Here is a 57,304-nt window from a genome sequence, read left to right as displayed (position 1 = left end):
TAAAGACTTCACCACTCTCACACTCCTCGCTCAAAGCTTCTTTGAGCAAAATTTTTAGTTCCAAGTCTTTGACTACACTTCGCTCCATTGCCAAAAGATAATCTTCTCTTGAAATCTTGCTCCAATCCACCACTTTTCCTAGCTCTTTTTTGAAAACAAGATTGAGCCAGATTCTCATACTTCTTCCATTTCCCTCACGAAATGGATGAGCTACATTCATCTCTACATATTTCTCTACAATCTCCTCAAAACTCCCTTGAGGCATAGATTGGATTTTGAAAAGTGCTTCTTTGAGATAAGTGATAGGAGCAAATCTAAACCCACCCTTGCTGATATTTACTCCTCTTATCTCTCCTGCAAATTCATAAATCTCTCCAAAAAGCTCTTTGTGAATCACTCTCAAACTCTCAAAACTCCCTGCCTCCAAACTATCTAGCATACCACTTTCAAAGAGTTTTTTAGCTTTGAGCTTGCTTAATCTCTCTTCAACCCTAGCAAGCTCTATCTCACTTTGGATTCCAAGTTTGTTTTTTAGCATTTCAAAGTTTTTTGACTAGCTTATAGTGTTTTTTGGAAAAATCACACCCCAAAAGAGCTTCAATCTTGCCTAGGATTCTGTGGCGTTTTTCTCGCTTTGTGAGTTTGTGAGTGGGGTTGGCTTCATAGAGTTTGGGGATAGAGAAATCAAGCGTATTTTCCTCTAGCCACTCTAGGGCGACTTTGGGATGAGTCCCCCTAAACTCTCTCAAAACCTCACTATCAATCTCTGAGTAGTCATAGGTATTGGGTTTGTGCTTCCAGTATTTGGCGACTTTGGAGTGCTTGAGTGTCATTTTCTCCTCTGAGCGAATCCACCCATAGTGATAGATTTGAGCTTGAGTTAGCACAGCTTTGGGATAGCGTCCTGCTTTGTTACTGCCATCTAGCACCACCCAGAACAATCCATCAGGAGCATAGCTCCTCACACTTGTCTTAATCGCCCTCACTTCCGTGCGATACCACCCTGAAGAGTAGGCATAAGTGTGAGCGTTGCCATAGAAGTGCTTGTAGTGAAATGCCAAAGCCTCTACATTGCTATCTTCTAGGCAGGTTTGCATCGCTTCTTTGATATGGGCTAAATCTTGCTCGTGCAATACCTCATCAGCCTCAAGATAAAACGCCCAATCCCCACTGCACTGAAATTGAGCAATCATTTTTTGCTGTCCATAGATATAGCCCTTACTGACCATTTTCTCACACCAAGTGCTTTGAATGATTTTGATTTTCTCCCCTCCTTCCTCTCTCTGCAACTCCTCCAAACGCTCTAGCGTATCATCTTCACTCACCCCCACATTGACAATAAACTCATCAACTAAAGGAAGAATAGATTGGATAGATTGGATAAAGGGATAGCCCAAAATTGAGCCATTTTTAAGAAAAGTAAAACCACTAATTTTCATTTCACGCCTTAATGTCTAAAAGATGAATAGAGGGTGGGGGAAGCACCTCTTCCTCCTGCTCCTCTTGAGGTCTTGCCTCTTGTTGCTCTCTGCTTTGCTCTTGAGAATTTCTAGAGTCCCTATCAGGATTGATTGCCTCATTTTCCTCTAGTCTTCTCACTTCTTGAATATCATTGAGCTTGTTTTGAAAATCTTGCATATTTGCCACATTTGCTACATCAGCTCGGTGCTGAATCCCTGCTTGATGAGTGGCACTCACTTGTGAATTTTGATTGATAAAGGTTAGGTTTCCAATTGAACTGATTGCCATTTTTTCCTCCTCAAAGCACTAGGCTTTTTTGCTTGGCATAGACAACATTTGCACCTTGGATGATTTTGACAAATCTCCGTTTTGTATAATCGACAACTACCCTTTGATCTAAAACCCCATTTAACCCTGCCAAAATTTTAGCACTTTTATAGATCATCTCCTCTCTTGGTGCTTTTTTGCCACAATGGATAATCATATGCGAGGAGGGAATGTTTTGTAAATGAAGCCACAAATCATCTGCCTTTGCGTCTTGAAGCAATTTGACATTTTCTTTGGCATTTTTCCCCACTGACACCTTAAACCCATCGATAAAAAAGCTCTCATAATCTTTTTTAATCTCTTTGTTTTTTTGGAGTTTTTGGGAGAAGATTTGCAAATCCTCAATATCTTGGGTTTGCTTGGCAAAGTTGATTTGAGAGTGGAGGAAGGTGATTTTTGAGTGGAGATTCTCAACTTGGAGATGAAGATTTGCGATTTTTTTGTTTGTCTTTTTGCTTTGAGCAAAAAAGTAATTTGCCCCCTCAGAAAATGAATAAATCTTCTCAGGAAACACAATCTCTACCTCTCCCCCCTCATAATCACTTAGAGTTAGTGGAGAGTGAAAGTAGCTTAGGGTATGAAGATTTGAGAGAAGGAGACTCCCCCACAATGAATATTTTTCTCCCTCACACTTTAGCTCTTCAATCTTAGGGAGAGAGTGCAAAATCTCTTGATTGAGTGCTAGTTTTTTCTCCAAACTCTTTAGCACAACGCCCCTTTTCTCTTCCAACCTCTTAGCATAGAGCAAATCATATTCTTGCTCCAAAACCTCTTTGATATTCTCAATCTTCTCTATCTTTGGAGGGGTGAGGGGTTGAGGAAGTGGGGTAAGGGGTTTTTGGGGTTTGACTATCCTCACACTGCGATTTTCTCCAATATGCCTTAGGGCTTCAAGCACGATATGATTTTCATCAAGTAAAATCACATTGGTATATCTCCCTGTAAATTCAAAATGCAAGAAAAGTTTTTGCTCTTTGTATTGGCTTTGGTGCAAAAAGCTAAGAATCAAAATGCGATTATTCCCATCAAGAGAGCTAGAGAGGAGTTTGGCTCTTGTGCAGTATTTTGAGAGTGCCACATCAAAGGGAGCATTATAAGGAGAGCCAAGTAATCGCTCTTTGCTTGTATAAACCCTAGAATTCCCCTTAGTCATATCGATATAAAATTCATCAAAATCTAAAATGAGCAAAAATAGATTATCCTCTAAGCGTCTAAGAGAGTAGATAGTTTTGTAGCTTGAGAAAAGCTGACTGAGGGCTTGAAGAGTGGCGTATTTCATATTTGAAGCTTTTTGTTGGCAAACTCTAGGGCTTCAGGAGTGAGGGTAGAACCACTAATCATTCTAGCAATCTCTTTCACTCTCCCCTCTCTATCCAAAAGGATCATCTCACTTTTTTCCTCTCCTTTTTTGACTAAAAAATGTCTGTCTGCATAAGAGGGCAAATGAGGTTGATGAGAGATAGCAAAGACTTGATAGGAGCTAGAGAGTTTTTTTAGCACTTTTGCTACTCCCTCACTCTCCTCTCCACTCAAATTTGCATCAATCTCATCTAAGAGCAAAATCCCCCCATCACTTTTGTTTTCTACTGCCAAGATTGCGAGTCTTAGGCGATTATACTCCCCTGAACTTAGGGTTTCTACTTGAGAATCCCCCAAAGACAAGACAATCTCATCACTCCCTCTCTCACTCACTTCCCCCTCTCTCATCTCTACTCTCACCCCACCAAGAAGCAAAAGCTTGGCATAGGATTGGATTTGCTCTCTTAGAAGTGGAAGGGCTTTTTCTCTCTCTTTGCTAAGATTTTTGCCCACTCTCTCCAAAATCTCTTCACTGCTTTGGATTTGCAAAAGCAAAGAGGAAAAATCCTCATCAATACTCTCATAGCCTTTAAGTTTTTGCTTTTGTTCTTGCAATCTCTCTAATGCCTCTTCAATCCCACCATAGCGACTGATGAGAGAGTTGAGGGTAGAAAGTCGATCTAGGATTTCTTCAGGATTGCTCCCCTCTAGCTCCTCTAATTTCTCACACTCACTCTCTATCACAGCCCTCACTTCCAAAAGTGCTGATTCAAACCCCTCAACCTTGATTTCCACACTCTCTAGGAAACTTCCCACACTTCCCATACCCTCAAGGGCATTGAGGGCTTCATTGGCTAGGGTTTGAAGTTTTTCTCTCTTAGATAGGCATTTTTTAAACTCCAAAAGCTCCTCATACTCTCCCACTTTGGGATTCACTCTCTCAATCCTCTCAATCTCAAAGAGAGCAAACTCTTTGAGTTCAGCTAGATTTTTTTGCTCTTCTTTGAGGGTAGTGAGCGTTTTTTTCAACTCTTGCAATCTCTCAAACTCACCTCTAAAATCTTGCAGATTTTTTTTGTGATTCTCATTTTCTATCAAAGAATCCAAAACCCCTATCAAAAAGGGGCTTTGAAGCTCATTTGAGTTTTTGTGGGTGAGAAATTTAAGATAGGGGGTGAAGATTTCATTTAGTCGCTTTTTGGAGGTGGATTGATGATTAATCACATAGCGAGTTTTATCCTTTTTGAGGATTTGAATCACTACTTCATCTTCATCCATATACTCTTGCAAATCCACTTCCCCCTCTATCCTTCCCTCAATCACTGAAGCATTACACTCCTTAAGCCCAAAAAGAGAGAGGAGGGATTGGAAAAACACTGATTTTCCTGCCCCACTTGCTCCACTGATGACATTTAAGCCATTGCAAAGCTCCAAAGAGAGAGAGCTAAAGCTTGGAGAGTCTTTGATGAGGATATTTTGGATATACACGATTTACTCTCCCCAATGAAATTTTTCTCTTAGCACTTCAAAATAATCCCTCTCTTTGGGATAGATGAGTTGTGCTGATTGTGGATTGCGTCGGACTTTGAGAGTTTGGGTGGGGAGAAAATCTAGCATTTTTTGCCCATCGATGATGATTTTTGACTCCTCAAAGACTTCAAACTCTAGCTCCATATTATCTCCCACCACCATTGGGCGTTGGGTGAGGGAGTGAGGGGCTAGGGGGGTGAGAAGAATATTTTTGCAATAAGGATAAACCACGCTCCCACCTGCTGAGATATTATAAGCTGTTGAGCCTGTGGGAGTGGCGATGATTAAGCCATCACAATAGTAGCGATTGAAAGCTTTTTGGTTGATTTTTGCCTCTATTTGTGTCATTGTGGAAAGCGTGTTTTTGGAGATTAAAACCTCATTGATACAAAGAGAGAGCAAAGATTTGTTGAGATACACCCCTAGCATTGTATGCTCTTGCACCTTGTAGTCCCCACTAGCTAGTTTTGGGATAAAAGAGAGAAAATCACTCACTCCTATACCTGTAAGAAACCCTAGCCTTCCTGCATTGATTCCTAGAATGGGGAGAGAGTGAATCTTTCTAAGAGTGGAAATCAAAGTCCCATCTCCTCCTAGAGAAAGGATAAACTCACTCTCTCTCTCAATCCTCTCTAAACTCACTCCCTCTAGTCCATAGCAATTACCCTCATCTATCAAAAGAGAGTAGCCATACTCTGAAAGCTCACATTTAAATGTGTGAAGAAGTGAGTGAATATTTGGGATTTTCTCCCTTAAAAAAATCCCAATATATTTTTGCATTCTTTAGCCTATTGAATGTAATACGCTCTGATGAAATATCCCCTTTTGTCTGCTTTTTGCACACTCAAGCCCTCAAAGGTGGTGATATTTGGCAAAGATTTGCGAAGATACTCAATCACATTTCTTGCCCTAAAAGAAGCCAATCCCTCTTGTTTGAGCTCGGGGCTAAAGCCTGAGTATTGTTGATTATCTACCACACCGCTCACCTCTAATGCAACGATTTTTTTGTTTTCTTTCAAAAGATTTTGGATATTGACGACCAAAACCTTAGCACACTCTTGAGGGATATTCCATCTTCCCTTTTGCGCGTTATAGCACTCTACAACTAGCTTGTTTTGAGGTTTGATGACATAATTGAGCTTCTCAACCACGCTTGAGGCTTGTTTTTTGAGAACTGCATTTTCCTCTTGCAAGACTTTGATTTGGCTGTTTTTGATTCCAATTTGCTTGATGAGTTCATCAATCTCTTTGCTTGAAGGCTCATTGCTTTGTGCCACTGGCTCTTGAGTAGGAGCGATGAAATCTTTAGTGGAGCTTTTGTGTTTGATAAGATAATAATATCCCACACCTCCCAAAGCACCTGATAAAATCAACACACTCAAAAATCCAAGCAAAAAAGTTGCAACTCCTCCCTTTTTTTCTTTGGGTTGCTGGATACTTACACTTTCCATTTTCTCTCCTTACCTTTAGATACTTGCTCTAATTGCATCAAAAGCATTTTGCACTTGAATAAACTTCTGATGATAGCTTTGTTTTTTTTCATTATCGGACAAAAATACATTATCTGGATGATATTTTTTGACAAGTTGCAAATATTTTCTTCTCACAAGCGAGAAATCATCTCCCATTTGACAATCCAAAATCAAATAGTTTTGCTCCATTGCCTTCTCTTCTTTTGTGGCAAATGAAGAATGCGATCTGACAAAATCAAAGCTCAAAAGCATATTGCCCACAATCCTCTCCTCAATCAATCCCATAAAAGTGTCCCAAAACCCACTCTTAGAGCTATCAAGGATAATCTCTAAATCTTTTTTCTCCTTGATAAATTCTCCAAAAAGATTGAGGATACAGCGTTTGGCTTTGATATCTCTTCTCTCCAATCGCAGTAATACTTCAGAAGCATTAAGAATCCTAGCCCCCACTCTGAAGCGATAGATTGCACTATTGTATCCTAGAGTTTTGATACGGATAGGGAGATGAGAGAATGCAAAAAGCGTAGAGAGGGAGCAAGAAGCCTTGTTTTCAGGAAAATGAAATATCCAATTGAGGAAATATTTTTTCTTAATCAGCTTTGAGTCATCAAGGATAAGAATCGAGTTTGAAAGCTTATGCACGCTAGAGAAGTGGCGTTTAGCAAAATTGAGGATTTTATGAAGCATTGGATATTCTTCTCTAACAGCAATTTCAATATACTTAGAATACACGCCGATATAAATCAAATTGCAAATTTCCTTCTCTTAAATGATGATGTTATTTTACAATTAAGAATGAAAATCTTGGATTAGTTTTTTGGAGTTTTTATGGATTTTTTACCTCTTTCTTTGCTTGGATTACTCTCTGGAATCTCTTCAGGAGTTTTTGGAATCGGTGGAGGGACAATCATCGTCCCCTCTCTCTCACTTCTTGGACTTGATGTCAGGCACGGCATAGGGATTTCAATCTTTCAGATGATTTTTGCAAGTTTTTTTGGTTCTTATCTCAATTGCAGAAAAAAACTCATTGATTTTAGAGTAGGAGTCGTGCTAGGAGTAGGGGGAATCTTTGGCTCTAGCTTATCGGGGGTGATTCTCACCTATGCCTCTACTCGCTCAATCTATATCGCTTTTTTCCTCTTCACTTTTTTTAGCTTCATCAAATACTTCTTTGGAAGCAAAAAAACCTACACCCTCCAAATCCTTTCTTCTTTGAAAAAAAACATTATCCTCTTTTTCTCAGGGTGTATTGTAGGGGTGTTTGCTTCAAGTTTGGGCGTGGGAGGAGGGTTGCTCCTAGCTCCATTGCTAGGCTATTTTTTGGGGTTAAACTCCAAAGAGGTTGCTCCTTTGGCTCTCTTTTTTATCTGTTTTTCCTCTCTCTCAGGGGCAATCAGTCTATACAATGCCAATCTTTTGCAATTTCAAGAGGGCTTTATCGTGGGGATTTGCTCAATGATTGGGGTATGGATAGGAATCTATCTTATTGCCAAACTCTCCCCTCAAACTCACAAAATCGCCCTAGCTTGTATCTATATTGCCTCAATGACTGCTACGCTCTCAAAGATTATCCACCTCTAAAAATCCTCGATAATTTCTGCGTAAAAGATTGCCATTGAGGGGGTTTAAATACTCAAGCAAAATATCCACTCCCACCACACCCCCTCCTATCTCTCTCATCACAATCTTTGCCTCATAACCATTGAGATTGAAGCTCAAAAAAGAGCATTGAGGGAGAGAGTATTTTTGCAAACACACTTTGCTAAGGGAGAGAAGAGATTTTTCATAGGCTTTGAATTGAGTGTGGAAATGTTGAGTATTAAGCAAATCTTGATTCCTCCCTTTTAGCTCAAAAATAGAAGCAAGACTTAGAGCAATGGCTAGTATAAGCACTAAAGCATAAAAAGAGAAAAACCCCCTACTCACTCCCACTCCTCTCTGACTATCTCAACCCCACATAGCCTCACTCCCCCTGCATTCTCTAAAATCTCAAAATCCTCTACTTCTTTGAGCAAAATTTGCCCATTAAGCCTTAGCTCTCTTTGAGGATTGAGGGAGAGGGTGATTTGAGGCAAAAGGGGGAAAAACAACCCACAAGCCACACTTTGCTCTAATTTCATTTCCCCCTCTCTATACTCTAGCACTCTCAAAACCCTCTTATCAAGCCTAGAATACACAAAAGGGCTAGGGTAAGCAAAGCTGATTTTATCTTCCTTGCATTGGGTGGGGAGAGGGGAGAAGGTAGGAGAGAGAAAATAAGAGAGATTTAGAGGATAAAAAGAGATTGATTGAGAGCCAAAAGAAAGAGAGGGAGAAAATCTCAAATATTGCTCTATCATCAAAACCGCATTTTGCACTTCAATTTGTCGAAGTTGGAATTTAGAGTAAGCAATCTTGCTTCTTGTAAGCTCTAGCATTATTTTGCTACAACCAAGAATCAAAACACAAAAGATTAACAATGCCAAAAGCACTTCAAGAAGTGCAAACCCCCTTCTCATCTCAAATCTTCCAAAACAAAGATTTTCTTCCCCTCACTCTCCCAAACCCTCTCTTTACCCTCAAAGACAAGATCTCCACTTCTTAAAACAATCTCTTTTGAATCTTGAGGGGTAAAAGTGAGGGGTTGGATAGGAAAAAAGGTTTTGGGGTATGAGAGGAAAGCAGACAAGAGCAGAAGTGCAAAGCTAAGAAGCATTAAGCAAAATAGTGCTTCTAGGAGCAAAAAGGCCTTGCTAGATTGCAAAAACCTCTCTTTCAAAAAATATCTTTTTGTCTTTTCCATCTTCTTGATAGCTTACCTCAAAAATGGCTTTATATCTCCCTTTTTGAAGATTTGAGAATGCATTACTTGCAAAATATCCATTCTCATAGTGCATTTTGCCAATCTCTACTTTTTCTTGTTTGGAATTGATTTTTTCCATATAGAGAAAGATTGAGAGGTTTTGGGGTTGTTTGCATAGAGCTTTGACATAGAGATGATTGTCTTTTTGGGCATCAAGATAGAGGGATTGCTGAGTTTGAAATTTGGCTTTTGCAAGATAGGGAGGGAAAAGCTTGGCATAGCCATTGACTTGGGGGAATTTGTTTATCCCTAGATAGAGTTGATATTCTTTGGAGAAGCGATTTTGATCTTTGATGATTTGATTGATATTGCTATCTACTTCTCTTTTGGAAGAAAAGTAAGTATCATCTTCTTTTGTGGGGTGCTTTATAGCAATCACCACACTTGCAATAATCATACACACCATTACTCCCAAAAATACAAAAATCCCTAAGGGCCAATAATTTTTTTTCATTTTTTCAACCTTCCAAACACATAAATAAAAGCTATGATTGTAAGCATAATTCCCAACATTACATAAATAGAATAACGAACAAGGTTATTACTTCCACTTTTATCTACAATCAGATTGTTCTCTAGGCTTTCTCCCTTGCTCTCTGCAATCTCATCAGCAAGTTGAGCATATCCATTGAGGATTGAGGCTGAAACTTTGGGATTGGGCAAACCCTTCTCTTGCATCAAAATTGGCACCATATACTCTGTAATAATCCTAGAGCCATCAATCCCTTTAATCTCTGGATTTAGCACGATATCAATCTTTTTGTGAGATTTCACAAAAAAAATCACACCATAAGGAGCTTTGAGATTTTGCAAAATCCCCTCTTTCCACGCTTTTCTTACCTCTTTTTGATTCTCTCCCTCTAGCTCATCTCTTACAGCCACATACAATGCTACTCCACTCTTTTGATAAAGTTCTTCAGAGAGCATTTGGATAAATCCGATAGATTTTGGGGCAAGAATCTCGCCTTGATTTTGTAAAACAAAGTTTTGGGAGAAAAGGGGGGCAGATATAAGGCCAATCCAAAGGATTAGCCTACTAAAAAATCTCATCTTAGCTTAGGTTGAGTAAGAAGTTGGGGATAAAAGGCAAAGAGATTGAAAGCACAATCATCAAAACAATCAATCCAAGCAAGATTTTTTCTAAGTTATTCATCTCTCACTCCTTATTTGACAAGCTTATAGTATTGAGAATTTGCAGAGTTGTTTGCTTTGATCTCTGCACTCTCCAATACATAGGCATTAGTTGCTTGAGCCTTCTGGGTTTTCCACGCTTGGATTCCAAGTCCTGTAACCACACTCAAAAGCACAACGACTAAAAGTAATAACCCTGCAATTCCATTTAAACCAAACAAACGATTCATTTTCTCTCCTTAATTTTGAGGTTTAAGAGATTCGATATAGGCTGAAAGTGCATCGATTTGAACGCTATTGAAATGTGCGTGATCAAATGAAGGCATTTTTCCAATCAAACCTTTTTTACCATTTTTAAGCACAAGAGCTAGGAATTTGGGTGTGCCATAAGTGCTTAAATCTGCTGCCACTCCATCCATTCCTTTGCCATCATCTCCATGACAAGCATTACATCCTGCATTGTTATAGACTTCTTTTCCTTTGGCAACATCAGCAGGATAGCGAGTATGCTTCACTTCTGAAATATCAGCCATAATATAAGACGCCACAGCTTTGGCATCATCTTCATTCATCTCAACAGGAGGCATCTCAGAATCAGCACCCAAAAGTCCTTTTGAACCCATTTTGATTGTATTCATAATCCCCTCTTCTTTGCCCCACATTGTTAGGTTTTGTGCCTTTCCTCCCATTCCTTCAGCCGTGATTCCATGACATTGAGAGCATTGCACCAAAAACATACTCTCACCCATTTCTACAAGCTGATTTTGATCAAGGTTTTTCCACTTCTCTTCATATTTTTGATTGTATTGAGCAACTTCTTGATTGTATTGTCCAATTTGAGAGAAAGAATTGAGGGGATAGCCTACAAAGATATACCAAATTCCCCAAATGATAATAAACACAAAGCACAATCCCCAACCAAAAGGAATATGATTTTCAAACTTACCAATCCCATCCCACATTTCACCTGAGAGCTTTCCTTTTGGGGTTTTGCTCTTCATTTGTTTTGTATATGAATTGACAACAAAAGCTGTCAAAGTCAAAATTCCAATTGCAGCAATGAATGCAAACAAGTTGATTTCATCGCCTAGATTAAACCACTTCATACTTTTCTCCTATTTTCTTTTTTCAATAATCTCATCATCAATGCTATCATCTAAAGCAAGACGAGAATATTTCTCATAATCTCTAATGCCTTTTCTCTCATCTCTATACATTTTGAAAATATAGAGATAAAGAAAGACACACAAAAGGAGCGTTACAACTAGATAGATAATTTTTTGCAACGCAACCAAAGTGTTTAAGTCCATTTTATTGTCCTTGAGCTACTCTTCTTGATTGTCCCAAGCTGTTGAGATAAGCAATCAAAGCTACAATCTTTGGAACTTCGCCCTTCTTGTAAGCCTCAGCAACTTTTGGATCATTCATATCAGCCACGATAACTCCTGCTTCTTTGAGGAAGTTTGCTTTGGCTTGCTCCACGCTTCCTAACTCTACTCCACCCTTAGTATCATAAGGCACACCAAAGACAACTTTTTGAGTATAAGCTTCAGCATAAGCTGTATCAAAGTCAGTCTTTGAGCTATAAAGTGGCTTATATGAAGGCATAATCGAACCTGGCACTACGCTTGTAGGCTCCCACATATGATTAGCGTGCCAATCTGTGCTTCTGATATCCCCTACACGATGCAAATCAGGCCCTGTTCGCTTTGAACCCCAAAGGAATGGTCTATCATAAGCATACTCTCCACTTAGGCTATAAGGCCCATATCGATCGGTTTCAGATTTGAATGGACGGATAAGTTGAGAGTGGCAGTTATAGCACCCTTCCTCGATATACACTTGACGCCCTGCAGTCTCAAGCACACTATAAGGTCGCAATCCCTCTAAAGGTCTTGCAGTTTTTGCAAATCCAGGCAAAATCTCTACAAGTCCTGCGATAGAGAACACAGCAACAAAAGCCAATGAAAAAAAGAATGGATTTTTCTCTAACCAATGAAACATAATTCCTCCTTAGTCTGCCATAGGTGTAGCGTATTGAGGTTCTTTCTCCAAAACGCGTCCTGAATTGATAGTCATCAAAATGTTATAGACAAACATTACAAATCCGACAAAATACATCACTCCACCAATACCTCTGATGACATAGTAAGGCATCAATGCCACAACAGTGTCGATAAATTGATAGCTCAATACTCCATAAGCATCAGTATCTCTCCACATCATACCTTGAGTAATCCCTGCAATCCACATTGAAGAGAAGTAAAGAATGATTCCAATTGTCATCACCCAAAACTGAGCGTCAATGAGTTTTTTGGAGTAAATCTCACGCTTGAAAAGTCTTGGAGTCATATGATAGACTGCTGCAATAATCATAAATCCTACCCAACCTAGTGCTGCATCATGCACGTGTCCGACAATCCAGTCAGTGAAGTGTGCCAAAGCATTAACAGATTTGATGGATTGAATTGGACCTTCAAGTGTTGTGAGCATATAGAAAGTTGAGGCCAAAATCATAAACTTGATGATTGGAGATTCTCTGAGTTGTTGCCATTGCCCTCTCATTGTAAGAAGCATATTGATACCTGTTCCCCAAGAAGGCAAAATCAAGATGACAGAAAACACAGATCCCAAAGTTTGCACCCAATCAGGGGTAGTAGAGTAAATGAGGTGGTGTCCTCCTGCCCAAATATATACAAACATCAAAGCCCAGAATGAGAACAATGTAAGCTTGTATGAGAAAATAGGTTGCCCTGATTCTTTTGGCAAGAAGTAATAAATCAATCCAATAATCCCTGAAGTAAGGACAAATGCCACAGCATTATGTCCCCACCACCATTGAATCATCGCATCATTTGTCCCTGAATACAGAGAGATTGAATGCCAAAGGCTTCCCATATTGGCTACAAAATATGTAGGGATTGAGAGGTTATTGAAGATATAAAGTGTCGCAATTCCGATAAATGTAGCGATGAAATACCACAAAGAAGCATAAATCGTCTTCTCTCTTCTCACGCCCATACTTCCAAAAAGGCTCACACCCCAAAGCACCCAAGTTACAACTACAAGTAAGTCAATAGGCCAAATGAGTTCAGCATATTCTTTGGATTGAGTAAGTCCTAGAAGCAAAGTTACCACAGCCAAAATCATCACAAGCATATACACACCAAAATGTGCCAAACCGATGAATTTCAAAAATGGATGTTCTGCATAAGAGATTTTAAGCACTCTTTGTCCAAAATAATACCACCCTGCCCAGATTCCACTAAGTGTGAATCCAAAGATTACACCATTGGTGTGGATAGGTCTAAGTCGTCCAAAAGTCCCAAACTCCCCTGCCAAATAGTTAAGGTTTGGGAATGCCATTTGCAAAGCGATAATCACTCCAATCAGCATTCCTACGATACCAAAAAGCAAAGTTGTGTACATAAACAATTTTGCAATCGTATAGTCATACTCAACACTCTTTACAGCATTGTCTTGCATAGTTCCTCCTAGTTATTTGATAAATGTTTTCCAAAAACATTTTTTCTAGATTCAAAAGGCATAATTATACACCTATAAAACCTAAAAAAAAACTTAACTATATGTTTTTTAGCTTAAATTTTGCTTCGCACCCCTTATTTTTCACTCAAAAACCCTACTATCTCCTCTCCTGAAACCTCGCTCACATAGAGGTATTCTCGCAATCTTTGGGGGATTTGATTTCTCCTTGCAAAATCTCTGAAAATTTTAGTCATCTTTCCTTCTTTTTTGGGAAACAAAAAAAGCGTTTTCTCACTCCTCTCAATCACAAACCCCACAATCTCGCAAGAAAAGTTTTGCCTTGCAATCTCTCTTTTTTGCTGATAGCTCAAGAGATATCCCCTCTTTTTTAGCTCCATATCCAAATAGTGCATATCCTCCCCTTCACTTCCCCTACTCCAAAATGCTATCCCTCTAAACTCTCCTATCTCTTTGTAAGGATAAAGTCGCTCCCTATCTTCTTGCAAAAACTCAAAGCTTTGAGCTATCCCTTTTGAATGTTTCTGAAGTAATGGCTTTAAAATCTCTCTGAAGCAATTTCTGAGATATTTATCTTCTTGATTACTACTATCTTCAAAATATTGGATTTGATGATTTTTGCAATACTCATATAGCTCACTTTTTGCCACATTAAGCAATGGGCGAAAGATTTTCACACCCCTATATTCCCCCTCACTCCCAAATCCTAGCAAAGTATTCAGCCCTGCTCCTTTGCAAAACTGCATTACACTCCACTCAAATCGATCATCAAGCTGATGAGCCAAAATCACTCCACTATATTTATACTCTCCCACCAAAGAGGCAAAAAACTCATATCTCACTTCTCTTGCTTTGGCTTCAAAATTGTTCTTGATTGTGGGAGAGAGTGTGTGATGACAGAGTTTGCCATATTTTTTTGCCAAAGCTTTTGCATACTCTACTTCTTCCTTGCTCTGCTCCCTCACTCCATAATCCACAATAGCGATATCAAACTCCACTCCCCCACCTAAGAGCAAAAAAAACAATGCACTACTATCCACACCACCAGAAAATCCTAGCAAAAACTTCCCACTAGATAACTTCTCTAACTCTACTCTCATCTCTTTACACTTTTTATCTTTGTTTTCTTTATAATTATAATTGCAATTTTTTATAAAGGAGCTACTATGTCTTATCCAAAAGCTATTGGACCTTATAGTGCGTATCGTGAGGCAGGGGATTTGGTGTTTATCTCAGGACAACTTCCACTTGATCCCTCCACAATGGAGTTTGCAGGAGAGGATATCAAGTCCCAAACTCATCAATCTTTGAGCAATATCAAAGCAATCTTAAACGAACTAGGCTTGGGAATGGAATCTGTGCTTAAAACCACAGTTTTGCTCTCTGACATTTCTTATTTTGCAGAGATGAATGAAGTCTATGCGACATTTTTCTCAGCCCCATACCCTGCTAGAAGTGCCTTTGCTGTAAGAGATTTACCCAAGGGAGCAAAGGTAGAAATCGAAGTGATTGCCAAAAAATAATTTCCCCTATCCTCTCTAATCCCCTATTTTTGGGGATTTTAGAGCTTTCTTTAAACCAAACAAAAGAATTTTTCTATCAAAATTCTCTTTAATTCTAAACAAATAGTAATAAAAGTCGATATAATCTAGCATATCTTAAAGATATAAGGAGTTAGTATGAAAAAAACTATGCTTAGCTTAGCTGTTGCTTCACTTGTATGTTCAGGAGTTGCACAGGCAAAATTCTATATCGGTATTGAGGGTGGCTACACAGGTGCTGCGGCTGATTCAAAAAATGCAAATCACCCAAGCAATCTAAACATTCCTAACAGCAGTTATTTCTTGACACCTGGTTCAAGCACTTTGGAAAATACTTTCAAGGATACCACATACATTGATAATAGTGGTAATTACAAAGTTGAGCCTTGGAAGGGATATAACATTGCTCTAACTTTTGGTAGTGAGCATTTCTTTGCTAGTAATTATCTTGGTGTGCGATGGGGAGCAAGTGCAGGATTTACAGAACTTATGAGAGATGTTGAGCGAACAAATAAAATCCAAAATACTTACACTTATTCTCTTGGCACAATTGATGCAGGATTGAGCTTTGATTTGATGATCAACCTTATCAGTCGTGGAGGTTTCAGCTTTGGAGTCTTTGGAGGAGTTGAGGGAGATTATCACTATCTTGTATTTGATGATGTAGAAGATTGTGGAGCAAGCAAAACTACAAGTCGTTTGAGTGGTGCAGATCGCCATTCTTTAGATGTCGCAGGGCGTGTGGGACTTAGCACACTCATTGGCAGACACCACAGATTTGATATCACAGCCAAACTTCCTATCGGATATGTTGTAGCAGGTGATGACAACAAGGTAAAACTTGCAAGTATGCCTGTAAGAACAAGCTTTAACTTCGGATACAAATACGTATTCTAAAACCTAATGCAAACCTCTTTTAAGAGGTTTGCACTTCCCTACATTCTCTCAATCACTTTGCCAAAGACATAGCCTTCTTTGATTTGAGTTACCTCTATGCGATAATACCCCGCTTCTAGCTCTTCTACCCCTTCTAGCTCAATCTCATTGACTAAAATTTCTCCATCAATATGTGGAGTCCAAGAGATTGCTCTAGCACTATAAAAATACTCACTCACTTCACTTTTGCCCTCTATGATTGCTTCGATTTGTTTTCCTAACATTTCTTTTTTTCTCTCTTTTTGTTGAGAAGTGATGATTTTGTTGAGTTTGCTTATCCTTGAGTTGATGATTTTAGTAGGGATATGCCCTTCCATTTCATACGCACTTGTCCCCTCTTCACTTGAGTATGCAAAGACGTTGATTGCATCAAATCTAAACTCTTCTATAAACTCACAAAGCTCACTAAACTCTTCTTCGCTCTCTTGAGGGTGTCCGACAATGATTGTTGTTCTTACAAAAGAATTAGGCACTTCTCTCATCGCCTTTAGTAGTCTAATATGCTCTTCCCTCCCCACTCCTCGCTTCATTCTCTTAAGCATACTTTCACTAATATGCTGGATTGGCATATCAAAGTAATTTTGCACAATTTTTGAGTTTGCGATACTTTCTATAAGCTCCAAAGTCGTGGTGCTTGGGTAGAGATAGAGTATCCTTGCACTCCTTGCCATCTCTTGAGTATCTAAGGCTTTGATAAATTCCACTAACCCTCTTTTCTCTCCCAAATCTCTAAGATATGAGCTTGAATCTTGAGCGACAAAAGAGAAGTCTTGATATCCCCTCTTGCTCAAATTTTCCACTTCTTTGAGGGCTGAGTCAATGCTTCTTGAGTGAAGTTTGCCTTTGAAACTTGGGATAGAGCAGAAGCTACAAGTTTGATTGCACCCTTCAGAGAGCTTGATATAAGCGTGGATATTTGAGCCTGTAATCACTCGCTCCTCGTTTTGAGAGAGAAAGACTTGATGAGAGAGAAGCCCCTTTTTCTTAGCAATCATCTCTGCAATCTTGTCATAATCCCCCACACCTGTGATGATATCAATCTCAGGCATTTCTTCTAGTAATTCTTTGTGATATCTTTGAGAGAGACAGCCACTTGCTACAAGCAAAGCCCCCTCTTTCCTTTTGGCACTTGCCTGTAAAATCGTATTGATACTCTCTTGCTTGGCAGCAGAGATGAATCCGCAGGTATTGATGATGATAATATCAGCTTCACTCACCTCTTCAGTCAAAGTATAATCCCTCAATGCTCCAAGCATCACTTCACTATCTACAAGGTTTTTGGTGCAACCCAAAGAAATCAAATGCAGTTTTTTACTCACCCTTACTTCTCCACGCTATCCCATCTAAGCACCATTTTGCCCTCAACCTCTTCAGTAGCACACATTCCCATAATGTTATATCCACAATCCACATAATGCACCTCTCCTGTAACGGCTGAAGAGAGGGGAGAGAGCAAATACATTGCAGAATTCCCCACTTCTTCAATACTCACATTTTGGCGTAATGGAGAGTTGAGTTCATTCCATTTAAGCATCATCTTAAAATCCCCAATCCCACTTGCTGCTAGGGTTTTAATGGGTCCAGCAGAGATAGCATTCACTCGGATATTCTCTTTTCCCAAATCATAAGCAAGATAACGCACTGCTGATTCTAATCCTGCTTTTGCCACTCCCATTACATTGTAATGCACTACATGTTTGACTGCTCCTAGATAGCTTAGAGTGAGGATACTTGCTCCACTTCTAAGCAAAGGCTTCATCTCTCTTACAAGCTCAATAAGAGAATATACTGAAATCTCCATCGCGATATTAAAGGCTTCTTTGCTAGTGTTGATAAACTCTCCATCAAGAGCCTCTTTGGGAGCAAATGCCACTGAATGCACGATAAAATCTAGCTCTCCAAAATCTTTGGCTAGATTCTCTCTCAAAGCCACAAAATGCTCAGGTTTGCTCACATCTAGCTCATAGACATATCTCTCACTTCCTAACTCCTCAGCAATAGGTCGCACACGCTTCTCTAAGACTTCATTGAGAAATGTTAGGGCAATCTCTGCTCCTTGCTCCTTACACGCTTTGGCAATCCCATAGGCGATTGATTTATTATTGGCTACTCCGACAATTAGCCCCTTTTTTCCTTGCATTATCATTTTCTACTCCTTATCAAAAATTGTGAAATTCTAACCTAACAACCAATAATGGCACAAAAACTCTCTAGCTCCAAACTTGCCCCCCCTACAAGCACCCCATCTACACCCTTCAAGCTCATAATCTCTTTGGCATTCTCACGCTTCACACTTCCCCCATATACTGAAGTTTTTACCCCAATTTCTTGCAAAAAACTATGAATCTCCTCTATCTCCTCAAGACTTGCACTCACCCCACTGCCAATCGCCCAAATCGGCTCATAAGCGACAATAAGCTTAGGATAGCAGAGGCTAATTCCCTCTAATTGCCTCATCAAATACTCTTTTGTCCCTCCACTTTTTTTCACCTCCAAATTCTCTCCGATACACAAAAATATCTCAAACCCCCTAGAGGAGAAAAAATCAAATTTCTTTTTTATCATCTCTTTGTCTTCTTTAAATATCTCACGCCTCTCGCTATGCCCTATAAGCAAGGTTTTTATCCCAAGTTCAAAGAGTTGCTCTTCTCCCACTTCTCCACTATAAGCTCCATTTGATACACAATAGGCGTTTTGAGCTCCGATTTTGAGATGAGTGAAGTTATCATAGGGAAGTGAGGAGAGAGTGGGGAAGATTCTCACTTCTATATTTTCAATGCCCTCTAGTCTTTTATCTAGTGCATTACAATACTTTAGCGTTGAAGAGCGTGTGTGATGAGTTTTGAAATTTCCTGCGACAATCATTTTCTCTCCTTATAAAACAAATTGAGAGATTTTATCTAAAGTGTGGGGAGATATAAAGAGGGTTTTACCCCCAAAGGGGTAAATTAGAAGATAAATTTATAACTTGCTCCAAAAGTTACATTTGCAGGAGAATGGTTTCCGCCCAAAATTGCTTCTTTTGAGTCAGTTATACTCATTGAAGCGATAGGGAGCTTTGCAAATACTTCTAGTCTGTTGTGCTTTGCCAACATTGTAGTAATCCCTGCTTTTCCTGAGAAATCAAAGATATGCTTACTGAATGTTGCAAAATACTCTTCTTTGTAGTCTGAAGAGTTGAGCCAATAATGATAATCAGCACTTACACCACCAAAGATACCAAAGCTAGAGCTTCCATTGTTGAAGAAGTTGAGAATGAGATCAAATCCTACTGAAGCATCGATATATTCTCTTGACCAGCTTTTTCCTGCAAAATCTTTAGATACTGAAGTATATCCAGCTCCAAGATACCATCTTGTCCCAAAGATACTTCCTACATCTTCTGTTCCCAATGTTACACCTAGGCTATAACCTTTTGAACCCTTATCAAGTGCATCAGAGATAACGCTAGTTGAAGGCATTGAGAACAAAAAAGTTGAAGCACGATTATTGAGTCCTGTATCATAGCTCTTTTGAGCTGTATATCCACCCTCAACACCTACAAACAATCTTGCTTCTGCCATAGAAGCACAAACTAATGAAGCCACTGCTAGGCTTAATAATGTCTTTTTCATATTTAACTCCTTGAAGTTTAAAATTCTGACGGAATTATATCGAATCTTGTAGAAAAAACTTAAGCAAAAAATTTAGTTATATTGAACCAAAACGCAATTTGATTCCTGCTGAGAAGTCTATCACTTCGCTATATTGCTTACTCCAAGTGCTTGATACATTGATAAATGTATCCACCCAATCTCCCATTCTTGATACAAGATTGACACTTGCTTCAAGCCCTCCTACATAAGGGGTGTTTTCAAACTCCACATCATAATCTTGGCTTTGATACCTCATCTCTCCCCCAATACAATGATTGGATACCAATCCTACTCCTGCACTCACATCAAAAGAGAAAAACGAATTTGTTGCTCCCTTATAGCCAATCAAAGCTTCAATTTTGTTTTGATTGATAAAACTTGCATTTGAGGAGATTGAGAGGAAATTTTTGCTCCCCCAAAACGCTTCTGTCTCTTGCATCACTGAAGAACCCTCAGCATACCCCACAGCCACCATTGCTGAGAGATCAGTGAAGAAGCCATTATTTTGAGGAGAGAGGAAAAATCTTTTCCCTACTTTTTGAGAAAATGAATACGCCCTTGCTCCTTGGCTTATGTTTTCTCCTAGTGGTGTAACGCTATTTTCCCCAAACTCACCTTCCCCAATCCCTGCTCTAAAAATCGTATGTGAATACACTCCACTATCTAACATCAAGACATTATAAAGTGCTAAAGAGAGAAAAGAATAGTTGAAATCAAATGTGCTAAATGTATTATCTAGGGTTTGATTTTGGGTGATAAACTCTCCTGTGAATCCTACTGCCACCCCTAGTGCATTTCTTCCTTTGGCAAATGAGAAGAGATAATCCCCTCCCACTACAAAATCCACAAAGCTCTCATCACTTGCTTGAGTGCCATTATATTTCCAATACTCTGCCCCTAGCTCTGCCCAAATCCGACTTGATCGCACATCATCTCTAAGCTTGGCAAAGCGTGTTTTCCCCCAATCAAAGGTAGAGAGCAAATAGCTTTGAGAGGGGTTGTAGAAAAGAGAGTTTTCAATCTTTTTGCTCTCTTGAGAAGAATCTTGAGAAGAGTTATCTTGAGAGGGAGTGCTAGGTGTGGTGGTGCTAACCTCATAGGGGTTTGCCACTAGATAAAAGTAATTAGTCTGAGTCTTGTCATCATCATATCGCCCTATCTCTAGCCCCTCTGCCTCATAGCCTGAAGTAGGAGTGATAGTGATAGTTTGTCCATCAGAGAGGGAGTTGAAGGTAATGTTATCGCGATTTGCCCCACTCACAGAGGCTAGAAGGATATATTTTTGAGTAAGGTTGGTTTTGTTGAATAGGGCTAGAGAGAGGGTATTATTGACTTGGCTTGTGGTGTTTGAAGAATCAATTTGCAAAAACGCACTTGAGCCTACTGAGAGGGGATTTTTGCCCTCATCATAGAACGCCCCTCCATCATAATGATTTGCCCTAGAGTTATCTAAGCTTACACTCAAAACAAATTCACTATTTTGAGCTTGAAAATTATCTATTTTTAGTCTTTGAGAATATCCACTATATCCTAGAGAAACTTGAGATTGACTAGATTGAAGCAAAGCAAGTGTTCCACCTGTTGTAAGATTGAGATTTGAGCTTGATTGTAAATGCAAATTGCTTTTGCCTCCAAAGCTATACTCACTTGCACCTATCTGCAAAGTTTTAGAAGAATCTACATAGATATCTGCTTCTTGATTGGCATAAAAAGCATAAGGATTAGAAGTGTTGATAGTAGAGTTATTGAGATAGAATTTGCCTTGATTTATATCATTATAGATAGCAGAGTTAATTTGAGTGGGCAGAGTTGTACCAAAGACAAAACTTGCATTTCCCCCACTTATCTCAAATCTCCCCGAAACATTATTGATCCCCACATTGCTTTGAATGTCTTTGAAGTGAATGATAGTTGATGAATTACGCAATGTCACACTATTACTATTTTCTATAAAGACTCCATAGCTTTCAGATCCAGCAATGCTCTCAAAAACTACTTTTCCATTGCCTTGATACCACCCTCCACCCCCATAGATTCCCACAGCTTTAGGAGCAGAAATGCTTTCAAAAATCATCTCTCCTCCTACTCCATCATAACTAAGGGATATTCCCCCACGCATTCCGATTGCAAGTTGGTTGGAAGTGATGGATTTGAAGGTGATGTTTGAGCTATTGGAAATATCATACGCATAAATTCCCATAGCTACACTATCTCCACTGATTTTCTCAAAAGTCATAGTCCCACGATTATCACTATCTCCCATAATCCCCACTGCTCTTGAGCTTGAAGTTATTTCTTTTAGATAAATATTATTTTCATTATCAACCCAACCATGTATCCCTACGCTATCTTGCAAGGCAGATACAGAATCAATGCTTATGCTTCCACTATTTTCAATATCGCCATAGATTCCAAAAGCATTTGCATTTGAACTAGCTTGTGAGATTGTGATTGTTCCTACATTGACAACTCCCCCATAGATTGCAACTGCTGTTTGATCTCCTTGTATTGTCCCAATCTCAATCTTGCCCATATTAGCCACACCCCACGTTGCAATTCCTGCTGATTGTTGTTTAGCATTTATATTTTTTAAGACAATTGAGGCATTATTTTCATTGACAAGGATTAGATGTGCTATCCCTATGGCCGTCCCTTGAGAGGATTGAATATCTTGAAAGCTTAAAGTCCCAATCTGATCCAAAGCAAGCCCAATAGTTCCATAAGTGCCACCTGATGTGCTTGTGATTTGAGAAAATGTGAGAGTGTCTGCATTATCCAAACGATCAGACCCCAATCCAAACAATCCCACCACACCACTATCTCCATTCAAAGAGCTAAAAGTAATATCTCCATTGAGTTTTGCATAACTTTTATATCTCAAACCTAACCCCACAACCCCTCCACTAGCATTGCTAATAGCAGAGATATTTAGAGCTTGAGTCGTGCTTAGAGTGATAGGAGAATCTTTGCTTCCCCCCTTGATTTCTCCCCACTCCAAAACCTCTCCACTTGCAGGAGTAGAGGTGATAGAGGCATAAGAAGAATCAAGTGTAGTGTCTTGGGTAAAAATCTTATTACTATCCACCACAGCATTTGCCAAACTTAACAATGCAAAAGGATAAATCCAAACCTGCTTCATCACCTTTCTTCCGATATTCTGAAGTATATCTAAAGATATTTTCTTAGAATTATACTCTTTTTATTTGACTTGTAGCCAAAATTTTAAAAAGTAGCTTTTGATTTCTATTTATAAAAGAAGCGATTCTTTTATAATTTTTCCCATTCTTATCCTAAAATACCCACTTTTTAAAAGGACATTTATGCGAACTTTGACTATTATTGACACCTTTGGCTTCTTCTTTAGAAGCTACTATGCACTCCCTCCATTGCGAAACTCTGAGGGATTCCCTACAGGGCTTTTGCTTGGATTTGCAAACCTTATCCACAACCTCTACCAAGAGGGAGATAATGAATTTCTAGTCTTTGCCCTAGAGGGTGGGGGAGTCAATCATCGAAAACTTATTGATCCTAGCTACAAAGCTACGCGACAGCCCACTCCTGAAGAGCTTTTGATGCAACTTCCTATCGCTATTGGCTGGATTGAGAAAATGGGATTTCCCAATATCTCCATAGAAGGGTATGAAGCCGATGATATTATCGCCTCTTTAAGTGCGTGGGGAGTGAAGAATGGACACAAAGTCAAAATCGTAAGCCAAGACAAAGATCTCTATCAACTTCTCAATGAAAATATCTGCCTTTATGATCCAAGCAAAAAAAGAGAAATTGAGGTTAAAGATTGCATTGAGAAATGGGGGGTTTGCCCTCAAGATTTTGTGGCATTCCAAAGTCTGATTGGGGATTCTAGCGACAATATTTCAGGAGTTAAGGGGATTGGACTAAAAACAGCACAAAAAATCATCAATCACTACCATAGCCTTGATGCGATTTATGCTGATGAGGCAAATTGGGAAAATGTATTTACCAAACGAGTGGCTACACTCCTCAAAGAAGGCAAAGAGAGTGCATACAAAAGCCAAGAGCTTGTCAAACTTCATCAAGATCTCATACAAGATTTTACCCCCACTCCATTCCCCAAACACAACCCTCTTCTTGCAATCGTTGATGAGTTAGAAAAGCTTGATTTTGAGCGATTGAGCTTGAAAGTCAAAAAACAAAGCCCCTTTGGATACAAAAAAGAGCCTTCCAAAGGAATCGGACACAAAAAACTTGAAGTGCAAGAAGGGGATTTTGGCTTCACTTATGAGCTTCTTACTTCATTTCAAGAAGCGATGCAAATCCTAAAAAATCACCCACTCAATCAACCCATTGCCTATGATTGTGAGACAGATAGCCTAGATATTCATCAAGCCAATATGGTGGGGTTCAGCTTCTGTCTTGATGGCAAAAAGGGCTATTATGTGCCTATGCGACACTTCTATCTAGGAGTCCCCAAACAAATGGAAGTAGAAGAAGGCAAAGCTTTGATTGAAGAGATTTTCAAACACCCCATTATCGGACACAACCTCAAGTTTGACTATCTCATCACAAAAAACAATTTCTCTCTCACACCCCAAAACCTCATCTTGGATTCTATGCTTTTGGCTTGGCTATATGATAGCACTGCGTCTGTGGGGCTAGATCGTCAAATGTATCGATGGTTCAATCACAAAATGATTAGCTTTGAGAGTATTGTCAAAAGAGGAGAAAATTTCTCTCATATCCAACTTGATGAAGCACTCAAATACGCTGCTGAAGACGCTGTGGCAACCTATCGTCTTTATTTCCGACTTGAGAGTGAGCTTGAAGCCCAAAACCTCTCTCATCTCCTCAATCTTGCAAAAACCCTAGAGTTTCCTATGATTACTACACTTGCAAGTATGGAAGAAGAGGGGATATGCATTGATGTGGTGTTTTTTGAGAATCTTAGAGAGATTGCAACTGAGCAAATCGCCTCACTTGGCTCTCAAATCTATCAACTTGCAGGAGAAGATTTCAATCTCAACTCCCCCCAGCAACTCTCTCATATTCTTTTCTCCAAACTCGGACTTCAAGGAAGCAAACAAGTCAAAGGTGGGTATAGCACAGAAGAGAAAGTGCTAGAAAAAATCAAAAATGATCACCCCATCATCTCTTTGGTTTTGCAATATCGTGAGGCAAGTAAATTGAGAAATACCTACATTGATCCACTCCTCAAACTTGTCAATGAAGACAATAAGATTTTCACCTCATTCCTCCAAACAGGCACAGCCACAGGAAGACTAAGCTCTAAAGCTCCAAATTTACAAAACATTCCTGTAAGGAGTGAAGCAGGGAAGAAAATCCGCCAAGGCTTTGTCGCACAAGAGGGCAATGTGCTTTTAAGTATCGATTACTCTCAAATCGAGCTAAGACTCCTAGCCCACTTCAGCGAAGATCCCACACTTATTGAAGCATTTATACAAGACAAAGACATTCACTCTGAAACCTCACTCAAAATCTTTGGCACACTTGATAAACGCTCAATTGCTAAAAATATCAATTTTGGTTTGATTTATGGAATGGGAAGCAAGAAGCTCTCAGAAACGCTCAAAATCTCTATCAATGAAGCCAAAAGCTATATTGAGAGCTATTTTGCCACCTTCCCCACGGTCAAAAGCTATCTAAAGAATCAAGAAGAAAATATTTTGCATAATGGATATGCCCAAACTTTGCTAGGACATCGGCGATATTTTGATTTTGATAGTGCGACAGATTTTCAAAAGTCCAATTACTTGCGAGAGGGGATTAATAGCATTTTTCAAGGGAGTGCAGCCGATCTTATCAAAATGGCAATGAATGAGATTCATCACTTTATCCAAAACACAGAAATCAAAATGCTTATCCAAGTCCATGACGAGCTGATTTTTGAACTCCCTGAAAAAAATGCGATGCAAAAGGGCGAGGAGATTGCAAAGATTATGAATGAAATCTATACCCTCAAAGTCCCTTTGCGATGTGGGATTAGCATTGGCAAAAACTGGGCAGAGCTCAAGTAAGTTCTAATTGTATTTGGCTTTTTGCTCCTTTAGGCTTGTATCATAATTAACACCATCCCCCCCCCCCCACGATGCGGGTTCTTTGGGGGTTGAACTTCTCATTGATGATACTTCTTGTGGGATCAAACTCCTCTGTCTCTATCCCTGCAATCTCTAAAATTGTATGGATTAAATCATCACTCATATAAGGGCGATGGATTGAGGCTTTGAGTTTTTCATAGAGTTTAGGGTGTTTTTGAATAAAGAGATCTGAGACATACACTAGCATTGGCACCTCACAAGTAAAGCGAGTAATTCTGCCTTCACCATGTCCAATAAAATCATCAAGTTCATAAATCTCTTCTCCGTGATCTGAGAGGTAAATTACAATTGAATCGCTTTTTGAGAATTTCTGAAAAATCTCATTGACAATATAGTCATTATAAAAAACAGCATTATCATAAAGCGAACGCTGACGCTCTTTAATAGATGTGCTTAAAGCATCAAATTTTCCAAATCCCGTAGGATATCGCTCATTATAGGCTCCATGCGTTCCAATCAAGTGAATTACCATAAATTGTAGCTGTTCATTTTTGCTCTCCACCAATGGAAGCAACTCCTCATCATATTGCTGTTTTGCTTTAGATACAAAAGTAGATTGATGACTAATTGAAGCCAACATTCCAGCAGGTGTAACATAAACAGATGGTTCTTGATTGGAAAGCCAAATTGTAGAATAACCAGCGGCTCGAAAAAATGAAACAATATTATGCATTTGATACCAAGGCTTATCTTTTTCATTTTCATAATTAGTCAAAGAGAAAATTTTTGGCGTTGATGTACTTGTTTGAGTATGTGCTGAAATCACATCATCAAAAACCAATAGGTTTTTTGTTTGGGACAAACGAGAAAGATTGGGAGTTGTTGCCCTAGAATAACCATAGATTGCCATATGTCCTCTCTGTGTGGATTCTCCTAAAAGCAAAACAATGTTTTCTATTGGATTGGAAGCAAGAGAAAGCTTGATTGGATTATCCATCATTGCTTTATATTGCTCTTGGAATGCCTTTTTCATCTCATCTTTGGAACCCAAAACATATTTGGAAGAAAACAATAATCGTAATGGCTCTATAAAATTAACATTCTGCCTTGCATAATAAGAGTAACTAGGAGAAAAAGCACTTTTGATTTCTATAACGATATTTATCCAACCAAAAAGAACAAAAAGAGAACAAACAATCGATAAAGATTTTCCAATTCGTGGATGATATAATCGATAATAAAGCCAAGTAAAAAATATGCTTCCAAGAACCACCAGCACACTTTTCCAATCAAAGTACAACTGAAAAAATCCCAACCCCTCATTAAGTGTCGTTTCAAAAACAGCAAAAAGCATTGCGACATTGATAGATGTGTCAAAATAAATCCAACAAAAAGTATCTACAATAAGACACAAGAATGAAACACCCACAAGAGCATTTAAAAGCCACTTTCCTAGCCTTGAAGGGAGAATATAAAGTACCCACACAAAAGAAGCAAGCATAGATAGTCCCAAAAATGCATTTCTAATTGGGACAAAACCTGTCGCACTCAGTTTAAGAGAAAAACAATAAATGCAAATATATACAATGGCAAGATACACAAACCCCTTGAAGAAAACCCCTCTTTTTGCCTCTTTCACTCCCCACATATCAATCCTTAAAGAGCGATTCTAAAGCATCAAGCCCCACCTTTTTGCCCTCATTCTCACTTCCCTTTTCTTGAGCTTCAAATAGCTCACTTACCCCAATTTCTTTGATTTCTATCTCATATCCTGTGAGCATTGAGGCTAGTCGGATATTGACCCCTCCTCTTCCAATAGCCTTGGACTTTTGATCGGCTGTGAGTGTAACGATAGCCTTGCTCTTCTCTCCCTCATTTTCACTTTTTTCAATCTTGACACTGATGATACTTGCAGGGGAGAGGGATTTGGCTACAAACATCTCAGCACTCTCACTAAACTCCACACAATCGATACTCTCTCCGTGCAATTCTTGACTTACAGCATTGATCCTCACTCCCTTTGTCCCCACCGTGGAGCCGATAGGATCGATTCTTGGATTTTGAGTAGAGAGAGCGATTTTGGCTCTATCCCCTGGGATTCTTGCACACCCCTCAATCACCACTTCTCCATCTTTAATCTCTGGCACCTCTAGAGTTAAAAGCTCGATGAGAAACTTTGGCGTGGTGCGTGAAAGCTCAATTTGCATTCCCCCTTTGGCAAACCTCAAACTCTTTAGCACACAAGAAATCGTATCTCCTACCTTAAACTTCTCGCCTTTGATTCGGTTTTTCATTGAGAGCACCCCACGCACCTCATCAATCTCTACATAAGTGTTCTCCTCATCATCGACCCTCACCACCTGACCGCTCACAATTTTTCCAATTTTTGTCTTTAGCTTCTCATAAAGCTTGTCTTCCAAAAGCTTTTGCAATCTCCCCTCAAGCATTTTAAAAAGCGTATTGATTGCACTTCGGCTCATATTCTCTAGGCTGATTTCATAATTTAGTTCATCTCCCACACTCACTTCAGAATTGATCTCTTTTGCCTTAGAGAGTGGAATCTGATTGAGATTTTGCTCCTCTCCATCAGGGCAGATGACAACCTTTTGAAAAAGTCTTAGCACTCTCTCTTTCTCATCAACACTTGCACTAAACACAGCCTCCTCACTCAACTCTTCTTGAGCGATTTTTATCACACACTCTTTGATAAGCTCTACGACCACTTGACTCTCAAGCCCCTTTTCATAGGCAATTAGCTCGACAATATCTAGTATTTTTTCCATAATATCTCCCTTCTATGATTACTCCTCTACAACCTACCGACAAAATTCTTGGATTTTTCAGAGTTTGAAGTTTTTAGTGATTATAGCAATGTTTTCACACAAAGTTTAAGTTAGCAAAGAGTATAATACAAACTTTATTTCAAATTCCCACTCTATAAGGATAGTAAAATGGATTTCAAACTTGCCAAACCCACACTTGAGTCAAAAAGTGCCAAAATCACTCTTAAGCAGATTGAAGAAGAATGTGCTAAAGAGGGAAAAATCTATTATTTTTCCAATGAAAACGCACACAAAGACTTGCTAAAAATCGTTGAAGATTTCAGTGCAAAAGGACGCAATGCATATTTGCGTGAAGCAAGATATGGACTTGATGAGAAAGAATATATCTACGAACTCCACATCATCTAATCGCAATGATTCCCAAAAAACTTTATATTGAAACGATGGGCTGTGCGATGAACAATCGCGACAGCGACCACCTCATCGCCGAGCTTAGGGAAAAAGAGGGCTACACCCTCACAGACAATCCCAAAGAGGCTGATTTAATCCTTATCAATACTTGCTCTGTGCGAGAAAAGCCTGAAAGAAAGCTTTTTTCTGAGATTGGGCAATTCAGTGCGATCAAAAAACCTAATGCAAAAATTGGTGTATGTGGTTGCACAGCAAGTCATCTAGGAGAGCAAATCATCAAAAAAGCTCCAAGTGTGAGCTTTGTGTTAGGGGCTAGAAATATTAGCAAAATCACTCAAGTCATTCATCAAGACAAAGCCGTGGAAGTCGCCACAGATTTTGATGATAGCACTTATATGTTTTCCAAAAATAGCAATCCTGACATCAAAGCCTTGCTAAATATCTCCATAGGGTGCGATAAAAAATGCTCTTATTGTATCGTCCCTCACACACGAGGCAAGGAGATTTCTATCCCTACCTCTATGCTCTTAGAAGAAGCTCAAAGATTGGTGAGAAATGGAGTCAAAGAGATTTTGCTTCTAGGACAAAATGTCAATAACTATGGAGCAAGATTCTCAAATCCTCATAAAGAAACCAATTTCACCACCCTCTTAAGAGAGCTAAGTGAGATTGAAGGATTGGAGAGAATCCGCTTCACCTCTCCTCACCCTTTGCATATGGACGATGAGTTTTTAGAAGAGTTTGCACGCAACCCTAAAATCTGCAAAAGTATTCATATCCCCTTGCAAAGTGGCTCAAGCAAGGTTTTGAAAGAGATGAAGAGAGGATATAGCAAAGAGTGGTATCTCAATCGTATTGACAAACTACGCTCTTTAGTGCCTGAAGTGGGAATCAGCACCGATATTATCGTGGCTTTCCCCACAGAGAGCGATGAGGATTTTGAGGAAACTATGGATGTGCTAGAGAAAGTGCGATTTGACACGCTTTATAGTTTCATCTACTCTCCACGCCCTCACACTCCCGCTCAAGATCTCCCCAATCCTATCAGCAAAGAAGTGGCTTCCTCTCGTCTAGCAAGATTGCAAAATCGCCACAAAGAGATTTTGAGAGAAAAGGGAGCTAGTGAGATAGGCAAAGAGCATTGGGTACTAGTGGAGAATTACAGAGATGATGAGGGAGAGAAGTGGAGCGAGGGCAGAAGCGATAGCAATCGCCTCATTAAGATTGCAAACTCCATTCTCCCTCTAGGAAGTATCATCAAGGTTAAAATCACAGCTCACGATGGAGGAAGCCTGAGTGGAGAGCTAGTGTGAAAAAAAGATTAAAAGTCTTTCTTCTCACCTCCATTCTCCCTTATATAATGTATGCATATTTGCGTTTTGTCTCTTGGAGCAGTAAGCACCATTTTTTCATCGCCAAAGGAAGCCTAGAGGGCAATCTTATCGCCACATTTTGGCACGGCGAAATCCCTATGCAAGGACACCTCTATCATCATATCCTCAAAACTAGAGGGGAGAAGATTGATTTGCAAAATATGCGTTATGGCACAATTATTAGTGAGCATAGCGATGGAGAATTTGCAGCCAAACTTTATGCCCTATATGGATTTAAAGGCATTAGAGGCTCTAGCACTAGAGGAGGAGCAAAAGCCCTAGTCAATGCTCTAGGCAAACTCAAAGAAAAGTGGGACATTGGACTAACCCCTGATGGGCCAAAAGGACCTTATCACTCTATTGCTAATGGTGCAATAGTGATGGCACTCAAAAGTGGGGCTAAGATTGTAGGCTTTAGAGTAGAGCCAAAGTCATTTTGGCAACTTAGAAGCTGGGATAAGATGAAAATCCCCAAACCCTTTGGGGAAATCAACTACTACATTCTCCCTCCACTTTATTTAGAAGAGAGCAAAAGCATTGAGGAAAATAAGGCGATTTTGCAAAAATATCTTGAGCGAGATCCTCAAGGGTATTTTGTGGAATAGGTTTTGCTTAATCTATCTCAAAAATAAGTTTATACAAAGGTTTTGTAGTGTTTTCAGGGCTATCAAGGACATTTTACTCTCGTGTTTTTATCGGTTTGAATATCGATGCGGGTGTTTGCCAACTTCACATCATCAGAACTAAAAGCAACACAATCAAGCAAAATATCAAAACCAACATCAAAACCATTGATGACTCAATCCCTATCGAAGCCCTCAAGCTCATTGCTTTCTATAAGAAAAAATACCCTTATACCTATATTGGAATGATTAGCAAGACTTACAATCAAGGGGCGATTCCCACCACAAATCCCCAAGACTTCATCAAACTTGGTGTCAATCTACAAGGCTATAAAACCAAGTTTTTTGATCATACTTGGTGTGCTTATATCAAAGAAGAGGATTGCCAAAAACTCATTGAGCCAAGCTCTGAACTAGAGAGAATTGACTTGCTATTCTCTCCATTTCTCCCTATGTATAACCAAGCCAAAAAAGAAGGAAGCAAAACCTCTCTTTATATCTTGCAAGAGAGAAAAAATATCTGTGTGATGATAAGCGATGGCAAAAGAGTATTTTATGGGGGATATTTTGAGATTGAGGGAGAGCTAAGTGAGGCAAATTTGATGCCACAAGAGAGCAATCCAATGGTTGCAAACTCCTCAAAATTTGAAGATATTTTAGATTCTTTGAGCGATAATCTTGAGGATTTGGAAGCTTTAGATATTGATTTGCTAGAAGAAGAGCAAAATAGTGAAGACTTTGAGCAACACGAAAAAGACAAAATCGAAGAGTTAAGAGATTTTATGCGTGCCACAACCATTGTAGGGATTTTGGAAAATGTCATCACAGAGCATTACAATAGCACCTACTATCAAAGCAGTTTTATTGATCAAATCGTGATTTTGGATAACTATGGGATCACTCCTGATTCTATCAAACACATCAAAGATAGCTTGATGATTGAAACCTATGTTCGACCATTCTCAATCCCAGAATCAATCACACTTCTTATGCTTGAAGAATACAAAAGGAAAGCTCTATGATGAATTATAGTTTTATCTCTCCTCTGCGTAAGCCTATCTTTTCTCCTATTACAAAATCGTGGGCATTGTGCTTTTTGGCTTCAGGATTGATTGTCGTGGGGATTTATTTTCTCTTAAAGTTCCAAACCCAATCTTTTATCAACCAATCCAACAATATTGACAATGAAATCAGCAACCAAGCCACGCTCAAAAACGAGCTTTCTGACAAGCTCAAATATCTCAATACCCAACTTGATGAAATACGCTTAATCCAAGAAGAAAACACAGCCCTTATCAATGCCATTGAAAATCTCTTTGGATTAATCCCCGATCAAATCACTATCAATAGCATTGCTTTGACAAACAATGAGCTTACAATCAAGGGCATCACCCCCTCAAAAGAGCTTTATATCTTTCTTTTAGAATCCCCTCTAAGAGCGATTTTTTCAGAAAGCAAGGTGGATTTTTTCGTGCTTCCTAGTGGGTGGTATAACTTTGTTTCAGTAAGTAAAATCATCAAAGGAAATCAGCAATGAAAATCAACAAAAGAGAAGATTTAGCCGAATACATTGTCAAAAACCTTGTTTATATGTCTATTTTTGTTATCGGTGTCGTTTATCTTTTCTCAGGCGTGATTCTCAACAAAGTCAATGATTACAAAGAGAAGAGAGAAGACTTGCGTTATACTCGACTTGCCTATCTTAAGGCTTTTGATCAAAACACGGGATTGGAGAAAACTATCCAAAACTCTCAAGAAAAAAACAAAAAATTCATCGATTTGCTCAACAATCCTCCCAGCAATGCAATGATTCACGCCATCGCTCAAGAGTTTTTTGAAGTTACTTCCATCAAAAAAATCAATGCAGAAATTTCAGGAATCTTTATCAATCAAATCCTAGAAATCAAAGGCACTTCCACCACCCCTCAAGCATTCTTTGACTTTAGCAAAAAAATCAGAGAAGCCTACCCCACAATCACTCTCTCACTTCCTTTCTCTATTGAGAAAAAAGATTTACTTTCTGACACACTAGAGCTCACTCTCTATGTCAAAATTACACAAATTCAACAAAAAAACTAGCTTTTACTTCATTTTTATCGCAAAAAATCATTATTTTTTTGTAAGATAGTGTTTTATACCTCTAGCGATAGGCATAAACTAAAGGGGTTATAAAGAAAGGAGAAACAATGAGAGTAACAAAAATTTCATTAGCGACATTACTAGCACTTGGCACACTCACTTGTGTAAATGCTGAGACAAAACTAGAAGACGCTATCAAGGGAACAACAATCAAAGGTTATGTTCTAGGGCAAATGACATCACAATTTGGTGATGATATTCACGGAAATGTTTTCAGAACAAGAGCTTGGGCAAACCTCAATACTGGTGCTATCGGTGGTTTTAACTTAGGAATGACAGCGTATGCATCAACTGGTGGAGGAAAAAACTCAGATGGAACTCCATTTTTAGAGGCTTCTGGGGCTGCAGGAAAACCTATAAATATTGGACTTACAACAGTTTATGGTAAGCAAGATTTGAGTGAATATGGGAGCAAAACCACAATCATCGGTGGTAAGATGAATATCCTCACTCCATTCAATGACAATACTTGGGACTATGGTTATGGGGTTTATGTCAGCAATGAAGATATTGAGGGAGTAAAATTTAGCGGACAAGTTTTTGGTGCTTATACTCTTGATGATGCAACGGATGCTACCTATACTGCAGGGACATCTCTAGATCATCCACTCTATATCCTAGGAGTTGAAGCAGGTGGAGAAAAGCTTGGTGGTGCTGGAATTAAAGTTTATGCCGCTCATTCTACAAAAGTGTTTGACTATATGGTTATGGGAGATGTAAGCTATACAATCGCAGGTGTTACACTCCAATCTCAAGTGGCTGTAACTGATGTAGATACAAATGGCGACAAATTCTATAATCCAAATGGTACCAATGGTGTAGCTTCTCTTAGAGGACTTTATAATATCCAAGCAAGCTATGCTAATAAAGATCTTGGATTCTCAGCAAAAGCAGGTTTTACAGGAAGCTTTGGAGATGGATATGGTGCATTACTTAACTATGCTTCATTTAATATGGGAGGACAATTCTGGTATGACACTGTAGGATCAAAAAATGGTTATGGAATGTTTGGACAAGGTGGATATAAAATCTATTCTGGAAGCAACAACTATAAAGCAAGTAGCATTATGGTAGGTTATGTGGGACTTCAATACACAGGCGTAAAATCCCTTAAGATTGGACTAGATTATGCCTATGTAGGAGGAGACAATAACTATGCTCTTGCCCCAACTGCAAGCCAAACAGCAATCAACACATGGACTAGCAATGGTGGTTCTGCAACATTCCACGAAGTTTCTTTCACTGCAAGCTATGGCTTCTTTGATAATAAACTCACTCTCTCAGGACTTATTGGTTCAACATTTGGAGATCTTCAAATGGCTAGAGGAAGAGCAGTAGTTAAATACTCTTTCTAATCTCTTGAGGGGTTTCCCCTCAAAACTTTTATTCTCTCCCCCTTTTTTAAATCTCTCTATTTCAAAAACAGATACTTTTGAGCTTCACTTTTGCTAATTGGCTCTACTCTCACTTCTCTCTCGCCGATTTTTACCCCATAGCTTACTCCTAGCTCACTTTTGCCATATCCTAGAGTTAGTCGTGCAGCCAAAAGCTTATCCTCCTCACTTGCTCCTCTCTCTACTAGCCCAATAGGTCCTTTGCACTCTTGCAAGACTATAAGTTCCATTTGAGGATTGGGGGCTTCAAGCTTGGTATTTTCTTCTTCATTTCTTGAAATCACACATCGCCCCCCATCAGGCAACACCATATATCGCCCCACTTTAACTAGCTCAATATCTTCAAACACCATTCCTCTATGAGAACTTAAATCCTTGATTTTCTCTGCCACGCTTGTATCTGTAAGCAGACACCCACCCCCAGGCTTCTCATAATACTTCCACCCATAGTTTTTGATCATCTCTAGTTGCCGACTTCTCCCCCTACCTTGCACATCAAGCAATCTCTCTCTATCCACCCACCCCACTCTCTCAGGATAGCTCTCTTCTAATAGTTTGGCACTCATCGGACGCAAAATAAGCTCATCTAATCGCTTTGGTTTAGCCCTACCATCTCCATTTGGATCTACAAGATGAGCAAATCTCTCACTCTCCCCAAAACTCCTCACCACACTTCTGACTTGATCCAATGCCTCTCTTCTCTGACTTTTGGGGCGTTGTCCCACCACTTCTCCACTGATGACAAAATCAACTCCAAGCTTCTCAAGAAGCAAAAAAGCATTTTTAAACATATTGGCGTGACAATCAATGCAAGGATTGAAATATTTTCCATATCCATACTTTGGAGCAAAAAGCACTTCATCAAAAAACTGCTTTCTAATATCCACGCTCATAAACTCCACGCCAATCTGTGCTGTGGCGTTTTTGAAATATTCGAGTTTGCTTTTATTTCCTCCAAAGCCGATATTGAAGTTGATTGCTATCACTTCAATCCCCTGCTCTTTGAGTAATTGCATACTAATTAGGCTATCACAACCTCCACTAAATAAGGCAAGGGCTTTTTTCATAAGTGTATTTCCTTTTTGATTTTATTGATTTTTTCACGCATCTCTTGGATTTGGCGAATTTTGGTTTCGTATTCTACCCCCTCTTTACCAATAAGTAATTTTATCTTTTCCTCCAAGTCTTGAATGGCTTTGATTTTGATTTGTTTTCTAAACTCCTCTTCACTCATCACCCTTGCACTCTCTCTCATCAACAACCCCTGAAGCAAGGAGTCTTCCCTCTCTCCACTAAGCAATAACTCATATTCTCTAAAGCACTCTTTGAAGCTTGATTTCTCCAAATACTCCACCCCAAGATCCAAAAAACTTTCATTCTCATACATTGAGGCAATCAAAGCCACTTCAGCCACATCATAAACCTCTTGGATAGAGAGTGTGGGAGAGGTGGATTTTTTTTGACTTTTCACTCTGATGAGGGTAGGAGGGACTTTGAGGAGTTTAGCTAAAAAGAGGCGATACTCTTCTTGAAGCAGGGCAGAGAGTGAGTGCAAAAACTCCAAAGATTCTTTAAGAGCTTTTTCTTTCTGCAATGGATTATGCAAATCATAATTCAACACCATTTGCTCTAGCACAAACTTCACAAAAGGAATGGGCGAGGCAAACAATGCCCTCACCTCTTCCACTCTCCCCCCCACAATCATATCTGCTGGATCTAGCCCACCTTCAAAGATAACCACCCCTCCATCTTTGCCCTCTAGTGCTAGGAGTTTTGAGGCTTTAAATGCTGCATTGATTCCTGCTTTGTCCCCATCATAGCTGACAATGATTTTGGGCTCTCCACGATTAAGCAGGGGGAGATGATCGCTTGTGAGAGCTGTTCCAAGTGTGGCAACAGCATTTTTTATCCCTGCTTGGTGCAACATAATCACATCGATATACCCCTCAGTGATGATAATTTGCTTTTGGCGAAAGATACTTTCTTTGGCTAGATGATAGGCATAGAGAAGTTTGGATTTATTAAAAACTTTGGTTTGAGGGGAGTTAATGTATTTGGCGACATTATCTCCCTCCATTATCCTCCCTCCAAACCCCACTACACTTGAGTTGGGAGAGTAGATAGGAAACATCAATCGATCAAAAAATCGTGCATACACTCTTTCATTATCCCTCCCCAATACTCCTAGCTCTATGGCCTCACTCCTTGCCCCCATCTCATCAGCAAATCTCACACTCTCAAACCCTGCCCCACAAAACCCTAGATAAAATCTCTCAATGCTCTCTTGTGTGATTCCCCTCTTGTAAGCATAGTCAAGCACTTGGGGAGAGGAGAGGAGTTTTTGATGATAAAAAGAAGCGATTTTATCTAGGAATTTGCTATCTTGTTTTTGAGTCTTCTCTTGAGTATAAACAAGCTCAAAATTCATAATGGAAGCGATTTTTTCAATACTCTCTACAAATGTAAGCTTCTCATACTCCATTACAAATTTAATCGCATCGCCCCCCACTCCACAACCATAACAATGATAAATCCCCTTTGAGGGGCTTACCATAAAACTTGCTGTCTTTTCTTGATGAAAAGGGCAACACGCACTATAATTCACCCCTGCCTTTTTGAGCTGAATATAAGAGCCCAAAATCTCAACAATATCAATATTTTGTTTTAATTGCTCTAAACTCTCATTGCTTATCATTTTCTGTATCTTTTATTGTGATTTTTAAAGTAGGGATTTTAGCTAAAAAGTGTTTTCTTGCTCTATTTAAATCTATTATATTTTTGTATATCAAAAATCCCACCAAATCCCATCCACCCACTCTCTTGCCTTGCTCGTAGTGAAGATTTTGAGGAAAAAGATAAGGCAGAAGTGCCTTATCCCTCAAAACTTCAAGAGCAAGATTCAGCAAGGCTCTCCCCTTATTGTCAAAAAGAAAGGAGAGATACTTTCTTTTTGGGCTAAGGGGAGCGGGGAGGGGCTAAGCCTTTTTCTTTGACAAAAAGAAATCAACAATTTAAATAAAAACTGCACTCTATCATATAAAAGCTAACTATTCTTTAGTATGATTGACTAAACTTTCTTTATATAGTAAATGATATTGTATTGAAAGTAAATCAAAAAAACTATAAAATCGTGGCACTTAAAATATTTAAGTGCTATTTCACAATAAGGAGTTTTAGATGAATTTCAAACCACTAGGCAAAAGAATCTTGGTTGAAAGAATCGAAGAAGACACAAAAACAAGCTCTGGAATCATCATTCCTGACAATGCAAAAGAAAAACCTCTAGTAGGAAAGGTTGTTGCAGTGAGCCACAAGATTGAAGATGAGTGCAAATGCGTAAGCGTAGGCGAGAGTGTAGTTTTTGGTAAATACAAGGGAGATGAAATCAAACTTGATGGAAAAGAATTTATTGTTTTAGATATTGAAGATGTTCTAGGAATCATTAAATAAGGAGTAGAAAATGGCAAAAGAAATCAATTTTTCAGATAACGCAAGAAACAAACTTTATGAGGGTGTGAAGCAACTTAGCGACGCAGTCAAGGTAACAATGGGACCAAGAGGGCGAAATGTCTTGATCCAAAAAAGCTATGGAGCACCTACAATCACAAAAGATGGAGTAAGTGTGGCAAAAGAAGTAGAACTTGCTGATCCAATCGCAAATATGGGAGCTCAACTTGTCAAAGAAGTGGCAAGTAAAACTGCTGATGCAGCAGGAGATGGGACAACCACAGCAACAGTTTTGGCTTATAGCATTTTCAAAGAGGGACTAAGAAATGTTACAGCAGGAGCGAACCCTGTGGAAGTCAAGCGTGGTATGGATAAAGCAAGTGAAGCAATCATCGAAGAGCTTAAAAAAGGAAGTAAAAAAGTAGGTGGAAAAGAAGAAATCGCTCAAGTTGCGACAATCTCAGCAAACTCTGATGAGAAAATCGGTGCTTTGATTGCAGAGGCTATGGAGAAAGTCGGCAAAGATGGTGTCATCACAGTTGAGGAAGCAAAAGGAATCAACGATGAGCTAAGCGTAGTTGAGGGAATGCAATTTGATAGAGGTTATCTCTCTCCATATTTTGTAACCAATAGTGAGAAGATGAATACTCAACTTGACAATCCTTTTATCCTTTTGACAGATAAGAAAATCACTTCTATGAAGGACATTTTGCCTTTGCTTGAATCTACAATGAAGAGTGGAAAGCCTTTGCTAATCATTGCAGAAGATATCGAGGGAGAGGCTCTTACAACTTTGGTTGTCAATAAGTTGCGTGGAGTTCTAAATGTCGCAGCAGTCAAAGCCCCTGGGTTTGGAGATAGAAGAAAAGAAATGCTAAAAGATATTGCAATTCTCACAGGTGGGCAAGTTATTAGCGAAGAGCTTGGCAAGACTTTGGAGAGTGCAAGTATTGAAGATCTAGGACAAGCAGGAAGAATCGTGATTGACAAAGACAACACAACAATCGTCGATGGAAAAGGAAGTGCTGAAGAAGTCAAAGCTCGTGTAGCACAAATCAAAACTCAAATTGAAAGCACAACAAGTGAGTATGACAAAGAAAAACTTCAAGAGCGACTTGCAAAGCTTAGCGGTGGTGTAGCAGTTATCAAAGTAGGTGCAGCAAGTGAAGTAGAGATGAAAGAGAAGAAAGATAGAGTAGATGACGCTCTAAGTGCGACAAAAGCGGCAGTTGAAGAAGGAATCGTTATCGGTGGTGGTGCAGCCCTTATCCGTGCAGCTCAAAAAGTTTCTCTCTCACTCAAAGGTGATGAGCAAATTGGATATGAGATTATCCTTAGAGCCATCAAAGCTCCAATGAAGCAAATTGCTGAAAATGCAGGATATGATGCAGGTGTGGTAGTCAATAATGTTGAGAGTGCAAAAGAAGATACTTATGGATTCAACGCTAGTAATGGAGAGTATGTCGATATGTTCAAAGCAGGAATCATCGATCCTCTAAAAGTAGCTAGAGTGGCACTCCAAAACGCTGTAAGTGTATCAAGCTTGCTTCTCACAACAGAGGCTACAATCAATGATATCAAAGAAGACAAACCCGCAATGCCTGATATGAGCGGTATGGGTGGAATGGGAGGTATGGGTGGAATGATGTAATTCCCCCTCCCCTCACCCCCCTCTATATTTTTCTCACAATCCCCACAAAATCTCCCACTCTCATAAAATAAAACGATAAAACCTTGTTTTCATATTGATCTTTTTAGAGCTTCAATACAAGAGCTTTGGTATGGCAAGAAAGAGATTTTATAAGAGCTTTTAGAGTTTTTACTAACCCCTAAGAAAAATCTAAAGGCAAATAGAGAAAGATAATCATAGATTTAGAAGCTTTTATCAAGTCCTCTCTTCTATGAGAGAGATTGATTTTTACCCCCTCCTAAAGACAATCCCACAAAGCAGATATATCCAACGCCCTATCCCATAAAGCACATATCCACTCATCAATACTCCCAAACTCTCAATGGGGCGGTAGAGCAAAACTCCACACAATATAAGCAAGATGATAAAAGTCTTGAGATTCCATTGCATTTTTTTAAATGAGGGGTAGCGAATGTTACTTACCATAAGCACTCCGATAAGCAATACACAGCTTAAAACCACATATCCCCACCCACTTCCTAGGATAATTTCATTATCAAGCACACCTAGTTTTTGAGTAGAGGGAAGAGGGAAGAATGCATAAGTTTCATTGAGCATTATCCAAACCACCACAAAAATCGCCGCTGAGGGGATAGGAAGTCCGATGAAAGAGTTTGGCTCTGAAGTAGTGGTGATATTAAATCGTGCCAATCTTATCGCACCAAAAATCACAAACAACGCACACACAATCACCCCTAATCGCCCATAAAATTGTCCGATATAAAAATACACTAGCATTGCAGGAGCGACACCAAAAGCCACCACATCAGCCAAAGAATCAAACTCTACTCCAAACTTAGAGCTAGTCCCTGTAAGCCTTGCCACACGCCCATCTAGTCCATCAAGCACACTTGAGGCGATAATCGCCCAACACGCCCACATAAAACTCTCATTTGAAGCCCAAACCAAACTAATAATCGCCAAAAACATACTTCCTGCCGTAAAAGCATTGGGAAGCACATATAAAGGATTGATTTTCATTGCAAATACCCCAAAACGCTCTCCCCCCCTCTGACTTTGTCCCCAACATTAAGCTTAGTTTCTAAATTTTTAATCTCCATTTGCACCTCCCCTTTCATAAACCCCATTCTCTCCCCTCTCTCTAGCGTTGTGATAGAGGATTTGAGGGGGAAGATATGAAAAAGCCTAGGAGAGAAAATCATCTTATTTTCTCCAAAGCAAAATTCTACTTTGGAGTTGAAAAAATCTCTTTTTTGACTGAGATACAAGGGGATTCCATAGATTTGAGAGATTTGATAGTTTTGAATATTCAAAGGAGAGCGGATCACCCCCACATCAAAGATTTTGCTCTCTATTGTGATAATGCACTTATCCCCCACAGATTGAATCTGCTTAATCTCTCCATCAATAGGAGCAAGGAGAGCATTATCAGAGAGGTGTAAAGCTACTCTTTCAGGATTCCTAAACATATACACCCACCCCACCAAAGCAATAACAAAAAGAAATGCTAGATTCTTTAGTCCCAAAAGTATTGCCACTCCTAGCAATACAACTAAAATTATCGCCCCCTTATAGCCACTCTTGGCAAGATAAGTGATTTTAGAGTTCATCTCTCCTCCTTATTCTTCCTCAATAGGAGTTAGTCGTGAGGGGAGATTGTGTTTTTCTTCAAACTCTTTGATAATCTCCCTTACTCTCTCTCCATCAATAACTTCTTTCTCTAGCAATTCTGCTGTCATCACTTCCACTGCTTCTGCATACTCACTCAAAGTCTTTTTGACTGCCTCAAATCGCTCTTGAAGTGTGGTTTGGATAAAAGTATCAAGTTTTTCAGAAGTTTTCTCACTATACTCCCCTCCACTTCTTCCACCATTAAGGAATGTATTGCGAGGTTTCTCTAGCACCATTAACCCGCTTACATCAGTCATTCCATAGTAACTTGCCATTGCTTTTAGCACATCTGTGGCACGCTCTAAGTCATTGCTTGCACCTGTGGAGATTTCTCCCAAAAACACTGCCTCTGCCCCTCTTCCACCAAGCAAGACATCAACTTCAGCAATAAGCTCGTGCTTTTGGACTAGGTATTTGTTTTCTTGAGGGGTGTTGAGCGTGTAACCTAGTGCTGCCATACCACGAGGAATGATAGAAACCTTATTGACTTTATCTGCCCCTTTGGTTAGCTCACTAATGAGTGCGTGTCCGCTTTCGTGATATGCCACGATTTTTTTCTCTTTTTTGCTGATGCGTCGTGATTTTTTCTCTAGCCCTGCAATTCCCCTCTCCACAGCCTCTTTGAGATCGCTTTGGGTAACTTCTTTTTTGTTGGCTCTTCCTGCTAGAAGTGCGGCTTCATTGATGATATTTGCCAAATCTGCTCCTGCAAGTCCTGCTGTCATTTTGGCAATTTCTTGCAAATCCACATCACGAGAGGGCTTGATTGCTTTGATATGCACTTTGAGAATATCAAGTCTTCCTTTGTAATCAGGCTTATCTACAAGCACTTGACGATCAAATCTCCCTGGACGCAAAAGTGCAGGATCAAGAATCTCAGGGCGGTTAGTGGCTGCTAGGACGATGACAGGGGCTGATTCGCTTCCAAATCCATCCATTTCAGCCAAAAGCTGATTGAGGGTTTGCTCTCTCTCATCATTCCCACTCACAATCCCCCCTGCTGCACGACTTTTTCCAATCGCATCAATCTCATCGATAAAGATGATACTTGGAGCGTCTTTTTTTGCCATATCAAAGAGATCTCTCACACGACTTGCACCCATTCCTACAAACATCTCAATAAAACTACTTCCACTCATTGAGAAGAATGGCACATTCGCCTCTCCTGCCACAGCTTTGGCTAGAAGCGTTTTACCTGTCCCAGGAGGTCCCACTAGAAGCACACCACGAGGGATTTTCGCTCCCAAAAGAGTGTAGCGATCGGGGTGTTTGAGGAAATCCACGATTTCTACAACCTCTTCTTTTGCCTCATCATTTCCTGCCATATCATCAAACTTGACATTGGGTTTTTCTGCATTGACAAGCTTTTTGGCACTTCCCATTCCAAAGATTCCATTCCCCATATTTTTTTGAACACGACTTGCCATAAACATCCAAAACCCAATAAGCACAAACACAGGGAGAAGCCAACTTAGCACTTCAGAGAAGAAATTACTCTCACTAAAGCCACTATATTTAATCCCATTTTCATCTAGGATTGGCACAAGTGTGGGATCATTGACTTTTTTAGCGATATAGAGAGTTTTGCCATCGCTTGAACTTGCTTTGAGCATTGTTTGACCGATTTCTACACTCTCTAGCTCTTTGTTTTTTGCCATTTGTTTAAGCTCATAATAGCTTACTTCTTTTTTCTCTCCTCCTCTTCCATCAAGAAAACTTCCTCCCTCTCTTGGGGAAAAGAAGCGAAAAACAATCATTGCGACAAGCACTAAGATTGCAAATACCACAATGGGATTTTTATTAAATGGTTTTTTAGGATTTTTCTCATTCATTATTTAAGCCTTTGCATATAGTTATCTTTATAATCTTACTTAACTTTGGCAAGTTTTAGTGCTACCCATTCATCTTTTTGTAGGATTTTGTCAATTTGGTAACCTTTGAAGCACTCCAAAACCTGCTCTTGATAGTCTTGCAAAATCCCTGAGAGAATGAGCTTTCCTCCATTTCTCAAAGGAGTATCAAAATCAAGCATCATAATAATATGAGCCAAGATATTTGCCACAATCACATCATATTCCCCTTGAGCTTGGGAGATTGAGCCTACCCAAGAGGTGGAGAAGCTTTGAGAGTTGAGGGCAAAATTTTTCTTGCTCTCCTCTATGGCAAACTCATCTGTATCGCAAATCTCCACATTTGCACCAAGAAAAGAGGAGCAAATGCTTAAAATCCCACTTCCACACCCCACATCTAAAACCCTTTTCTCTCTTAAATCCATTTCACTCAAAAGCTCTAGACACATTGAAGTAGTGGCGTGGTGTCCTGAACCAAAGGCAAGGGCAGGATCTATGATAATATCTTGCAATTCTACTCCCTCTTCTTTGGCACTCTTATGCCAAGAGGGGCGGATATAGAATCCTCCCACACTTACAGGCAAAATAGATTGCTTATACGCCTCTATCCAATCTTTGTTTTGACACACCTTATAGCCATAGCCAAACTCTACACGCTCTCCAAGTCTATTGCTTAGAGTGTGAGAGAAATCTTGAAGCATTGAGAGGATAAGTTGAGGGGATTTGGTGGTTCTAATGATGATTTGGGTATGTTTTTGCTCTTCTTCTTTGAAAAACACGCTCAAATCATAAGGGGATAAATCATTCTCATACCCCACAAAATCATAAGGGGTAGTAATCTCTTCTAGAGTCTCTTCAATATTGCTAGAAATAAAATCAGCAAAAACTTCGCCAAAGGCTTGGGGCTGGACTAGAATCTCAAAGTATTCTTCATCTAGCTTATTCTTCATTGACACCCAAAACGACTTCTAACTTTTCTTTGAGGACTTGGGGAGTGAAAGGCTTGACAATATAGTTATTCACTCCTGCCTTAATGGCTGTGATTACCTCAACCTTTCCACCCTCAGTGGTAATCATAATGATAGGAATATCAGTAAATCGACTATCAGCTCTAGTCTTCTTCACAAGCTCCAAACCATTCATCTCAGGCATATTCCAATCTGTAATCAATACGCCCATATCACTATTCTTATCTAGTATATCCCAAGCCTCAACGCCGTTCTCAGCCTCAAAAATATCTTCATAACCTAGTCGCTGAAGTGTATTTTTGATAATTCTTCGCATTGTTGAACTATCATCGACGACAAGTAGTTTCAATTTTTTCTCCTCTATGAATTTAAATATAAAATTATAGCAATCTCTTTAGCTATCTACAAGAGCAAAAAGCCATTCTTGATTATTAGCAATTTCTTTTCCACTTTTTGCAAGTAGTCCCTCATAAATAGATCCAAGTGTTTTCATATCGACTTCTTGCATAATCTCTTTAGAGAGAATGCTAGGGTGTTTGTCATCAATACGATTAAGGAGAGTTTCTATCTCATTGATAATTGCTTCTCTCTCCCAAACCACTCCGTAAGTGTCTATATACTGCATTTTTGTATCTCCTTGGTTATCGCATCGCAAAAAATTGAGCTATACCCTTTATTTTGTGGGATTTTTTCTCTCCAATCTTGCAAAATCCCTACATAATCCTCTATTCTCATATTCCCTTTGAGAATCTCATATTTGAGATAAACCCAGTAGGTGTTTAGCACATCACTCTCACAATACTCATCAATTTTGGCTAAATTTTTCTCTTTGTAATAAATCTCATACACATCTCCCCCACTCACATCATACTTCCCTGGCAACCCACACATACACGCCACATCATCAAGCCTAATCCCCCTCACGCTTCCATAATGCCCTAAGCTATCTAGCAAGTCTGTATGGAATCGCTCACTATATCTTTGGCGATAGTTTTCCCATTTGTTTTTGTTAAATGCAGGATTGTCTTGCTCATAGTAGGCAAGGGATTGGAGATTGTATCTCATTGCTCTAAGCATTATTGTAGGGATATCAAACCCTCTACCATTGAAGCTTACAAGCTTGGGCTGATTTTTATTGAACCATTTGAGAAACTCTCCTAGTGTAACTTTCTCTATCTCCTCTTCACTTGGCACTCCTGCCCTTCTCCCAAATACCCCCACTTTCTGAAAGCTTCCATACTCATCACATACCACACTAGCAATAGAGATGATTTTGTGATATGCAATAGGCAAAAAATCGCTCCCACTTGCCTCATTTTGAGCCTTAAATGCTTGAAGGCATACCTCATAATCATCTCCACTATATTCAAACTGCTCTCTTAAAAATTCCACATCAGGAACGCTTTCTATATCAAAAACACAAATCATTTCTCTTTTCCTATTGTAAGATTGAGTGATAAAAATCATACCAAAAGGAGAGAAAAATGTATGCTCTACTTAGCGTTAGCGATAAGAGTCATATCATCGAGTTTGCCCAAGGGCTGATTGAGTGTGGATATAAAATCCTAAGCACAAGTGGGACACTGAAAGTCTTGCAAGACTCTGGGCTTGAAGTGATAGATATTGCTTCCTACACAGGAGCAAAAGAGCTTTTTGATGGTAGAGTAAAAACCCTCAATCCCAAAATCGCAGGGGGGATTCTCTATCGCCGAGATTCTCTCTCACACCAAAAAGACGCCCAAGAAGAGGGTATAGAGCCAATTGATCTCATCTGTGTCAATCTCTATCCATTCAAACAAACCATTGAGAGAACTCAAGATTTTGAGGAGATTGTGGAAAATATTGATATTGGTGGGCCAAGTATGATAAGAGCAGGGGCAAAAAACTTCCAAAGTGTGCTTGTAGTAACTAATCCAAGCGATTATCCTCAAGTGCTTAAGCGACTAAGGAATGGAGAGAATACCCTAGAGTTTAGAAGAGAGATGATGATAAAAGCATTTTCTCATACAGCAAGTTATGATTGTTTGATTGCTAATTATATGAATGAGCGATTTAATGGTGGGTTTGGGGAGCAAATCTTTCTCTCAGGGGAGAAAGTCCTTACCCCTCGCTATGGGGAAAATCCTCATCAAAAAGGGGCATTATACGCTCAAGGGGATTACTTTCTCAAGCATTTTGTAATCCTCAAAGGAGAGCCAAGTTTCAATAACTTTACCGATATTGATTCAGCCCTCAAAATCGCCTCAAACTTCCAAAATAGCGTTTGTATCATCAAGCACGGCAACCCTTGTGGCTTTGCCCTGCACTCTAACCCCCTAGAGGCTTTCAGCCTTGCTCTCTCTTGCGATACTCTCTCAGCCTATGGAGGGGTGGTGGCAGTCAATGCTGAAGTGAGTTTAGAGTTAGCCCAAAAGATTGGGGAGAGCTTTTTTGAAGTGCTAATCGCCCCTAGCTTCACCCCACAAGCCCTAGAGTTTCTCTCAAACAAGAAAAAGCTCAAGCTCTTCTCCCTCACCCCCAAACTCCCTCATTTCTCTCTCCCTACCCAAAAAGTGAGTTTCAAGTCCATTATGGGAGGGTTTTTAATCCAGGAGGCTGACTGTATCACTCAAGAAGAGATAGACAACGCCCAAAGAATGGGGGATTATGAAGCCACTCAAGAGCAAAAAAGAGATTTAGAGATTGCCTATAAAATCGTGGCTCTTACCAAATCTAATTGCGTCGCTTATGTCAAAAATGGCGTTTTGGTAGGGATAGGAATGGGAATGACAAGTCGAGTCGATGCCTCAAGAAATGCAATGCTAAAGGCTCAAGATATGGGGCTAGATTTGAGGGGATGTGTGCTTGCAAGTGAAGCGTTTTTCCCATTCAAAGATAGTATAGAGCTTGCTGTATCAATGGGTGTGAGTGCGATTATTGAACCAGGGGGAAGTATCAGAGATGATGAAGTGATAGAGTGTGCCAACTCTCACAAAATCCCAATCTACTTCACTTTTAAACGACATTTTTTACACTAGGGATTTATAATTAGGCATATTTTTAAAAGGAGTAGAAAATGAAAAAGATGATTTTGGGCGTGTTTGTCGCTATGGGGCTTTGCTTTGGTGCAAGTGTGGATTCAAGCAAGATTGAGATGTATTGGGTAGGCTATAAACTTGCCAACAAAACCCCTGTAAAAGGCTCATTTAGCAATGCAAACTATAAGTTTAAGAAGACTCAAGGCAATCTCAAAGAGATTTTTGAGGGTGCAAGTGCAAAAATCGCTCTCAAAAACCTCAATGTCGCTAACCCTGAAGCCAAGAAAAACCTCTCTGAGGCGTTTTTCTCAAAGTTTGCAAGTCCTGAGATTAGTGTAAAAATCATTCAAGTAATGGAAGGGGAGAATCAAGGCACATTCCTAGCAAAGGTGAGTATGAATAAAAAGTCTGTCCTAGTCCCTATGCAATACACAATCACAGAGGGCAAACTAGAAGCCAAAGGTGTGCTAGATCTTTTGAGCTTCAAACTTGAGGGAGCATTGCAAAGCCTTATCAAAGTGTGTGGCACACTTCATCAAGGCTACACTTGGACTCAAGTAGAAATCGGTTTCTCCACCCCACTTCAATAACCCCTATTCTCTAAGGTTAAAAGCCTTAGAGGAGAACACAAAACTATATTTTAGATTTTACTAGAATTTAGAATCAAACTCTATTTGTGCCTCTCTTACTCGTTTTATCAGCTTGTCAATCTCGAAATCACGATTTTTATACCAATCTACTGACCAAATTCGATGAAAACTCCACCCCAATCTTTCCAAAACCTCTTGCCGTAGGCGATCACGATCTCTTGCAGATTTTGATGAGTGATAAGTAGCACCATCACACTCAATAGCCAAAATATATCCTTGATTTTCGCTCTTAGATTTGACTGCAAGATCAATAAAATACCCTGATACTCCTACCTGTGGTTTTACTTCAAAACCAAATTCTCGCAAGACATTAAAAACAGATATTTCAAAATCGGAATCAAAGTCTTTTTCTGTTTCGATTGGCAATCCCTCCAAGAATCCTTTTTCGGCATATTCCAAAAACGCTTTCAATTCCCTTACTCCCCTATGAGTACTCTCAGAAGTAATAAGCTCGTTTGATTTCATTGAAGTAAAAATTTCCATTCTCTCTTTTGATCGAGTGAAAATAACATTGAGCCTTCTCCACCCATAATGAGAGTTGATTGGTCCAAATCTCATATGAAGCTTGTCCGTTTCAGGATCTCTACCATAAGTTGTTGAGATCAGGATAATATCTCGCTCATCTCCTTGAATATTTTCAAGGTTTTTGACAAAAAATGGCTCTTCTCTTTCTTGCCATTTCACTAAATAGTCTTGCAATAAGCCATTGCTTAACTCCTGAGTATCAATCATATCTTGAATCAAACTGCACTGAGTTTTATTAAAAGTTGCTATACCTATGGATTTTTGTGGATATTTTTCTATAAGCTCCAAAAAATATTCCACAACTTTTTCTGCCTCAAGAATATTAGTTCTGCTACCTTTAGCATATCTTGCTCCTTCAACATAGTGATACCCTATTCCCAACAGCTCATCTTCACTATTTTTTCTTGGTGATGGAAAAACAACAAGATTCCCATCATAAAATTTAGAATTTGAAAAACGGATTAAATCCTCGTGTCTTGAACGATAGTGCCAACGCAACTGCCTAATGGGGCGATATATACTCAAACAAGCATCTAGGATAGATTCGTTCTCGCTTACTACATTGCTCTCCTCTTCATCATCGTCATCATTCTTATTCAAGAAAAAATCTGTTGGTGGAAGCTGTTTTGGATCTCCCACTATGATGATCTGATTGCTCCTTGCTATTGCACCCAATGCTTCCTCTGGTCTTAATTGTGATGCCTCATCAATGATAAGTACATCAAAGCTTATTGCTTCAGGATCTAGATACTGAGCAACAGATAGGGGACTCATCATAAAAATAGGCTTGAGGGATTGTAATGATTTGGGTGCTCTTCTTATCAAATCTCTCAGAGTAATATGTCGTTTTTGTTTTTTTATTTCTGCTTCAATCAGCCCACGCTCTCTTCTATCCTTTGCACTTCCACCCAAATATGCTCCATAATCAACATTTGGGTAAGACATTGCATCATGGGCAATCCTTTTCTGATTGAGGCTAAACAATTCTCTATCCAATCGTTTAAATTCCCTTATCGCAGTTTCAAATGCTACTCTTTCAAATCTTTCAAGGATTGGGAACTCTAAAAAGGCTTTTTTTAGTAATGAATGGTAGAAGTTATATAAAAAAATCTCTTTAAATCTTGCATTGTCATCTTGTTGCATTTTTACTCTATCAACAATGGCAGAAAGCCCAAGTGATGATAAAAACAAAGAAGCTCTTTGGAAAGATACCCATCTTGACAATATTTCTTTTGCTGTCTTTACTTGTTCTACCTTCTGAACGCATTGCAAAACTGAATGACAAGTAGCAAAAAACCTATCAAAATTCAAATAGCTTTCTTTCATTTGATTTTTTGTCTTCTTCAATTCATCTCGAATTTCACATAGTGGAAGAATGTCATCAAAATTGGCAAGAAGCTTTTGTTTTGTGCAATCAGATAATTGAGAATGGATAATCTTCCACGCACTCAGCAAGAATTTTTCTATCTCAAGTGGATTCATTTCAAACAAATCATCTTGAAAACTCTTATCCCATTTGCATTCTTTTCTTTTGTTTTTTATGAGAATATCAAGTTCTTGAATATCCTCCATTGTGTTTTCTAGGCTTCTTATGACTGAAGAGGAAATTTTTCTAATTACAAAATTTTGAATCTCATTTTGAGAAAAAGACTCCTGAAACCCTTTGAGCCATTTGTGAATAGTTTCAATCTGTTGTATCTCTGTATCCAATCCTTTAAAAAAACTTCCAAAAGCCAAAGCAAAATCTTGATCTTGAGTGAGCTTTTCTTTTGTCTCAAAATATTTTTTTATTTTTCTTAAGAAAACAATCCACTTATTTTTATCTTTAGGTAATTTTTCCTGCATAGCCTCCTGAAGCTCGGTCTTGGCACGACGATAATGACTAGAGAAAATAGCAAATAACGAATCTTTATTTTTTTGAATAATTTTTTCAATATTACACCACTCATCAAAGCTCTTCTGCTCTATATCATCAATTTCTAAAGCAAATTCTAAAACCTCATTTCTACATTGAAGAAATTCTCTCTTCATTTCCTTAAAACGCTCAATTTGCATATCCATATCATAATCAAGCATCTGAGGGGTTATCTTTGTGTAGTAGTCATAATAAATTGTATTGATATATTTTACAATTTTTAAAATTTGACAATACTCTCCAAGCTCTAAATTCTTAACCCCCACCTCTTTCTCAAGCTCTGTGATTTTTTGATTGATTTTGTTAAAGAGAACAACCATACAAGAATACTCATCTCCTTGATCCTGAAAATCAATTTCAAAAAAATTCTCAGCATTCTTAACTTCTGATACCGTATCCTCTATTCCCAAAGAACCAAATAGGTTGCAAATATTTGTTAAATTTTCTTTCGTAGAAAGAATATTTTTGATGATTTTTTCTTTTTCTACCTCGCTAAAGTTTTGAATATCCAAGCCATTCCAAAAATCCAAATTTGTTCTACTCTGTCTAATCTCTTGATATAACCCCTCATAATCATCAAGCTCTCTTTGTATTTTTAATAATTTATCACGATCCCAACAATCAGCATCTTCTATATCAAAATCTAATATCTTGCTAACATTGTGATACCTTTCTATTTTCCAAAAAATCCTAAAAATCTTTTCTTCACTCTTGCCATAGCTTTGATGCAAAACATCAAGATATTCTTTAATTTCTTGTTTTTTAGCCTCTATTTGAGAAATATGTTCTTTAAGTGTCTTGTTTTTCTCTTGCTCTTTCTTAATTCTATTACTAATGCTCTCCAATACACGAGAAGTCTTTGTCTTGTTGCTATGTAACTCCAAACAAAAATCGCCCAATCCAACCTGCCTAAGTCTTCGATACACCACATCAAGTGCCGCAGATTTTTCAGACACAAACAATACTGTTTTTTTTCTAGAAAGAAATGAAGCGATAATATTTGTAATTGTCTGAGATTTTCCACTTCCTGGTGGACCTTCTATAATAATATTTTTGCCTTGCACTGCATCAATAATCGCACTATGCTGAGACGAGTCAGCATCTACAACTAAGGGATAATTTTTTAACTCATTATGTAAGGGGTCGTCAATTTCATATTCTTGAGAAAAATATTCCCCATCAGATTCTCTCCCCTGAAATATATCTTTGAATACTTCAATGTCTTCCAATGGCGTTTTGCCCTTCCAATCTCTAAGATCTTGATACATCAAGATTTTTTCAAACCTCAAAAAATCTATTGCGATATCACTTTTGATCTCCCACCCCTCCCTGTCTTTGATAATTTTTGACAATTTTTGAAAAAAATCCAAACAATCGCACTTGTCAAACTCAGGAAAAGTAATATCAAAATCAACTCTCAGTTTTTCTTTGAGTGCCTGATTGATATCTACCTCATTTTGATTAGCAAAGTGGAGAGAGAAATTTGGAAACAAAGAAGATTTAGATTTTGTAATCTCTATCGGGATACAGATTATTGGGGATAACAAATATTCTTCAGAATACTGAACTTCTTTCCATTTCAAAAAACCAAGACACAAGTAGAGCATATTTCTCCCCATTTCTTGTTCGCAAGCTCTTGAATCTCTAAAAATTTTCAATAGAATCTTATTCATCTCATCAGAAAAATGAAGAGTTTGAATTTGATTTTTGTTTTGCACTTCTTGTGAATTCTTAAAAATATTATCTAAAGAGAGCCCTAGTTTTTTTGCCCAATCCTTTTTGCTCAATTCCTTTTCTTCATCACTCTGTGGATCAGGTAGTGCAATAAACTCCATAGCTTTTTCTTCAAGGACTAATTGAGTATATAAGCCCTCAAGACTCTCATTGATGATTGCAAGATCGCGGGTTTTATTTTTGGAATATTTAATTAGCTTATTTCTTTTTGTCAAGTCAATAAGCTTGTCTTTTAGTCTATTGATACCATCTAGAATTGCTTTTGCCATAAAAATCCTATGTAATTAAAAAAATAAAAGAATAAATAATATCAAATTTTTTCTTTTTATGCTTTTGAGTCAATCAAAATCAATCAAAAAAAATATGGAAACTGGAGAGGGGGAAATTCTACTATTGTCTTACGCCAAGATAAATCCAAGAAGAGGGAGATAGAGAGGGATTATCTCCCCTCTACATGGAAATAGCGAGTTTTCTTCACAATAAAGCGAATGATGAGATAGAACACTGCTGAGGCGATAAAGACATCAAGCAAAATCGGATCGATTGTAATCGTCCAATCTTCTGACGAGATTGAAACGATGAGATAATTTGCTACAAGCAAAGAGGTTGTAAGTCCAAAAAATGAATGATACTCACGCTTAAGCATTGTTTTGAGTGAAAATCCTAAGACACTTTTCTTGTAGTTTTTAAATGAAGGGAAAAATGCAGGGGTGTTTTCAGCCCATTTAGTGTATTCTTCCCCAAACTTACCTTCCAAAAATCTCTCTTCAGTATAGATAATCCTCTCATAGTAAATCCAAAACAAAGCACCAAAAGCTAGAAGCAAAAGCCAATTTCCTAGCAAAATCATTGGAGCAATCATCATCAAGAAATTGCCTAGATAGAGAGGATTGCGACAAAGTGAATACATTCCTGTGGTATTGAGTGAGTTAGCCACTTGTCCATGCACATTTCTCCCACTTGTGCCTTGAGGGACATATCCTGCTACAAGGATTCTAATCCACTGCCCCACACACCCTACCACTAGAGCGACGATTACAAGTGGGGTGTTGTAATCCACACTTCCATTTTTGCCGATTGAAAACAGCTCTTGATCAAAACTCAAGAGGGATAAAATCAGTAATGGAATCATTACTAGTGGAATATAACTGCGATATCGGAATAAAAAATCTCCGTCCTTTGCCATTTCATCTTTTAATAGCATTTTTTCTCCTTTGTGTTTTCTATGAAAATTAAATTTGGCATTCTAATACTTATTTGATTATTTCAAGTTAATGTCATGAGAAAAAACTTTGATACTATAAGTATTGCAAGCTTTGTAAATTTCGCTAACCTCTTGTGAGTTTTCCATTTGGCTTTTTCCGATATGGGTAAGCAGTGGAGGGAGGATTTTTAGACTTGATTTACTTTGAATCTTTGCTTTTATCATAAGGAGAGTGGCATTTTTATCAAGTCTTGGATACACAAATCTCGCTACTTCAGCGTTGAAACCCTCATTTTTGAGTTCATAAAACACTCGATGAGATTCTTTGGCGTCATAGCAAAAAATCAAACTCCCATTGGGTTTGAGGAGTCTTTTGGATTTGTAAAAAAATTCTTTAAGGGGCATTGAATTTTCGTTTCGAGCGTGATTCACTCTTGAGTTTTGAGAGGGGAGGATTTCACTGCGATAAAAAGGGGGATTGGAGAGCAAAATATCAAAATGTTCTTCACTCTCAAAGGCAAGAAAATCCCCACAAATTACTGAAGCTTTTGGGACATTTTTTTGAGCCAAAAATGCCATAATCTCATCTCTCTCTATCATTGAGAGTTTGAGGGCAAAATCCCTATAAGCTAATTTCCCCAAAATCCCACTTCCACACCCCACATCAAGCAAGACTTGATTCTTTCTCAAAAAGGGTTTGGCAAAGTCATAGAGAAACAGGCTATCACTATTGTAGCAATACCCATCAAAGAGCTGATAAAGGCGAGTTATGGGCGTAGCCATAGGGCAACATCTCCTCCTTGAAGTTTTTGAGTATGCAAGACTTTTAGCTCTAGTTTCCTTGCCACCCTCTCACTCTCCCCCTCAAAGCTAGGAGAGTAAAGAAGCAAAAGACAATCAAGCTCCTCTCTCAAACTCTCAAGCAATGTATATCCCCCCTCAATGAGATTAAACCCACTCTCTAGCCCTAGAGTGTGGATAGTGTGATGAATGCTGATATTTGAAGAGGCGATACATTCATAGTCTTTGGGGGCTAGATTTTGAGTGGTGAGAATCTTTATGGGGATTTCTTCCCTATCTTTCCTAAACGCACAGCGTAAATCAAGTCTAGGTTTATCATTCAAAATCGTTTTGCCTGAGATAACTAGGCTTTGGGCGACCCCTCTTTGGGTATGAGTGAAGGCTTTAGTGAGTGGGGAGGAGATTTGCCCTCCTTTGTAGTTGCCATTCAGTCTTTGAGCGATTTTGTGGAGGTTGAAATGCCCTTTTGTCTGCAAACACAAAAAAGGATAAAGCAACTCTTCTGCCCCCTCTCTTAAACACTCCTCCACCTCCACCCCACAAGCTCTTAGATACTCTCCCCCTCCACTTGCACAAGGGGTGGGATCTTTATGGGCATAGATGACTTTTTTTATCCCTAGATTTGCTAGGAGTTTGGAGCAAGAGGGGGTTTTGCCCTCGTGGTTGCAAGGCTCAAGAGTGCAATAGATTTTACACTCCCTCAAAGCTCCATTGTGTGAGCTTAGTATCCTCTCATACAGCTCCCACGCATTGAGGTTTTTACTCTCCTCTAGCACCCCCAAGCCCTCAAGTGCTTCTCTGACTGCTTCAAGCTCTGCGTGGGCTTCTCCACTTTTTTGATGAAAGGAGCAAGAGAGGATTTCTCCCTTGCTATTGATGACTAATGCCCCTACACTAGGGTTGGGGAGTGCTAGGGTTTGATATTCCCAAGTTTTGCTAATCAGCCAATCAAGAATAATCTCATCAAGCTCTACCATTGAAAAATCGTTTTTACCTTTTTTGTCTGAGAGTAAGGAATTTTTTGGGAATCAATCACAAAGCCCTCATCATCACACTCTTGCAAAACTCCCTCTAGGATTGTTTTATCCATCATTTTTACTTCCACTCTCTCTCCGAGTGAGAGGGCAAAGTGGCTTGGCTTTTTTAGCACTCGCTCAATCCCTGGGGAGCTAACTTCTAGGATATATTTTGAAGCGATTGGAACTTCTACATCAAGCAAGGGGGAGATGAGATTGGAAACCTCTTGGCACTTATCAAGGGTAATTCCCTCTTTGGAAGTGATATAAATCCTTAGAATGTCTTGATTAAATTCTTTGAGCATTACAATATCATAAAGCTCACAATCACAGCCTTTAATGTATTTGGCTAGTTTTTCTTCTAATGCTGGAGTTATCATTTACTCTCCCCTTTCTTTGGCAATTTGAGCAAAAATCTTATCCAAAGAGTTTGCACTTTTTAGACTATCATCAAACTTGAAGCTAAGTTTGGGGCATTTAAACCACCCACTAGAGCTTAGGATATGCTCTCTTAAAATCCCTTCAGCTTTTTTGAGTTCTCTAAGGATTAGAGATTTTTCTTGAGGGGAAAAATCACTTGATTCGATGAATACTTCAGCATTGTATTTCCCACGAGAGCAAAGCACTTGAGTGATTGAGAGAGAGTTTAGAGTGGGGTTTGAGAGCATACTTAGAGCTTCTGAAACTAGCTCTAGGAGAAGAGCTTGGGAGCGTTGAAGTTTGATTTCACTCATAGGCTCTGCTTTTTGGCTACTTCTTTGTAGGTTTCAAACACATCACCTACTCTTACATCATTGTAATTCTCTAGCATTATCCCACACTCATATCCCTTTGCCACCTCTTTGACATCATCTTTGAATCTCTTAAGTGAAGCGATACTTCCATTATGCACCACAACACCATTTCGGATAAGTCGCACTTTGATTCCTCTCTGAATGCTTCCATCGACCACAAAGCACCCTGCAATCGTGCCGACTTTGGGGATATTGAATGTTTCTCTTACTTCTGCTTGTCCTGTGTTTTCTTCTTCAAATACAGGCGACATCATTCCTGAGATCAAAGCTTTGACATCATCAAGCAAGGCATAGATGATTGAGTAAGTTTTGATTTCTACTGCTAATTCTTTGGCTTTGTTTTTGACACTTCCTGTGGGGCGAACATTGAATCCCAAAATCACACAATTCTCTGAAGCACTTGCTAGAGTGATATCACTCTCTGAAATCCCCCCTACGCCAAAGCTTATCACATTGATTGCCACCTCATCGTTATTGAGTTTCTCCAAACTTGCTCTGATAGCTTCTAGTGAGCCTTGAGTATCGGCCTTGATGATGACAGGAAGGGATTTGAGTTGCCCTTTTGCAACCATTTCACTTAGCTCATCAAAGCTTACTTTTGTGCTTTTGCTTAGCTCTTTTTGTCTGAGGTAACTTGCTTTTTGCATTGCAAACTCTCTTGCCACGCTATCATTTTCTACACTCATCAAAGTTGCTCCTGCACTTGGCACTTCTGAAAGTCCTGTAACCACTGCTACACCTGAGGGATAAAGCTCTTTGACTGCCTCTCCTTTGTCATTGAGCAATGCTCTCACACGCCCATAGGCAGTATCAGCAACGATTGGATCTCCTACCCTTAGGATTCCATTTTGCACAATCACTGTCGCCACAGGCCCCCTGCCTTTCTCCAAACTTCCCTCCAAAACAATGGCTTTGGCTTTGTTTGAATGCGTGGCTTTAAGCTCCATAAGTTCAGCTTGAACTAGGATATTTTCTAGCAAGTCCTCAATCCCCTCTCCACTTTTGGCTGAGAGTGGGATAAAGTCATACTCTCCACCCCACTCACTTGGGGTAAATCCAAGCTCGGCACATTCAGCCTTGACTTTGTCAGGATTTGCATTTTCTTTATCCATTTTGTTGATTGCGATGATGATTTGCACATTGGCAGCTTTGGCGTGGTTGAGGGCTTCGATTGTTTGTTGCTTCACTCCATCATCAGCAGCTACGACAATGATAGCAATATCTGTAACTTGTGCTCCCCTTGATCTCATCTCTGTAAATGCCTCATGCCCTGGAGTGTCAATGAAAGAAATCAACTTGCCATTTTTCTCCACCATATATGCCCCAATGTGCTGAGTGATCCCCCCTGCTTCTCCACTAGCTACTCTTGAGTTTCTAATCTTATCTAGCAAAGAGGTTTTTCCGTGATCCACATGTCCCATAATCGTAACCACAGGAGGACGCTCATAGCTCTCTAGTCCCTCCTCTTCTTGCACTTCAATCTCAGGGACAATGTTTTGGAAAGAAATCTCTATACTAAACTCTTCAGCCAAAATCTCAATAGCATCACGATCCAAAAAGTCGTTTTTGGTTACCATTACTCCAAGTTTAAAGAGTGCCCCTATCACATCTCTAAGCTCTCGCCC

At 39.1% G+C, this 57,304-nt stretch carries 57 protein-coding genes and 1 pseudogene (2 of these 58 running past the window's edge); 15 read left to right on the top strand and 43 right to left on the bottom strand.

The window, feature by feature from the left end; all coding sequences use genetic code 11:
- The 8 genes in view from fic to CQA58_RS01725 are tightly spaced (at most 15 nt apart) and all read right to left on the bottom strand, a layout consistent with a single transcriptional unit that may run on beyond the window.
- A protein-coding gene (gene fic, locus CQA58_RS01760; RefSeq protein ID WP_115569003.1) for a protein adenylyltransferase Fic crosses the window boundary here: on the bottom strand, positions 1-538 show its 5' portion. The gene continues 71 nt to the left of window position 1, outside the view; only the first 538 of its 609 coding nucleotides appear in the window; its start codon is at positions 536-538; its stop codon lies beyond the left edge, outside the window.
- 1 nt (position 539) lies between these two features.
- Positions 540-1,439 carry a glycosyltransferase family protein gene (locus CQA58_RS01755; RefSeq protein ID WP_115569002.1) on the bottom strand — a complete coding sequence of 300 codons (900 nt, stop codon included), beginning with the start codon at positions 1,437-1,439 and terminating at the stop codon, positions 540-542.
- A gap of 1 nt (position 1,440) precedes the next feature.
- Positions 1,441-1,749: a hypothetical protein gene (locus tag CQA58_RS01750; protein ID WP_115569001.1), complete on the bottom strand. Its 309-nt coding sequence runs from the start codon at positions 1,747-1,749 to the stop codon at positions 1,441-1,443.
- Between the two features lie 10 nt (positions 1,750-1,759).
- Complete coding sequence (locus tag CQA58_RS01745) at positions 1,760-3,067, bottom strand: NFACT family protein (protein ID WP_115569000.1); 1,308 nt, start codon at positions 3,065-3,067, stop codon at positions 1,760-1,762.
- Positions 3,064-4,575: a DNA repair protein RecN gene (locus CQA58_RS01740; RefSeq protein WP_170126713.1), complete on the bottom strand. Its 1,512-nt coding sequence runs from the start codon at positions 4,573-4,575 to the stop codon at positions 3,064-3,066. Before CQA58_RS01740 ends, CQA58_RS01745 begins: the two co-directional genes overlap by 4 nt.
- Before the next feature lie 3 nt (positions 4,576-4,578).
- Entirely contained in the window at positions 4,579-5,397 is an 819-nt protein-coding gene (locus tag CQA58_RS01735) for an NAD(+)/NADH kinase (protein WP_115568998.1), read from the bottom strand.
- An 8-nt stretch (positions 5,398-5,405) separates the two neighbouring features.
- Entirely contained in the window at positions 5,406-6,068 is a 663-nt protein-coding gene (locus CQA58_RS01730) for a hypothetical protein (RefSeq protein WP_115568997.1), read from the bottom strand.
- Between the two features lie 15 nt (positions 6,069-6,083).
- On the bottom strand, positions 6,084-6,836 hold the full coding sequence (locus tag CQA58_RS01725) for a J domain-containing protein (RefSeq protein ID WP_115568996.1): 753 nt from the start codon (positions 6,834-6,836) through the stop codon (positions 6,084-6,086).
- A gap of 81 nt (positions 6,837-6,917) precedes the next feature.
- Between CQA58_RS01725 and CQA58_RS01720 the strand changes: the two genes are divergently transcribed.
- Positions 6,918-7,670: a sulfite exporter TauE/SafE family protein gene (locus CQA58_RS01720; RefSeq protein ID WP_115568995.1), complete on the top strand. Its 753-nt coding sequence runs from the start codon at positions 6,918-6,920 to the stop codon at positions 7,668-7,670.
- On the opposite strand, the gene CQA58_RS01715 is transcribed toward CQA58_RS01720, so the two are convergent.
- From CQA58_RS01715 to tilS, 11 genes are all read right to left on the bottom strand, one after another.
- Entirely contained in the window at positions 7,650-8,015 is a 366-nt protein-coding gene (locus tag CQA58_RS01715) for a hypothetical protein (RefSeq protein WP_115568994.1), read from the bottom strand. The two genes, CQA58_RS01720 and CQA58_RS01715, sit on opposite strands and share 21 nt — an antisense overlap.
- Positions 8,012-8,587 (bottom strand): prepilin-type N-terminal cleavage/methylation domain-containing protein, encoded by a 576-nt coding sequence (locus tag CQA58_RS01710; protein WP_115568993.1) that lies wholly within the window; start codon positions 8,585-8,587, stop codon positions 8,012-8,014. The genes CQA58_RS01715 and CQA58_RS01710 overlap by 4 nt, the downstream gene beginning before the upstream one ends.
- On the bottom strand, positions 8,584-8,847 hold the full coding sequence (locus CQA58_RS01705; protein WP_115568992.1) for a hypothetical protein: 264 nt from the start codon (positions 8,845-8,847) through the stop codon (positions 8,584-8,586). Before CQA58_RS01705 ends, CQA58_RS01710 begins: the two co-directional genes overlap by 4 nt.
- Positions 8,822-9,385 carry a hypothetical protein gene (locus CQA58_RS01700; RefSeq protein WP_115568991.1) on the bottom strand — a complete coding sequence of 188 codons (564 nt, stop codon included), beginning with the start codon at positions 9,383-9,385 and terminating at the stop codon, positions 8,822-8,824. Before CQA58_RS01700 ends, CQA58_RS01705 begins: the two co-directional genes overlap by 26 nt.
- A complete protein-coding gene (locus tag CQA58_RS01695; RefSeq protein ID WP_115568990.1) occupies positions 9,382-9,981 on the bottom strand; it encodes a hypothetical protein in 600 nt (199 codons plus the stop codon). The genes CQA58_RS01700 and CQA58_RS01695 overlap by 4 nt, the downstream gene beginning before the upstream one ends.
- Before the next feature lie 113 nt (positions 9,982-10,094).
- Complete coding sequence (locus CQA58_RS01690) at positions 10,095-10,292, bottom strand: DUF4006 family protein (protein WP_115568989.1); 198 nt, start codon at positions 10,290-10,292, stop codon at positions 10,095-10,097.
- Positions 10,293-10,301: 9 nt separating this feature from the next.
- A complete protein-coding gene (ccoP, locus tag CQA58_RS01685) occupies positions 10,302-11,168 on the bottom strand; it encodes a cytochrome-c oxidase, cbb3-type subunit III (protein ID WP_115568988.1) in 867 nt (288 codons plus the stop codon).
- A 9-nt stretch (positions 11,169-11,177) separates the two neighbouring features.
- Positions 11,178-11,372 (bottom strand): cytochrome c oxidase, cbb3-type, CcoQ subunit, encoded by a 195-nt coding sequence (locus CQA58_RS01680; protein WP_115568987.1) that lies wholly within the window; start codon positions 11,370-11,372, stop codon positions 11,178-11,180.
- A 1-nt stretch (position 11,373) separates the two neighbouring features.
- Positions 11,374-12,066, bottom strand: coding sequence for a cytochrome-c oxidase, cbb3-type subunit II (gene ccoO, locus CQA58_RS01675; RefSeq protein WP_115568986.1), 693 nt, complete (start codon positions 12,064-12,066; stop codon positions 11,374-11,376).
- Positions 12,067-12,075: 9 nt separating this feature from the next.
- Complete coding sequence (ccoN, locus tag CQA58_RS01670) at positions 12,076-13,548, bottom strand: cytochrome-c oxidase, cbb3-type subunit I (protein ID WP_115568985.1); 1,473 nt, start codon at positions 13,546-13,548, stop codon at positions 12,076-12,078.
- Positions 13,549-13,682: 134 nt separating this feature from the next.
- A complete protein-coding gene (tilS, locus tag CQA58_RS01665; protein ID WP_115568984.1) occupies positions 13,683-14,666 on the bottom strand; it encodes a tRNA lysidine(34) synthetase TilS in 984 nt (327 codons plus the stop codon).
- A 66-nt stretch (positions 14,667-14,732) separates the two neighbouring features.
- Here tilS and CQA58_RS01660 point away from each other — a divergent pair, with 66 nt between their 5' ends.
- Both CQA58_RS01660 and CQA58_RS01655 read left to right on the top strand, forming a co-directional pair.
- Positions 14,733-15,089 (top strand): RidA family protein, encoded by a 357-nt coding sequence (locus CQA58_RS01660; RefSeq protein ID WP_115568983.1) that lies wholly within the window; start codon positions 14,733-14,735, stop codon positions 15,087-15,089.
- 156 nt (positions 15,090-15,245) lie between these two features.
- Positions 15,246-16,004 (top strand): outer membrane beta-barrel protein, encoded by a 759-nt coding sequence (locus tag CQA58_RS01655; RefSeq protein ID WP_115568982.1) that lies wholly within the window; start codon positions 15,246-15,248, stop codon positions 16,002-16,004.
- A 38-nt stretch (positions 16,005-16,042) separates the two neighbouring features.
- Here the strand turns inward: CQA58_RS01655 and rimO are convergent, their stop codons facing one another.
- From rimO to CQA58_RS01630, 5 genes are all read right to left on the bottom strand, one after another.
- Positions 16,043-17,362, bottom strand: a complete 1,320-nt coding sequence (gene rimO / locus CQA58_RS01650; protein ID WP_115568981.1) for a 30S ribosomal protein S12 methylthiotransferase RimO — start codon at positions 17,360-17,362, stop codon at positions 16,043-16,045.
- A gap of 2 nt (positions 17,363-17,364) precedes the next feature.
- Positions 17,365-18,189, bottom strand: coding sequence for an enoyl-ACP reductase FabI (fabI, locus tag CQA58_RS01645; protein ID WP_115568980.1), 825 nt, complete (start codon positions 18,187-18,189; stop codon positions 17,365-17,367).
- Positions 18,190-18,224: 35 nt separating this feature from the next.
- Positions 18,225-18,908, bottom strand: a complete 684-nt coding sequence (locus tag CQA58_RS01640; RefSeq protein WP_115568979.1) for a triose-phosphate isomerase — start codon at positions 18,906-18,908, stop codon at positions 18,225-18,227.
- A gap of 83 nt (positions 18,909-18,991) precedes the next feature.
- Positions 18,992-19,657, bottom strand: a complete 666-nt coding sequence (locus tag CQA58_RS01635) for an outer membrane beta-barrel protein (RefSeq protein ID WP_115568978.1) — start codon at positions 19,655-19,657, stop codon at positions 18,992-18,994.
- Positions 19,658-19,733: 76 nt separating this feature from the next.
- Positions 19,734-22,817 (bottom strand): autotransporter outer membrane beta-barrel domain-containing protein, encoded by a 3,084-nt coding sequence (locus CQA58_RS01630; RefSeq protein WP_115568977.1) that lies wholly within the window; start codon positions 22,815-22,817, stop codon positions 19,734-19,736.
- A gap of 181 nt (positions 22,818-22,998) precedes the next feature.
- Here CQA58_RS01630 and polA point away from each other — a divergent pair, with 181 nt between their 5' ends.
- Positions 22,999-25,692, top strand: coding sequence for a DNA polymerase I (polA, locus tag CQA58_RS01625; protein ID WP_115568976.1), 2,694 nt, complete (start codon positions 22,999-23,001; stop codon positions 25,690-25,692).
- 46 nt (positions 25,693-25,738) lie between these two features.
- Here polA and CQA58_RS01620 read toward each other — a convergent pair whose 3' ends face one another.
- Positions 25,739-27,361 (bottom strand): sulfatase-like hydrolase/transferase, encoded by a 1,623-nt coding sequence (locus tag CQA58_RS01620; RefSeq protein WP_115568975.1) that lies wholly within the window; start codon positions 27,359-27,361, stop codon positions 25,739-25,741.
- A 1-nt stretch (position 27,362) separates the two neighbouring features.
- On the bottom strand, positions 27,363-28,496 hold the full coding sequence (gene nusA / locus CQA58_RS01615; RefSeq protein ID WP_115568974.1) for a transcription termination factor NusA: 1,134 nt from the start codon (positions 28,494-28,496) through the stop codon (positions 27,363-27,365).
- A gap of 168 nt (positions 28,497-28,664) precedes the next feature.
- Between nusA and CQA58_RS01610 the strand changes: the two genes are divergently transcribed.
- The 7 genes from CQA58_RS01610 to CQA58_RS01580 all read left to right on the top strand — a co-directional run bounded on the left by CQA58_RS01610 (position 28,665) and on the right by CQA58_RS01580 (position 34,397).
- Positions 28,665-28,904 carry an HP0268 family nuclease gene (locus CQA58_RS01610; protein ID WP_115568973.1) on the top strand — a complete coding sequence of 80 codons (240 nt, stop codon included), beginning with the start codon at positions 28,665-28,667 and terminating at the stop codon, positions 28,902-28,904.
- 5 nt (positions 28,905-28,909) lie between these two features.
- Positions 28,910-30,220, top strand: coding sequence for a tRNA (N6-isopentenyl adenosine(37)-C2)-methylthiotransferase MiaB (gene miaB, locus CQA58_RS01605; protein ID WP_115568972.1), 1,311 nt, complete (start codon positions 28,910-28,912; stop codon positions 30,218-30,220).
- Positions 30,217-30,885 (top strand): lysophospholipid acyltransferase family protein, encoded by a 669-nt coding sequence (locus CQA58_RS01600; protein ID WP_115568971.1) that lies wholly within the window; start codon positions 30,217-30,219, stop codon positions 30,883-30,885. The genes miaB and CQA58_RS01600 overlap by 4 nt, the downstream gene beginning before the upstream one ends.
- 47 nt (positions 30,886-30,932) lie before the next feature.
- Positions 30,933-31,925 carry a hypothetical protein gene (locus tag CQA58_RS01595; protein WP_115568970.1) on the top strand — a complete coding sequence of 331 codons (993 nt, stop codon included), beginning with the start codon at positions 30,933-30,935 and terminating at the stop codon, positions 31,923-31,925.
- Positions 31,922-32,440 carry a hypothetical protein gene (locus CQA58_RS01590; protein ID WP_115568969.1) on the top strand — a complete coding sequence of 173 codons (519 nt, stop codon included), beginning with the start codon at positions 31,922-31,924 and terminating at the stop codon, positions 32,438-32,440. Before CQA58_RS01595 ends, CQA58_RS01590 begins: the two co-directional genes overlap by 4 nt.
- A complete protein-coding gene (locus CQA58_RS01585; protein WP_115568968.1) occupies positions 32,437-32,982 on the top strand; it encodes a hypothetical protein in 546 nt (181 codons plus the stop codon). Before CQA58_RS01590 ends, CQA58_RS01585 begins: the two co-directional genes overlap by 4 nt.
- Before the next feature lie 107 nt (positions 32,983-33,089).
- Positions 33,090-34,397 carry a hypothetical protein gene (locus CQA58_RS01580; protein ID WP_115568967.1) on the top strand — a complete coding sequence of 436 codons (1,308 nt, stop codon included), beginning with the start codon at positions 33,090-33,092 and terminating at the stop codon, positions 34,395-34,397.
- A 56-nt stretch (positions 34,398-34,453) separates the two neighbouring features.
- On the opposite strand, the gene CQA58_RS01575 is transcribed toward CQA58_RS01580, so the two are convergent.
- Genes CQA58_RS01575 through CQA58_RS08405 form a run of 3 tightly spaced genes read right to left on the bottom strand, consistent with a single transcriptional unit; the run spans position 34,454 to position 37,252 of the window.
- Positions 34,454-35,503 carry an argininosuccinate synthase domain-containing protein gene (locus CQA58_RS01575; RefSeq protein ID WP_115568966.1) on the bottom strand — a complete coding sequence of 350 codons (1,050 nt, stop codon included), beginning with the start codon at positions 35,501-35,503 and terminating at the stop codon, positions 34,454-34,456.
- Positions 35,500-37,131 carry a DNA primase gene (gene dnaG, locus CQA58_RS01570; protein WP_115568965.1) on the bottom strand — a complete coding sequence of 544 codons (1,632 nt, stop codon included), beginning with the start codon at positions 37,129-37,131 and terminating at the stop codon, positions 35,500-35,502. Before dnaG ends, CQA58_RS01575 begins: the two co-directional genes overlap by 4 nt.
- Positions 37,118-37,252 carry a hypothetical protein gene (locus CQA58_RS08405; protein WP_281269995.1) on the bottom strand — a complete coding sequence of 45 codons (135 nt, stop codon included), beginning with the start codon at positions 37,250-37,252 and terminating at the stop codon, positions 37,118-37,120. The genes dnaG and CQA58_RS08405 overlap by 14 nt, the downstream gene beginning before the upstream one ends.
- Positions 37,253-37,613: 361 nt before the next feature.
- Between CQA58_RS08405 and groES the strand changes: the two are divergent.
- Positions 37,614-37,880: pseudogene (gene groES, locus CQA58_RS01560) on the top strand (co-chaperone GroES); the annotation flags it as partial.
- A gap of 16 nt (positions 37,881-37,896) precedes the next feature.
- Positions 37,897-39,534 carry a chaperonin GroEL gene (gene groL / locus CQA58_RS01555; RefSeq protein ID WP_115568962.1) on the top strand — a complete coding sequence of 546 codons (1,638 nt, stop codon included), beginning with the start codon at positions 37,897-37,899 and terminating at the stop codon, positions 39,532-39,534.
- Positions 39,535-39,801: 267 nt separating this feature from the next.
- Here groL and pssA read toward each other — a convergent pair whose 3' ends face one another.
- The 7 genes from pssA to CQA58_RS01520 are packed head-to-tail and all read right to left on the bottom strand — an operon-like array spanning position 39,802 to position 45,451.
- Positions 39,802-40,554 (bottom strand): CDP-diacylglycerol--serine O-phosphatidyltransferase, encoded by a 753-nt coding sequence (pssA, locus tag CQA58_RS01550; protein WP_115568961.1) that lies wholly within the window; start codon positions 40,552-40,554, stop codon positions 39,802-39,804.
- Positions 40,551-41,144 (bottom strand): phosphatidylserine decarboxylase, encoded by a 594-nt coding sequence (locus CQA58_RS01545; RefSeq protein ID WP_115568960.1) that lies wholly within the window; start codon positions 41,142-41,144, stop codon positions 40,551-40,553. The genes pssA and CQA58_RS01545 overlap by 4 nt, the downstream gene beginning before the upstream one ends.
- Before the next feature lie 9 nt (positions 41,145-41,153).
- Positions 41,154-43,037 (bottom strand): ATP-dependent zinc metalloprotease FtsH, encoded by a 1,884-nt coding sequence (ftsH, locus tag CQA58_RS01540; protein WP_115568959.1) that lies wholly within the window; start codon positions 43,035-43,037, stop codon positions 41,154-41,156.
- Positions 43,038-43,072: 35 nt separating this feature from the next.
- Entirely contained in the window at positions 43,073-44,005 is a 933-nt protein-coding gene (gene prmA / locus CQA58_RS01535; RefSeq protein ID WP_115568958.1) for a 50S ribosomal protein L11 methyltransferase, read from the bottom strand.
- The gene (locus CQA58_RS01530; protein ID WP_115568957.1) at positions 43,995-44,372 is read right to left on the bottom strand and encodes a chemotaxis response regulator CheY; all 378 of its coding nucleotides are present in this window, start codon (positions 44,370-44,372) and stop codon (positions 43,995-43,997) included. Before CQA58_RS01530 ends, prmA begins: the two co-directional genes overlap by 11 nt.
- A 45-nt stretch (positions 44,373-44,417) precedes the next feature.
- On the bottom strand, positions 44,418-44,648 hold the full coding sequence (locus CQA58_RS01525; RefSeq protein ID WP_115568956.1) for a hypothetical protein: 231 nt from the start codon (positions 44,646-44,648) through the stop codon (positions 44,418-44,420).
- Positions 44,636-45,451 (bottom strand): 3'-5' exonuclease, encoded by an 816-nt coding sequence (locus CQA58_RS01520; protein ID WP_115568955.1) that lies wholly within the window; start codon positions 45,449-45,451, stop codon positions 44,636-44,638. Before CQA58_RS01520 ends, CQA58_RS01525 begins: the two co-directional genes overlap by 13 nt.
- A gap of 56 nt (positions 45,452-45,507) precedes the next feature.
- On the opposite strand from CQA58_RS01520, the gene purH reads away from it, so the two are divergent.
- Positions 45,508-47,040, top strand: coding sequence for a bifunctional phosphoribosylaminoimidazolecarboxamide formyltransferase/IMP cyclohydrolase (gene purH / locus CQA58_RS01515; RefSeq protein WP_115568954.1), 1,533 nt, complete (start codon positions 45,508-45,510; stop codon positions 47,038-47,040).
- Positions 47,041-47,078: 38 nt separating this feature from the next.
- A complete protein-coding gene (locus CQA58_RS01510; protein WP_115568953.1) occupies positions 47,079-47,630 on the top strand; it encodes a YceI family protein in 552 nt (183 codons plus the stop codon).
- A 60-nt stretch (positions 47,631-47,690) separates the two neighbouring features.
- Here the strand turns inward: CQA58_RS01510 and CQA58_RS01505 are convergent, their stop codons facing one another.
- The 7 genes from CQA58_RS01505 to infB form a co-directional block, all read right to left on the bottom strand.
- Positions 47,691-52,133 carry a DUF4011 domain-containing protein gene (locus CQA58_RS01505; RefSeq protein ID WP_115568952.1) on the bottom strand — a complete coding sequence of 1,481 codons (4,443 nt, stop codon included), beginning with the start codon at positions 52,131-52,133 and terminating at the stop codon, positions 47,691-47,693.
- Between the two features lie 170 nt (positions 52,134-52,303).
- Positions 52,304-53,068, bottom strand: a complete 765-nt coding sequence (locus CQA58_RS01500) for a methyltransferase family protein (protein ID WP_115568951.1) — start codon at positions 53,066-53,068, stop codon at positions 52,304-52,306.
- Positions 53,069-53,125: 57 nt separating this feature from the next.
- Entirely contained in the window at positions 53,126-53,851 is a 726-nt protein-coding gene (locus CQA58_RS01495; protein WP_115568950.1) for a tRNA1(Val) (adenine(37)-N6)-methyltransferase, read from the bottom strand.
- Positions 53,836-54,846 (bottom strand): bifunctional diaminohydroxyphosphoribosylaminopyrimidine deaminase/5-amino-6-(5-phosphoribosylamino)uracil reductase RibD, encoded by a 1,011-nt coding sequence (gene ribD / locus CQA58_RS01490; RefSeq protein WP_115568949.1) that lies wholly within the window; start codon positions 54,844-54,846, stop codon positions 53,836-53,838. The genes CQA58_RS01495 and ribD overlap by 16 nt, the downstream gene beginning before the upstream one ends.
- On the bottom strand, positions 54,840-55,265 hold the full coding sequence (locus CQA58_RS01485; protein WP_115568948.1) for a ribosome maturation factor RimP: 426 nt from the start codon (positions 55,263-55,265) through the stop codon (positions 54,840-54,842). Before CQA58_RS01485 ends, ribD begins: the two co-directional genes overlap by 7 nt.
- The gene (gene rbfA / locus CQA58_RS01480; protein WP_115568947.1) at positions 55,266-55,619 is read right to left on the bottom strand and encodes a 30S ribosome-binding factor RbfA; all 354 of its coding nucleotides are present in this window, start codon (positions 55,617-55,619) and stop codon (positions 55,266-55,268) included.
- Positions 55,616-57,304 carry the 3' portion of a translation initiation factor IF-2 gene (infB, locus tag CQA58_RS01475; RefSeq protein WP_115568946.1) on the bottom strand. The gene runs 906 nt beyond the window's last position, so the window shows 1,689 of its 2,595 coding nt (coding positions 907-2,595); the start codon falls outside the window, past its right edge — the gene reads right to left on this strand; it ends in the stop codon at positions 55,616-55,618. Before infB ends, rbfA begins: the two co-directional genes overlap by 4 nt.

Source organism: Helicobacter brantae (assembly GCF_003364205.1).
GTDB lineage: Bacteria > Campylobacterota > Campylobacteria > Campylobacterales > Helicobacteraceae > Helicobacter_G > Helicobacter_G brantae.
The sequence above is the reverse complement of the archived record's forward strand: the minus strand, read 5'-3'. Positions and strand labels throughout refer to the sequence as shown.

What these genes read in the sequence shown, in the direction of transcription:
- CQA58_RS01755 (WP_115569002.1), bottom strand. Translation starts at nt 1,439, where the DNA reads ATGAAAATTAGTGGTTTTACTTTTCTTAAAAATGGCTCAATTTTGGGC.
- CQA58_RS01750 (WP_115569001.1), bottom strand. Translation starts at nt 1,749, where the DNA reads ATGGCAATCAGTTCAATTGGAAACCTAACCTTTATCAATCAAAATTCA.
- CQA58_RS01745 (WP_115569000.1), bottom strand. Translation starts at nt 3,067, where the DNA reads ATGAAATACGCCACTCTTCAAGCCCTCAGTCAGCTTTTCTCAAGCTAC.
- CQA58_RS01735 (WP_115568998.1), bottom strand. Translation starts at nt 5,397, where the DNA reads ATGCAAAAATATATTGGGATTTTTTTAAGGGAGAAAATCCCAAATATT.
- CQA58_RS01730 (WP_115568997.1), bottom strand. Translation starts at nt 6,068, where the DNA reads ATGGAAAGTGTAAGTATCCAGCAACCCAAAGAAAAAAAGGGAGGAGTT.
- CQA58_RS01720 (WP_115568995.1), top strand. Translation starts at nt 6,918, where the DNA reads ATGGATTTTTTACCTCTTTCTTTGCTTGGATTACTCTCTGGAATCTCT.
- CQA58_RS01710 (WP_115568993.1), bottom strand. Translation starts at nt 8,587, where the DNA reads ATGAGAAGGGGGTTTGCACTTCTTGAAGTGCTTTTGGCATTGTTAATC.
- CQA58_RS01700 (WP_115568991.1), bottom strand. Translation starts at nt 9,385, where the DNA reads ATGAAAAAAAATTATTGGCCCTTAGGGATTTTTGTATTTTTGGGAGTA.
- CQA58_RS01695 (WP_115568990.1), bottom strand. Translation starts at nt 9,981, where the DNA reads ATGAGATTTTTTAGTAGGCTAATCCTTTGGATTGGCCTTATATCTGCC.
- CQA58_RS01690 (WP_115568989.1), bottom strand. Translation starts at nt 10,292, where the DNA reads ATGAATCGTTTGTTTGGTTTAAATGGAATTGCAGGGTTATTACTTTTA.
- ccoP (WP_115568988.1), bottom strand. Translation starts at nt 11,168, where the DNA reads ATGAAGTGGTTTAATCTAGGCGATGAAATCAACTTGTTTGCATTCATT.
- CQA58_RS01680 (WP_115568987.1), bottom strand. Translation starts at nt 11,372, where the DNA reads ATGGACTTAAACACTTTGGTTGCGTTGCAAAAAATTATCTATCTAGTT.
- ccoO (WP_115568986.1), bottom strand. Translation starts at nt 12,066, where the DNA reads ATGTTTCATTGGTTAGAGAAAAATCCATTCTTTTTTTCATTGGCTTTT.
- ccoN (WP_115568985.1), bottom strand. Translation starts at nt 13,548, where the DNA reads ATGCAAGACAATGCTGTAAAGAGTGTTGAGTATGACTATACGATTGCA.
- tilS (WP_115568984.1), bottom strand. Translation starts at nt 14,666, where the DNA reads ATGAGAGTAGAGTTAGAGAAGTTATCTAGTGGGAAGTTTTTGCTAGGA.
- CQA58_RS01660 (WP_115568983.1), top strand. Translation starts at nt 14,733, where the DNA reads ATGTCTTATCCAAAAGCTATTGGACCTTATAGTGCGTATCGTGAGGCA.
- CQA58_RS01655 (WP_115568982.1), top strand. Translation starts at nt 15,246, where the DNA reads ATGAAAAAAACTATGCTTAGCTTAGCTGTTGCTTCACTTGTATGTTCA.
- fabI (WP_115568980.1), bottom strand. Translation starts at nt 18,189, where the DNA reads ATGATAATGCAAGGAAAAAAGGGGCTAATTGTCGGAGTAGCCAATAAT.
- CQA58_RS01640 (WP_115568979.1), bottom strand. Translation starts at nt 18,908, where the DNA reads ATGATTGTCGCAGGAAATTTCAAAACTCATCACACACGCTCTTCAACG.
- CQA58_RS01635 (WP_115568978.1), bottom strand. Translation starts at nt 19,657, where the DNA reads ATGAAAAAGACATTATTAAGCCTAGCAGTGGCTTCATTAGTTTGTGCT.
- CQA58_RS01630 (WP_115568977.1), bottom strand. Translation starts at nt 22,817, where the DNA reads ATGAAGCAGGTTTGGATTTATCCTTTTGCATTGTTAAGTTTGGCAAAT.
- polA (WP_115568976.1), top strand. Translation starts at nt 22,999, where the DNA reads ATGCGAACTTTGACTATTATTGACACCTTTGGCTTCTTCTTTAGAAGC.
- CQA58_RS01620 (WP_115568975.1), bottom strand. Translation starts at nt 27,361, where the DNA reads ATGTGGGGAGTGAAAGAGGCAAAAAGAGGGGTTTTCTTCAAGGGGTTT.
- nusA (WP_115568974.1), bottom strand. Translation starts at nt 28,496, where the DNA reads ATGGAAAAAATACTAGATATTGTCGAGCTAATTGCCTATGAAAAGGGG.
- CQA58_RS01610 (WP_115568973.1), top strand. Translation starts at nt 28,665, where the DNA reads ATGGATTTCAAACTTGCCAAACCCACACTTGAGTCAAAAAGTGCCAAA.
- miaB (WP_115568972.1), top strand. Translation starts at nt 28,910, where the DNA reads ATGATTCCCAAAAAACTTTATATTGAAACGATGGGCTGTGCGATGAAC.
- CQA58_RS01590 (WP_115568969.1), top strand. Translation starts at nt 31,922, where the DNA reads ATGATGAATTATAGTTTTATCTCTCCTCTGCGTAAGCCTATCTTTTCT.
- CQA58_RS01585 (WP_115568968.1), top strand. Translation starts at nt 32,437, where the DNA reads ATGAAAATCAACAAAAGAGAAGATTTAGCCGAATACATTGTCAAAAAC.
- CQA58_RS01580 (WP_115568967.1), top strand. Translation starts at nt 33,090, where the DNA reads ATGAGAGTAACAAAAATTTCATTAGCGACATTACTAGCACTTGGCACA.
- CQA58_RS01575 (WP_115568966.1), bottom strand. Translation starts at nt 35,503, where the DNA reads ATGAAAAAAGCCCTTGCCTTATTTAGTGGAGGTTGTGATAGCCTAATT.
- dnaG (WP_115568965.1), bottom strand. Translation starts at nt 37,131, where the DNA reads ATGATAAGCAATGAGAGTTTAGAGCAATTAAAACAAAATATTGATATT.
- groL (WP_115568962.1), top strand. Translation starts at nt 37,897, where the DNA reads ATGGCAAAAGAAATCAATTTTTCAGATAACGCAAGAAACAAACTTTAT.
- pssA (WP_115568961.1), bottom strand. Translation starts at nt 40,554, where the DNA reads ATGAAAATCAATCCTTTATATGTGCTTCCCAATGCTTTTACGGCAGGA.
- CQA58_RS01545 (WP_115568960.1), bottom strand. Translation starts at nt 41,144, where the DNA reads ATGAACTCTAAAATCACTTATCTTGCCAAGAGTGGCTATAAGGGGGCG.
- ftsH (WP_115568959.1), bottom strand. Translation starts at nt 43,037, where the DNA reads ATGAATGAGAAAAATCCTAAAAAACCATTTAATAAAAATCCCATTGTG.
- prmA (WP_115568958.1), bottom strand. Translation starts at nt 44,005, where the DNA reads ATGAAGAATAAGCTAGATGAAGAATACTTTGAGATTCTAGTCCAGCCC.
- CQA58_RS01525 (WP_115568956.1), bottom strand. Translation starts at nt 44,648, where the DNA reads ATGCAGTATATAGACACTTACGGAGTGGTTTGGGAGAGAGAAGCAATT.
- CQA58_RS01520 (WP_115568955.1), bottom strand. Translation starts at nt 45,451, where the DNA reads ATGATTTGTGTTTTTGATATAGAAAGCGTTCCTGATGTGGAATTTTTA.
- purH (WP_115568954.1), top strand. Translation starts at nt 45,508, where the DNA reads ATGTATGCTCTACTTAGCGTTAGCGATAAGAGTCATATCATCGAGTTT.
- CQA58_RS01510 (WP_115568953.1), top strand. Translation starts at nt 47,079, where the DNA reads ATGAAAAAGATGATTTTGGGCGTGTTTGTCGCTATGGGGCTTTGCTTT.
- CQA58_RS01505 (WP_115568952.1), bottom strand. Translation starts at nt 52,133, where the DNA reads ATGGCAAAAGCAATTCTAGATGGTATCAATAGACTAAAAGACAAGCTT.
- CQA58_RS01500 (WP_115568951.1), bottom strand. Translation starts at nt 53,068, where the DNA reads ATGCTATTAAAAGATGAAATGGCAAAGGACGGAGATTTTTTATTCCGA.
- CQA58_RS01495 (WP_115568950.1), bottom strand. Translation starts at nt 53,851, where the DNA reads ATGGCTACGCCCATAACTCGCCTTTATCAGCTCTTTGATGGGTATTGC.
- ribD (WP_115568949.1), bottom strand. Translation starts at nt 54,846, where the DNA reads ATGGTAGAGCTTGATGAGATTATTCTTGATTGGCTGATTAGCAAAACT.
- CQA58_RS01485 (WP_115568948.1), bottom strand. Translation starts at nt 55,265, where the DNA reads ATGATAACTCCAGCATTAGAAGAAAAACTAGCCAAATACATTAAAGGC.
- rbfA (WP_115568947.1), bottom strand. Translation starts at nt 55,619, where the DNA reads ATGAGTGAAATCAAACTTCAACGCTCCCAAGCTCTTCTCCTAGAGCTA.